This is a genomic window from Ruegeria sp. CH11 (assembly GCF_056537105.1).
On sequence record NZ_JBQFQX010000008.1, the window covers coordinates 109565 to 165555 of the forward strand.

At 58.5% G+C, this 55991-nt stretch carries 58 protein-coding genes and 1 tRNA gene (2 of these 59 running past the window's edge); 23 read left to right on the top strand and 36 right to left on the bottom strand.

Annotation, left to right across the window (positions count from 1 at the left end):
• Positions 1-1019, bottom strand: the 5' portion of a protein-coding gene (locus ACR0LX_RS14090; protein WP_480784255.1) for an acyl-CoA dehydrogenase family protein. It extends 673 nt beyond the left edge of the window; only the first 1019 of its 1692 coding nucleotides appear in the window; its start codon is at positions 1017-1019; the stop codon falls past the left edge of the window.
• A gap of 144 nt (positions 1020-1163) precedes the next feature.
• Here ACR0LX_RS14090 and ACR0LX_RS14095 point away from each other — a divergent pair, with 144 nt between their 5' ends.
• A complete protein-coding gene (locus ACR0LX_RS14095; protein WP_480784256.1) occupies positions 1164-1928 on the top strand; it encodes a sulfite exporter TauE/SafE family protein in 765 nt (254 codons plus the stop codon).
• Positions 1929-1932: 4 nt separating this feature from the next.
• Here the strand turns inward: ACR0LX_RS14095 and ACR0LX_RS14100 are convergent, their stop codons facing one another.
• The 3 genes from ACR0LX_RS14100 to ACR0LX_RS14110 form a co-directional block, all read right to left on the bottom strand.
• Positions 1933-2394, bottom strand: coding sequence for a hypothetical protein (locus ACR0LX_RS14100; RefSeq protein ID WP_480784257.1), 462 nt, complete (start codon positions 2392-2394; stop codon positions 1933-1935).
• A 107-nt stretch (positions 2395-2501) separates the two neighbouring features.
• Positions 2502-2792 (bottom strand): hypothetical protein, encoded by a 291-nt coding sequence (locus ACR0LX_RS14105; protein ID WP_480784258.1) that lies wholly within the window; start codon positions 2790-2792, stop codon positions 2502-2504.
• A gap of 454 nt (positions 2793-3246) precedes the next feature.
• Complete coding sequence (locus ACR0LX_RS14110; protein ID WP_480784259.1) at positions 3247-4845, bottom strand: phosphoenolpyruvate carboxykinase; 1599 nt, start codon at positions 4843-4845, stop codon at positions 3247-3249.
• A 348-nt stretch (positions 4846-5193) separates the two neighbouring features.
• Here ACR0LX_RS14110 and ACR0LX_RS14115 point away from each other — a divergent pair, with 348 nt between their 5' ends.
• From ACR0LX_RS14115 to ACR0LX_RS14145, 7 genes are read left to right on the top strand one after another with little or no spacing between them, the layout of a single operon-like run.
• A complete protein-coding gene (locus ACR0LX_RS14115) occupies positions 5194-5898 on the top strand; it encodes a response regulator transcription factor (protein WP_480575340.1) in 705 nt (234 codons plus the stop codon).
• A gap of 33 nt (positions 5899-5931) precedes the next feature.
• Complete coding sequence (locus ACR0LX_RS14120) at positions 5932-7641, top strand: ATP-binding protein (protein ID WP_480784260.1); 1710 nt, start codon at positions 5932-5934, stop codon at positions 7639-7641.
• A gap of 4 nt (positions 7642-7645) precedes the next feature.
• Positions 7646-8116 carry an HPr kinase/phosphorylase gene (locus ACR0LX_RS14125; RefSeq protein WP_480784261.1) on the top strand — a complete coding sequence of 157 codons (471 nt, stop codon included), beginning with the start codon at positions 7646-7648 and terminating at the stop codon, positions 8114-8116.
• Positions 8113-8994, top strand: coding sequence for an RNase adapter RapZ (gene rapZ, locus ACR0LX_RS14130; protein ID WP_480784262.1), 882 nt, complete (start codon positions 8113-8115; stop codon positions 8992-8994). The genes ACR0LX_RS14125 and rapZ overlap by 4 nt, the downstream gene beginning before the upstream one ends.
• Positions 8991-9383, top strand: coding sequence for a PTS sugar transporter subunit IIA (locus ACR0LX_RS14135; RefSeq protein WP_480575327.1), 393 nt, complete (start codon positions 8991-8993; stop codon positions 9381-9383). Before rapZ ends, ACR0LX_RS14135 begins: the two co-directional genes overlap by 4 nt.
• A gap of 16 nt (positions 9384-9399) precedes the next feature.
• A complete protein-coding gene (locus ACR0LX_RS14140; RefSeq protein ID WP_480575324.1) occupies positions 9400-9669 on the top strand; it encodes an HPr family phosphocarrier protein in 270 nt (89 codons plus the stop codon).
• A 41-nt stretch (positions 9670-9710) separates the two neighbouring features.
• Entirely contained in the window at positions 9711-10610 is a 900-nt protein-coding gene (locus ACR0LX_RS14145; RefSeq protein WP_480784263.1) for a lysophospholipid acyltransferase family protein, read from the top strand.
• Between the two features lie 55 nt (positions 10611-10665).
• On the opposite strand, the gene ACR0LX_RS14150 is transcribed toward ACR0LX_RS14145, so the two are convergent.
• Entirely contained in the window at positions 10666-11541 is an 876-nt protein-coding gene (locus ACR0LX_RS14150; RefSeq protein WP_480784264.1) for a 3-hydroxybutyryl-CoA dehydrogenase, read from the bottom strand.
• 162 nt (positions 11542-11703) lie between these two features.
• Between ACR0LX_RS14150 and ACR0LX_RS14155 the strand changes: the two genes are divergently transcribed.
• The gene (locus tag ACR0LX_RS14155) at positions 11704-12519 is read left to right on the top strand and encodes a DUF6473 family protein (protein ID WP_480784265.1); all 816 of its coding nucleotides are present in this window, start codon (positions 11704-11706) and stop codon (positions 12517-12519) included.
• Positions 12520-12567: 48 nt separating this feature from the next.
• On the opposite strand, the gene ACR0LX_RS14160 is transcribed toward ACR0LX_RS14155, so the two are convergent.
• From ACR0LX_RS14160 to ACR0LX_RS14185, 6 genes are all read right to left on the bottom strand, one after another.
• Positions 12568-13497, bottom strand: a complete 930-nt coding sequence (locus ACR0LX_RS14160) for an electron transfer flavoprotein subunit alpha/FixB family protein (protein WP_480784266.1) — start codon at positions 13495-13497, stop codon at positions 12568-12570.
• Positions 13497-14255: an electron transfer flavoprotein subunit beta/FixA family protein gene (locus ACR0LX_RS14165; protein ID WP_480784267.1), complete on the bottom strand. Its 759-nt coding sequence runs from the start codon at positions 14253-14255 to the stop codon at positions 13497-13499. The genes ACR0LX_RS14160 and ACR0LX_RS14165 overlap by 1 nt, the downstream gene beginning before the upstream one ends.
• 183 nt (positions 14256-14438) lie before the next feature.
• Complete coding sequence (locus tag ACR0LX_RS14170) at positions 14439-15011, bottom strand: cob(I)yrinic acid a,c-diamide adenosyltransferase (RefSeq protein WP_480575307.1); 573 nt, start codon at positions 15009-15011, stop codon at positions 14439-14441.
• Entirely contained in the window at positions 15012-15215 is a 204-nt protein-coding gene (locus ACR0LX_RS14175) for a twin transmembrane helix small protein (RefSeq protein ID WP_480575304.1), read from the bottom strand.
• 78 nt (positions 15216-15293) lie between these two features.
• Entirely contained in the window at positions 15294-16121 is an 828-nt protein-coding gene (locus tag ACR0LX_RS14180; protein ID WP_480575301.1) for an SDR family NAD(P)-dependent oxidoreductase, read from the bottom strand.
• 69 nt (positions 16122-16190) lie between these two features.
• Positions 16191-16805, bottom strand: coding sequence for an SH3 domain-containing protein (locus tag ACR0LX_RS14185; RefSeq protein WP_480784268.1), 615 nt, complete (start codon positions 16803-16805; stop codon positions 16191-16193).
• Positions 16806-17006: 201 nt separating this feature from the next.
• Here ACR0LX_RS14185 and parC point away from each other — a divergent pair, with 201 nt between their 5' ends.
• The 3 genes from parC to tuf all read left to right on the top strand — a co-directional run bounded on the left by parC (position 17007) and on the right by tuf (position 21335).
• Positions 17007-19355, top strand: coding sequence for a DNA topoisomerase IV subunit A (gene parC, locus ACR0LX_RS14190; protein ID WP_480784269.1), 2349 nt, complete (start codon positions 17007-17009; stop codon positions 19353-19355).
• A gap of 97 nt (positions 19356-19452) precedes the next feature.
• On the top strand, positions 19453-20046 hold the full coding sequence (locus ACR0LX_RS14195; RefSeq protein ID WP_480575291.1) for a hypothetical protein: 594 nt from the start codon (positions 19453-19455) through the stop codon (positions 20044-20046).
• Between the two features lie 113 nt (positions 20047-20159).
• Positions 20160-21335, top strand: coding sequence for an elongation factor Tu (gene tuf / locus ACR0LX_RS14200; RefSeq protein WP_480575288.1), 1176 nt, complete (start codon positions 20160-20162; stop codon positions 21333-21335).
• 111 nt (positions 21336-21446) lie between these two features.
• Here tuf and ACR0LX_RS14205 read toward each other — a convergent pair whose 3' ends face one another.
• Positions 21447-22439 (bottom strand): hypothetical protein, encoded by a 993-nt coding sequence (locus ACR0LX_RS14205; RefSeq protein ID WP_480784270.1) that lies wholly within the window; start codon positions 22437-22439, stop codon positions 21447-21449.
• Between the two features lie 439 nt (positions 22440-22878).
• The gene (locus tag ACR0LX_RS14210; RefSeq protein WP_480784271.1) at positions 22879-24129 is read right to left on the bottom strand and encodes a surface lipoprotein assembly modifier; all 1251 of its coding nucleotides are present in this window, start codon (positions 24127-24129) and stop codon (positions 22879-22881) included.
• Positions 24130-24444: 315 nt separating this feature from the next.
• Between ACR0LX_RS14210 and ACR0LX_RS14215 the strand changes: the two genes are divergently transcribed.
• The gene (locus tag ACR0LX_RS14215; protein ID WP_480784272.1) at positions 24445-25194 is read left to right on the top strand and encodes a transferrin-binding protein-like solute binding protein; all 750 of its coding nucleotides are present in this window, start codon (positions 24445-24447) and stop codon (positions 25192-25194) included.
• 70 nt (positions 25195-25264) lie between these two features.
• Here ACR0LX_RS14215 and ACR0LX_RS14220 read toward each other — a convergent pair whose 3' ends face one another.
• A complete protein-coding gene (locus ACR0LX_RS14220; RefSeq protein WP_480784273.1) occupies positions 25265-25969 on the bottom strand; it encodes a lysophospholipid acyltransferase family protein in 705 nt (234 codons plus the stop codon).
• Between the two features lie 144 nt (positions 25970-26113).
• Here ACR0LX_RS14220 and ACR0LX_RS14225 point away from each other — a divergent pair.
• The 3 genes from ACR0LX_RS14225 to lptF all read left to right on the top strand — a co-directional run bounded on the left by ACR0LX_RS14225 (position 26114) and on the right by lptF (position 28311).
• Positions 26114-26189: transfer RNA gene (locus ACR0LX_RS14225), tRNA-Trp, on the top strand.
• Positions 26190-26674: 485 nt separating this feature from the next.
• Complete coding sequence (locus ACR0LX_RS14230) at positions 26675-26965, top strand: hypothetical protein (protein ID WP_480784274.1); 291 nt, start codon at positions 26675-26677, stop codon at positions 26963-26965.
• A 218-nt stretch (positions 26966-27183) separates the two neighbouring features.
• Positions 27184-28311 carry an LPS export ABC transporter permease LptF gene (gene lptF / locus ACR0LX_RS14235; protein ID WP_480784275.1) on the top strand — a complete coding sequence of 376 codons (1128 nt, stop codon included), beginning with the start codon at positions 27184-27186 and terminating at the stop codon, positions 28309-28311.
• Positions 28312-28365: 54 nt separating this feature from the next.
• On the opposite strand, the gene ACR0LX_RS14240 is transcribed toward lptF, so the two are convergent.
• From ACR0LX_RS14240 to ACR0LX_RS14265, 6 genes are all read right to left on the bottom strand, one after another.
• Entirely contained in the window at positions 28366-29454 is a 1089-nt protein-coding gene (locus tag ACR0LX_RS14240) for a DUF1513 domain-containing protein (RefSeq protein ID WP_480784276.1), read from the bottom strand.
• 4 nt (positions 29455-29458) lie between these two features.
• Positions 29459-30469, bottom strand: a complete 1011-nt coding sequence (locus ACR0LX_RS14245) for an imelysin family protein (protein ID WP_480784277.1) — start codon at positions 30467-30469, stop codon at positions 29459-29461.
• A gap of 3 nt (positions 30470-30472) precedes the next feature.
• The gene (locus ACR0LX_RS14250; protein ID WP_480784310.1) at positions 30473-31963 is read right to left on the bottom strand and encodes a di-heme oxidoreductase family protein; all 1491 of its coding nucleotides are present in this window, start codon (positions 31961-31963) and stop codon (positions 30473-30475) included.
• A 16-nt stretch (positions 31964-31979) separates the two neighbouring features.
• Positions 31980-32465, bottom strand: coding sequence for a bacterioferritin (gene bfr / locus ACR0LX_RS14255; RefSeq protein WP_480575261.1), 486 nt, complete (start codon positions 32463-32465; stop codon positions 31980-31982).
• Positions 32413-32706 carry a (2Fe-2S)-binding protein gene (locus ACR0LX_RS14260; protein WP_480784278.1) on the bottom strand — a complete coding sequence of 98 codons (294 nt, stop codon included), beginning with the start codon at positions 32704-32706 and terminating at the stop codon, positions 32413-32415. Before ACR0LX_RS14260 ends, bfr begins: the two co-directional genes overlap by 53 nt.
• A gap of 128 nt (positions 32707-32834) precedes the next feature.
• Positions 32835-34103 (bottom strand): imelysin family protein, encoded by a 1269-nt coding sequence (locus tag ACR0LX_RS14265; protein WP_480784279.1) that lies wholly within the window; start codon positions 34101-34103, stop codon positions 32835-32837.
• Positions 34104-34322: 219 nt separating this feature from the next.
• Between ACR0LX_RS14265 and ACR0LX_RS14270 the strand changes: the two genes are divergently transcribed.
• Positions 34323-34859 carry a ZrgA family zinc uptake protein gene (locus tag ACR0LX_RS14270; RefSeq protein ID WP_480784280.1) on the top strand — a complete coding sequence of 179 codons (537 nt, stop codon included), beginning with the start codon at positions 34323-34325 and terminating at the stop codon, positions 34857-34859.
• Positions 34860-34871: 12 nt separating this feature from the next.
• Here ACR0LX_RS14270 and ACR0LX_RS14275 read toward each other — a convergent pair whose 3' ends face one another.
• From ACR0LX_RS14275 to ACR0LX_RS14300, 6 genes are read right to left on the bottom strand one after another with little or no spacing between them, the layout of a single operon-like run.
• Positions 34872-36149 carry an aspartate aminotransferase family protein gene (locus tag ACR0LX_RS14275; RefSeq protein ID WP_480784281.1) on the bottom strand — a complete coding sequence of 426 codons (1278 nt, stop codon included), beginning with the start codon at positions 36147-36149 and terminating at the stop codon, positions 34872-34874.
• A gap of 1 nt (position 36150) precedes the next feature.
• Positions 36151-37254, bottom strand: coding sequence for a mandelate racemase/muconate lactonizing enzyme family protein (locus ACR0LX_RS14280; RefSeq protein WP_480784282.1), 1104 nt, complete (start codon positions 37252-37254; stop codon positions 36151-36153).
• A complete protein-coding gene (locus tag ACR0LX_RS14285) occupies positions 37251-38357 on the bottom strand; it encodes a mandelate racemase/muconate lactonizing enzyme family protein (protein ID WP_480784283.1) in 1107 nt (368 codons plus the stop codon). The genes ACR0LX_RS14280 and ACR0LX_RS14285 overlap by 4 nt, the downstream gene beginning before the upstream one ends.
• A complete protein-coding gene (locus ACR0LX_RS14290; protein ID WP_480784284.1) occupies positions 38354-38932 on the bottom strand; it encodes a dimethylsulfonioproprionate lyase family protein in 579 nt (192 codons plus the stop codon). Before ACR0LX_RS14290 ends, ACR0LX_RS14285 begins: the two co-directional genes overlap by 4 nt.
• Positions 38929-40011 (bottom strand): alcohol dehydrogenase family protein, encoded by a 1083-nt coding sequence (locus tag ACR0LX_RS14295; RefSeq protein ID WP_480784285.1) that lies wholly within the window; start codon positions 40009-40011, stop codon positions 38929-38931. The genes ACR0LX_RS14290 and ACR0LX_RS14295 overlap by 4 nt, the downstream gene beginning before the upstream one ends.
• Complete coding sequence (locus ACR0LX_RS14300; RefSeq protein WP_480784286.1) at positions 40008-42461, bottom strand: FAD-dependent oxidoreductase; 2454 nt, start codon at positions 42459-42461, stop codon at positions 40008-40010. The genes ACR0LX_RS14295 and ACR0LX_RS14300 overlap by 4 nt, the downstream gene beginning before the upstream one ends.
• A 65-nt stretch (positions 42462-42526) precedes the next feature.
• Here ACR0LX_RS14300 and ACR0LX_RS14305 point away from each other — a divergent pair, with 65 nt between their 5' ends.
• From ACR0LX_RS14305 to ACR0LX_RS14315, 3 genes are read left to right on the top strand one after another with little or no spacing between them, the layout of a single operon-like run.
• On the top strand, positions 42527-43414 hold the full coding sequence (locus ACR0LX_RS14305; protein ID WP_480784287.1) for a MurR/RpiR family transcriptional regulator: 888 nt from the start codon (positions 42527-42529) through the stop codon (positions 43412-43414).
• Positions 43411-44511, top strand: coding sequence for an aromatic ring-hydroxylating oxygenase subunit alpha (locus tag ACR0LX_RS14310; RefSeq protein ID WP_480784288.1), 1101 nt, complete (start codon positions 43411-43413; stop codon positions 44509-44511). The genes ACR0LX_RS14305 and ACR0LX_RS14310 overlap by 4 nt, the downstream gene beginning before the upstream one ends.
• Positions 44508-44891, top strand: coding sequence for a carboxymuconolactone decarboxylase family protein (locus ACR0LX_RS14315; protein WP_480784289.1), 384 nt, complete (start codon positions 44508-44510; stop codon positions 44889-44891). Before ACR0LX_RS14310 ends, ACR0LX_RS14315 begins: the two co-directional genes overlap by 4 nt.
• A gap of 51 nt (positions 44892-44942) precedes the next feature.
• Here ACR0LX_RS14315 and ACR0LX_RS14320 read toward each other — a convergent pair whose 3' ends face one another.
• The 4 genes from ACR0LX_RS14320 to ACR0LX_RS14335 all read right to left on the bottom strand — a co-directional run bounded on the left by ACR0LX_RS14320 (position 44943) and on the right by ACR0LX_RS14335 (position 49414).
• Positions 44943-45917 carry a glycosyltransferase family 2 protein gene (locus ACR0LX_RS14320; protein WP_480784290.1) on the bottom strand — a complete coding sequence of 325 codons (975 nt, stop codon included), beginning with the start codon at positions 45915-45917 and terminating at the stop codon, positions 44943-44945.
• A gap of 54 nt (positions 45918-45971) precedes the next feature.
• Complete coding sequence (locus ACR0LX_RS14325) at positions 45972-46316, bottom strand: DUF427 domain-containing protein (protein WP_480784291.1); 345 nt, start codon at positions 46314-46316, stop codon at positions 45972-45974.
• 63 nt (positions 46317-46379) lie between these two features.
• A complete protein-coding gene (locus tag ACR0LX_RS14330; protein WP_480784292.1) occupies positions 46380-48170 on the bottom strand; it encodes an aminopeptidase P family protein in 1791 nt (596 codons plus the stop codon).
• Positions 48171-48250: 80 nt separating this feature from the next.
• Complete coding sequence (locus tag ACR0LX_RS14335) at positions 48251-49414, bottom strand: alpha/beta hydrolase (protein ID WP_480784293.1); 1164 nt, start codon at positions 49412-49414, stop codon at positions 48251-48253.
• On the opposite strand from ACR0LX_RS14335, the gene ACR0LX_RS14340 reads away from it, so the two are divergent.
• Positions 49310-49741, top strand: a complete 432-nt coding sequence (locus ACR0LX_RS14340) for a hypothetical protein (RefSeq protein ID WP_480784311.1) — start codon at positions 49310-49312, stop codon at positions 49739-49741. The genes ACR0LX_RS14335 and ACR0LX_RS14340 overlap by 105 nt on opposite strands.
• Here the strand turns inward: ACR0LX_RS14340 and cobT are convergent.
• The 3 genes from cobT to cobS form a co-directional block, all read right to left on the bottom strand.
• Complete coding sequence (cobT, locus tag ACR0LX_RS14345; protein ID WP_480575209.1) at positions 49716-51593, bottom strand: cobaltochelatase subunit CobT; 1878 nt, start codon at positions 51591-51593, stop codon at positions 49716-49718. The two genes, ACR0LX_RS14340 and cobT, sit on opposite strands and share 26 nt — an antisense overlap.
• Before the next feature lie 178 nt (positions 51594-51771).
• Positions 51772-52272: a hypothetical protein gene (locus ACR0LX_RS14350; RefSeq protein ID WP_480784294.1), complete on the bottom strand. Its 501-nt coding sequence runs from the start codon at positions 52270-52272 to the stop codon at positions 51772-51774.
• A gap of 3 nt (positions 52273-52275) precedes the next feature.
• Positions 52276-53262 carry a cobaltochelatase subunit CobS gene (cobS, locus tag ACR0LX_RS14355; RefSeq protein ID WP_480575206.1) on the bottom strand — a complete coding sequence of 329 codons (987 nt, stop codon included), beginning with the start codon at positions 53260-53262 and terminating at the stop codon, positions 52276-52278.
• A gap of 344 nt (positions 53263-53606) precedes the next feature.
• Here cobS and ACR0LX_RS14360 point away from each other — a divergent pair, with 344 nt between their 5' ends.
• Complete coding sequence (locus ACR0LX_RS14360; protein ID WP_480575203.1) at positions 53607-54119, top strand: carboxymuconolactone decarboxylase family protein; 513 nt, start codon at positions 53607-53609, stop codon at positions 54117-54119.
• Between the two features lie 54 nt (positions 54120-54173).
• On the opposite strand, the gene ACR0LX_RS14365 is transcribed toward ACR0LX_RS14360, so the two are convergent.
• Complete coding sequence (locus ACR0LX_RS14365; protein WP_480575201.1) at positions 54174-54800, bottom strand: J domain-containing protein; 627 nt, start codon at positions 54798-54800, stop codon at positions 54174-54176.
• 107 nt (positions 54801-54907) lie between these two features.
• Here ACR0LX_RS14365 and ACR0LX_RS14370 point away from each other — a divergent pair, with 107 nt between their 5' ends.
• Positions 54908-55162 (top strand): BolA family protein, encoded by a 255-nt coding sequence (locus ACR0LX_RS14370; protein WP_480784295.1) that lies wholly within the window; start codon positions 54908-54910, stop codon positions 55160-55162.
• Here ACR0LX_RS14370 and ACR0LX_RS14375 read toward each other — a convergent pair.
• On the bottom strand, positions 55159-55704 hold the full coding sequence (locus ACR0LX_RS14375; RefSeq protein ID WP_480784296.1) for an N-acetyltransferase family protein: 546 nt from the start codon (positions 55702-55704) through the stop codon (positions 55159-55161). The two genes, ACR0LX_RS14370 and ACR0LX_RS14375, sit on opposite strands and share 4 nt — an antisense overlap.
• Positions 55701-55991: the 3' portion of a helix-turn-helix domain-containing protein gene (locus ACR0LX_RS14380; protein ID WP_480575192.1), read on the bottom strand. Its footprint extends 264 nt past the window's final position; 291 of the gene's 555 nt are visible here — the last part of the coding sequence; its start codon lies beyond the right edge, outside the window — the gene reads right to left on this strand; its stop codon occupies positions 55701-55703. Before ACR0LX_RS14380 ends, ACR0LX_RS14375 begins: the two co-directional genes overlap by 4 nt.

Consider the following 55991-nt stretch of genomic DNA (forward strand, 5'->3'; position numbering starts at 1 on the left):
ATCACATGGGTGCGGGCCGCATGGGTGATCCAAGTTTTGTTGCCAGTGATCTGATAATCGCCGTTCTCGTCCTTGACCGCGCGGGTGCGCAGGCTGCCCAGGTCCGATCCGGTGTTGGGTTCGGTGAACACGGCCGTTGGCAGAATCTCGGCGCTGGCGAGCTTTGGCAACCAGTTGGCTTTTTGCTCATCCGTACCACCCGCAATGATCAGTTCGGCGGCAATCTCAGAGCGGGTGCCCAGCGATCCGACACCAATATAACCGCGGGACAGTTCTTCCGAGACGACACACATCGAAGCTTTGGACAGACCAAAACCGCCGAATTCTTCGGGGATGGTCAGGCCAAAGACGCCCATCTCAGCCAGTTCTTCGATGATCTCGATGGGGATCAGCTCGTCTTTCAGGTGCCACTCATGGGCGTTTGGTTCGACCTTTTCCTGTGCATAGCGGCGGAACTGGTCGCGGATCATCTCAAGCTCTTCGTCCAGACCCGATGCGCCGAACATGGTGGCACCGGCCTGATCCTGCATCAGTTCAACCAGTCGCGTCCGCGCGGCCTGAGAATTGGCCTGCGCCATCAAGGTCTGAACCTCGGCGCATTGGAAGCCCGATAGGGCGTCCCAACCCAGACCCAGATCCTGTAAGCGCACAACTTCGCCCTGGTTCATCGGGATGCCGCCTGCAACCTGATGCAGGTATTCACCAAAGGCGATCTGGTGCAAAAGCTGCTCAATCTCTCCGAATTTACCTTCGGAGGACAATGCCTCGGCCCAACGCTGCATCTGTTTCAAAGACTGGTGGTAGGTCGCAAACCACGCCAGTCCATGTGCTGCTGTCTGATGGGCCTCGACCAGCGCCCCCGAGATCCGGCCATCGCTGGTGACCATCGCCCGCACGGATTCGCGGGCACGGTCAAACACAGCTTCGACGGCAGGCACGGCTTTGCCCGTCAGGTCGAGGAGATCAGGCAGAACTGCTGTTTGCGTCATATTGGTCACATCTTGTCCATCATGGGCCATGAATCAGGTCCTTCTAAAAGTCGGTCCGGTCATATCATGCTGCACGTGCAGCGCAACAAAAATGCGCCAAAAGCAGGCAAAAAGTTCGAAAATTACGCGATGATTTTGGCAGTGCAGAGAATTTTCCCAGTGATATGAAGGGGCATGTCACTGTTCTCGTTTCTGTCTCCGAACGATCTGTTCTTTGCGCTATCGGTTGCCTTTGTTGCCGGATGGATCAAAGGAATGGTTGGGTTCGGGATGCCGATGATTACGGTCTCGGGTCTCAGCATGTTCTTGTCGCCTGATCTGGCGCTGGCAGGGCTGATCCTGCCCACACTGGCGACAAACGGGATACAGGCATTGCGTGAAGGCGCATCTGCCGCAATGGATTCGATCAAGCAGTTTCGGGTGTTTCTATTGGTCGGCCTTGTGTGTCTGCTGGCAGCGGCGCAGCTGGTGAGCATTCTGCCCGCCTCCGGCTTTCTGTTGATGATCGGGATACCTGTTTCGTTCTTTGCCCTGATCCAGCTTTTGGGATTAAAGCTGTCTCTGCATAAGCCATCGGCCCGGGTCGAAGCCGCCTTTGGCGCAGTGGCTGGGTTCATCGGCGGTGTGTCAGGTGTCTGGGGGCCACCCACCGTTGCCTATCTGACAGCGCTGAACACGCCGAAACGGGTTCAGATGAGGGTGCAGGGCGTCATTTATGGGCTGGGCGCGTTGGCGCTTGGCGCGGCGCATCTGGGGTCGGGCATCTTGCGGACGGAAACCGCCATATTCTCGGCCGGACTGGTCCTTCCTGCCATGGTCGGTATGTGGTGCGGTATGCAGTTGCAGGACCGCATAGATCAGGCGGCCTTCCGCAAACTGACTTTGGTGGTCCTGCTGATCGCGGGGCTGAATCTGGTACGGCGCGGTATGCTGGGCTGAGGGATCAGCGCCTGTCGAGGACGCGGAACGTGTAGTGCAGTCCGAGCATCAGAAAGAACAGGCCGGATATGTCGCCGATCAGAAAGGCGATATATTCCACTGTCGAGCTTCCGAATGCCATGTTCGTCAGCGCCGAGACCAGAAATGACGTTACAATGCCGACACCCATGATGCACAGCCAGCAGGGTTTGCGCGCGGGATTGGGGAACAGATCCCAGCCAGCCCATTTGCAGGCATAGAACACGGCAGGAACAGTTGTTACGGCGATGCCAATTGCCAGTAGTCGGTTGGGCAGGAAGACGTCCCAGCCTCCGACCATTGCAAAGACCAGAAAGACACCCGGCAGCAAGGCAATGATCGCACGCCACCCCAACAGCCACGCTGCCAAAACCCGCACGCCATGGGGCAGGAATAGCAGGCTTGCATGACTGGGGTATTCTGGGAAGAACACGTTTTGAAGCGGCATCAGCACTTCAAATGTCAATATCGACGCCGCGACATACGCAGACGATGCCAGTGCCGTATCAAGGGCCCAACCTTTCAACTGCACGGCGCGTCTACGCCTGATACGCGCTACTTGGGGGCATGTACGATATACCGTCCCCGATTGGCACTGCCGCTTTGCGACATATATCCTTTCTGGACCAGCGATTTCAGGGCGCGGAAAAAGGTCGGACGAGAGACGCTGGACACCAGCGTATGCTCGATCAGACCAAAAGTGCGAACTTCGTGGTCGGCCTTTGAAAGCTCCTCGGCGGCGTAATAGATGTCGCGCTCAACCGGAGAGAGTTCTTCGAGTCCCAGCGTACGCTCCATGCTTTGCATCAGTTTACGCAATTCGGTTAATTTTGAAATCTCAGTCATTACATACCCATCTCAGTGGTGCCAATTGCCGGGTAGTTTCGGCGATATGACGACAAACCAATCCGCTTGCCGTTAGGTATCATATTGACACCAATTCCCCTTCTAGTAGTCTTCCTTATCAATTAGGTAGCCCGTAAGAACGCGTGTGAGTGGTTTCGCCTCGAGCTGCCCAAAGGTATTTTCAGTCAAAGCCCGGCGTTTATGCGCCGGGCAATTTTTGTCATTTCGACTTCCCGAGATATCCTAATCTGGTGATTTGGGCAACGCGTTTGTCCACACGAGTCTGTGTTTCAACCCATGGTTGCGAGCATAAGGCATCTATTGCTGCCTCTGTTTCATCGCCCTGCCAGCGCCTTTCGGCGCAGATCTGCTAGCCCGAAATAGTCCAGACCGAGACAAAAGAACGGCCAGCAGGGTATCCGCTGGCCGTTTTTGGCAATCTGTCCTGTGGCGCTTACCCGATGGCGACGGCTTTGATGTCTTCGTCGATGAAGGGCAGGTATTGCTCGAAATTCTCCGAGAACATCTGCACCAGCTTTTCGGCTTGTCTGTCAAATGCGGCCTGATCATCCCAGGTGCGGCGCGGGTCTAGCAAAACTTCGGCAACGCCGGGAACCGAGACCGGCACATCAAAGCCGAAATTCGCGTCCTTCCGGAATTCCGCATCTGCCAACGACCCCTCGAGCGCCGCAGTCAGCAATCCGCGGGTGGCCTTGATCGGCATCCGACTGCCAACGCCATAGGCGCCGCCGGTCCAGCCGGTATTGACCAGCCAGCAGGTTGCGCCGTGCTGCGCGATCTTGTCCCGCAACAGATTGCCATACGCCTCGGGGCGGCGCGGCATGAAGGGCGCGCCAAAGCAGGTCGAGAATGTCGGCTGCGGCTCGGTCACACCGCGTTCGGTGCCTGCCACCTTCGAGGTGAAGCCGGACAGGAAGTGATACATCGCCTGCGCCGGGGTCAGGCGCGCGATTGGGGGCAGTACGCCGAACGCATCGCAGGTCAGCATGATGATGTTCTTGGGATGCCCGCCCAGCGCGGTGCTGGATGCGTTCGAGATGTACTCCAGCGGATAAGCGCACCGCATGTTTGCGGTCAGCGAGTCATCGTCAAAATCCAGTTCCTTGGTTTCCGGATCAAAAACCATGTTTTCGATCACGGTGCCGAACTTTGAGGTCGTGGCGTAAATCTCCGGCTCGGCTTCGGCGTTCAGGTTGATCGTCTTGGCATAGCAGCCGCCTTCAAAGTTGAAGGTGCCGCGATCAGACCAGCCATGTTCGTCGTCGCCGATCAGAATCCGGGACGGATCCGCCGAAAGGGTGGTCTTGCCGGTACCTGACAGGCCAAAGAAAACGGCAGTGTCGACCGGGTTGCCGACGGCATGGTTTGCCGAGCAGTGCATCGGCATGACGCCCTTTTCCGGCAGCATGTAGTTCAGCAGGGTGAAGACGGACTTCTTGTTCTCGCCCGCATACTCGGTTCCGCCGATCAGGATCAGCTTGCGGTCAAAATTCAGCGCGATCACCGTTTCACTGTGGCAGTCGTGCTTGGCAGGATCGGCCTTGAAGCTGGGGCAATTGATGATGGTGAAATCTGCGGTGAATTCGTCCAGATCCTCGCGATCCGGACGGCGCAGCAGGTGGCGGATGAACAGGTTGTGCCAGGCCAGTTCGGTGACCATACGCACGTTGATGGAATAGGCCGGATCGGCCCCGCCGACGAGATCCTGAACAAAATAATCGCGCCCTTTCATATGGGCCAGTATGTCCTGGTAAAGCGCGTCAAAGCCTTCGGGGCTCATCGCGGCGTTGTTTTCCCACCAGATGCTGTCGGCCACGCTGTCGGTCTTGACGACGTGCTTGTCCTTGGGCGACCTGCCCGTGAATTTGCCGGTGGTGACCAGAAATGCACCGCCATTGCCCAGGGTTCCCTCGCCGCGCTTCAGCGCCTCTTCAATCAGCGCTGGTTCCATGAAGTTGTAATAGACATGTCCCAGACCCTCGATGCCCTGATCTTCGAGGCGGAATTGCGGGTTAACCCGTCCAGATGTCATGTGTGTCTTCTCCTGTGGCGGCGCGACGGCTGTTGGGCCAAGATGCGCTCTTGGGGCAATCATGCCGGGGAATTCCGGCGGACAGAGGCCTCTTATCATGGTCATTTGGGGCATGAACAGGACGGTTTGGCGCAGTTAGCGCAACCAAGGCAAAGTTTAGCGCCACCAGAAATTTCCTGTCGAAAAAGCGGGCAACAATTTGCGAGCGACAAGGCATTTTTGCCGCAGAACTGCCGCAACAATGGCACGATTCGTAGTTACGGATTGATTCGGCGCCTCAAAATCGCCAACAATACCGCATAAAAAAGCGTATTATTGCGTATGTGAGCAGGAATAGGGGTGAACCCGATGTCGAAGATTGCACTGGTGGATGACGATAGAAACATTCTGACGTCAGTATCCATGACGCTCGAGGCCGAAGGCTTTGAGGTCGAAACCTACAACGACGGACAGGCCGCGCTGGACGCGTTCAACAAAAAGCTGCCGGACATGGCTGTTCTGGATATCAAGATGCCCCGGATGGACGGCATGGACCTGTTGCAGAGACTGCGGCAGAAAACCCAGATGCCGGTGATTTTCCTAACCTCAAAGGACGATGAGATCGACGAGGTTCTGGGCCTGCGCATGGGCGCGGACGACTATGTCAAGAAACCGTTCTCGCAGCGTCTGCTGGTCGAGCGCATCCGTGCATTGCTGCGCCGACAGGAAGCCACAGAAGGTGACGTTTCCAGCGCCAGCACGGGTGACGCAAAGGTGATGGAGCGCGGCGAGCTTCGCATGGACCCTCTGCGCCATGCAGTGACCTGGAAAGGCAACGATGTCTCGCTGACTGTCACCGAGTTCCTGTTGCTTCAGGCGCTGGCACAGCGTCCGGGCTTCGTCAAAAGCCGCGATCAGTTGATGGATGTGGCCTATGACGATCAGGTCTATGTGGACGACCGGACCATCGACAGCCACATCAAGCGCCTGCGCAAGAAGATGCGTGCCGCTGACCCCGAGTTTTCGGCGATCGAGACGCTTTACGGCATCGGTTACCGGTATAACGAAGAATAGGCGCGACCGTCTTTAAGTGGTAATAGGGGTCTCGTGCGAGATACCGAACAAGACACTGAACTTCGCGACGGCGACGTCGTATTGGGGGACGATTGGGTTATCCCACAGGACCCCGATTCCGCCGAGCTGCGCGAAGAAAGATCGCGGCGCAGCCTGTTTTCGCTGCGCGGCTCGCCCTTGGCGCGCAGAATCATCACCTTCAACGTCATCGCGCTGGTCCTTCTGGTGGCTGGACTTTTGTACCTGGACGATACGCGTAAGGAACGGGTTCAGCAGACGGCCAAGAACCTGATCGGTGATGCCCAGCTTGTCAGCAACGTCTTTGAAACCCAGCTGCGCCAGCCCGGCGTTGTTGGTGCCGGCGGTCTGGACGTGCGCGATACCTTGTCCGGCCTGAGCTTGCCGGAAGGTGGCGAGGTGTTTGTCTATGACGGATCGGGCACTTTGATTGGTTGGACCCGCGGCGCGTCCCCCTTGTCGGACTTGCCAAGCCTCTTGCGCTCTGACAGCGACGTTCAGGGTGGCGGTACGCTGATCAGCGATGCGCTGACGGCAGTTTGGAACGGTGTCTCATCGATCTTCAGCGGTAATTCCACCGAAGCCGCGCCCACGCTGGCGCAACGGGTGCAGGACATGGTCCCTCAGGCCCTTGGCGGAGGTTTGACTGTCCAGGCGGTTCAGGACGACACCGGGGCCACAGTGATCGTCGCCGTGGCTCCGATCATTCTGGACAGCGATCCCGTTGGGGCGGTTGCCATGGCAGGCCCGGCGGGCGAGGTCGACGCGCTGGCGCGCCAGGAACAGGAGCGCATCCTGCAAATGTTCGTCGTGGCCCTGCTGGTATCGATCGGGCTGAGCCTGGTTCTGGCCTCGACCATCGCCAACCCGCTGGCCGATCTGGCCTCAGCCGCCGAGATGGGCAAGGATCGCGGTGCGGGGGTCAATCCCGGCCGAATTCGCATTCCCGACCTCAGCGCGCGCCCCGATGAGATCGGTCGCCTCAGCAGCGCTTTGCGAGGCATGGTGACGGCGTTGTACAACCGCATTGATGCGAACGAGCAGTTCGCGGCGGATGTGGCGCATGAGATCAAGAACCCGCTGGCCAGCTTGCAATCTGCCGTGGGCACCCTGCGGATGGTCAAACGCGACGATCAGCGTGAAAAGTTGCTGGGCGTCATAGAACATGATGTGCGCCGGTTGGATCGACTGGTCAGCGATATCTCGAATGCTTCACGTTTGGACGCAGAACTCGTCAAAGAGCAAGAGCAACCCTTTGATCTGCTGAACCTGCTGAACAATATCGGCCAGTTCTTGGGGGAAGACGCGCGGTCCAAAGGTATCGACTACATTACTGACTTGCCGAAAGGCCCGATCGTGATCAACGGCCTCGAAGCGCGGCTGGCGCAGGTGTTCGTAAACCTGATCACCAACGCGATTTCCTTCTGCGAGGAAAACGACGCCATCCGCGTCTGGGTGCGCCAACGCGACAACCGCGTCCTGGTGGTGGTCGAGGATACCGGCCCGGGCATCCCGGATCAGGCGCTAACCAAAGTATTTAAACGGTTCTACTCGCAACGCCCCGAAGAGCATTTTGGCAATAACTCGGGCCTTGGTCTGGCCATCTCTAAACAGATTGTCGAAGCGCATGGCGGCGTGATCTGGGCCGAAAATATCCGTCCGACCGAAGCTGACATCACGTCGGACCCGCTGGGCGCGCGGTTTGTCGTCGGACTTCCGATCTAGGCGTATGAGCGTAAAAACACTGTCAGACATAGCAGGCCACACGCAGGCTTGTATCCACGCAAGCTGCGTTGCTGTCGAAGGCCGAGGCGTTCTGATCCTCGGGACCTCGGGCGCGGGCAAATCCGCGCTGGCCTTGCAGATGATGGCGCTGGGGGCCGATCTGGTCTCGGATGACCGGGTCGCTTTGAGCATGCAGAATGGGCAGGTCATCGCAGATGCTGTACCACCGATCTACGGGTTGATCGAAGCGCGCGGGATAGGGTTGTTGCGGGCGTCACCTGTCGGACCGACACCGGTGACTTTTGCGGTAGACCTTGACCAAAAGGAAGCCGCGCGCCTGCCTGATCCGGCCGACATTCTGGTTCTGAGGCAATCTGTTCCCTTGCTTCGCGGCGCAGGTGTGCCCAACTTGGCAGCAGCTTTGATTCAACTCGCGAAAATGGGACGCGTGAATCCGGAATGGCCAAACACATGAGCCCGCAACAGCGTATCGTACTGGTAACTGGCCCATCTGGCGCAGGCCGCTCTACCGCGATCCACGTGCTCGAAGATCTGGGGTTCGAGGCCATCGACAACCTGCCGATGGGTTTGTTGACGCGACTTCTGGACAGCTCTGCCTCGGCTCAGCCGATGGCGTTGGGCATCGACGCACGCAACCGCGACTTCTCGACCATCGGGTTTATCGAACTGGCTGCCCGGCTTGGCCGCATGGAACAGGTCGATCTGACGATCCTGTACCTGGACTGCAACGACGACGTGCTGCTGCGCCGTTTTTCGGAAACCCGTCGTCGGCACCCCGTCGCGGCGGATGCCAGCCCCGCGACCGGCATCGCGCGCGAAAAGGAGCAGCTGCAACCGATTCGCGAGATTGCGGACACGCTGATCGATACAAGTGCCCTGAACGTCCACCAGTTGCGCGCCGAAGTAGATCGCTGGTTCGCCCCAAAAAGTGGACGGCATCTGGCGGTTTCGGTCGAGTCCTTCTCGTACAAGCGCGGCTTGCCGCGTGGGCTGGATATGGTGTTCGATTGCCGGTTTCTGGCTAACCCCTACTGGCGTGCGGACCTGCGTGACGAAGACGGTCGAAACCAAGATGTTGCGTCCTATATTGAGGCCGACAGGAACTATTCCGTCTTCTTTGACCGGGTCGTGGACCTGCTGGTTGCTTTGCTGCCTGCGTTTCGAGCCGAAGGCAAAGCCCACCTTTCGGTGGCCTTCGGATGTACCGGAGGGCAACACAGATCGGTTGCTGTCGCAGAGGCGGTTGCAAAGGCCCTTGCGGAAGGGGGTCAGCAGGTGGCAATTAGGCACCGCGAAATGGAACGACGCGCGTTGAATGTGAGGCCGGATTGATCGGGATCGTAATCGTTGCACATGGGGGACTGGCGCAGGAATACCTGTCTGCCACGCAGCATGTGGTCGGCAAGCAGCCGGGACTGGTCGCCGTACCGATCGAAGCAGATCACAACCGCGAGGAAAAGCAGTCAGAAATATGCCGCGTCGCCGATGAGGTGGACGTGGGCGACGGGGTTGTCGTGGTGACGGACCTGTTCGGCGGCAGCCCGTCCAACCTGAGCCTGCGTGCCTGCGCGCCACAGGATCGGCGAATCCTGTATGGTGCCAACCTTCCGATGCTGATCAAATTGGCCAAAAGCCGCCACCTGCCGGTGCCCGAGGCGGTGCGCCTCGCACTCGAGGCTGGACGAAAATACATCAATGCGCAGAATGTGACATTGGATTGAACTGGAATATTTGAATATGGCCAACAAAAGCTTGAAAATAATCAACGAAAAGGGTTTGCACGCCCGCGCGTCGGCCAAGCTGGTCGAGGTGGTTGAAGGATTCGATGCACGCGCCGAAGTCTCGCGTGAGGGCCTTTCTGCATCAGGCGACAGTATTATGGGCCTTTTGATGTTGGCAGCGTCGCGCGGAACCACTATTGACGTCGAGACGTCCGGCCCGGATGCTGAGGCGTTGGCAGAAGCTTTGGAAACCCTGGTCAATGACAAGTTCGGAGAGGGTTACTAGGCCCGAAATCGCCGCGATACGAAGGATGGGAAGACCAGGAATTGGCGGAAACCACGCACGATACCAAGACAGGTCCCATAGCGGGCGATACACCTGAACAGGGTGAGATCTATGACCGCAGAACGCTGACCTACGCGAACTCGTTCGACGATGCCTGGACCGCAAACGCGATCCGCGCGATCGAGTGGCTGACAGGCAAACTGACCATATTGCGGATGGTCAACAAGTTCGAAAAGCAAAATGAACAGTATCGCGGCCAGAAGTTCTGGGGCGGGGCGCTCAGTATCATGGGTATCGACCTCACCACACCTGCCGAGCAGATCGCGCGCATCCCCAAGGACGGCCCGGTGGTTGTTGTCGCCAACCATCCGCACGGTATGGTCGACGGCATGATCCTGGCCGAACTGATCGGTCGCGTGCGCAGCGACTATCGCATTCTCACCCGTTCGGTGCTGACTGGTCTGGATGAGGCTGCAACCTCTTTCATGATCCCGGTCCCCTTTCCGCACGACCCCGAGGCGCAAGCCAAGATGCTGGAAATGCGCGGGAAATCCATGGATCACCTCAAGGATGGAGGCGTTGTCGCCCTGTTCCCCTCGGGCGTGGTGATGTCGTCCGACGACTGGTTCGGGCCGGCGCAGGAAAGGGAATGGAACGTATTCACCGCCAAGATGATCCGCCGGTCCGGTGCGCAGGTGGTGCCGATCTTTTTCCCCGGCAGCAATTCGCGCTGGTACCAGATCGCCAACCGTCTGTCGCCGATCTTGCGCCAGGGACTGCTGCTGCATGAAATCGTGCGTTCGTGCAACAAACCGCTAGGTCCGGTGATTGGCGATCCGATCTCGGCTGAGGATATGGCGCTGCTGGAACGCGACCCGCGCGGCTTTATGGCCTGGCTCAGAAAACACACCATGGCTTTGGGTCAATCGTCGAAACCCTGATCCGCCTCTTCTTCGGGCAACAATATTCCGGGCGAGGGGGTTAGCCCCCTCACATTCATCGCGTTGGAACTGGGACTTCGCCGCGATAATCATAAAATCCACGGTCGGTCTTGCGACCCAGCCACCCGGCTTCGACGTATTTCGTCAACAATGGGCAGGGCCGGTATTTGGTATCTGCCAACCCGTCATGCAGCACGTTCATGATCGCAAGACAGGTATCCAGCCCGATGAAGTCGGCCAATTCCAAGGGTCCCATCGGATGGTTCGCACCCAGTTTCATCGACTGATCGATCGATTGAACGTTTCCAACACCTTCGTAAAGCGTGTAGACCGCTTCGTTGATCATCGGCATCAGAATCCGGTTGACGATAAAGGCGGGAAAATCTTCGGCACTGGCCGCGGTTTTGCCAAGCCGGTCCACCACGGCCTTGCAGGATTTGAAGGTTTCTTCATCGGTTGCAATACCGCGAATCAATTCGACCAGCTGCATCACCGGAACCGGGTTCATGAAGTGGAACCCCATGAACCGCTCGGGCCGGTCCGTTCGGCTTGCCAACCGCGTGATCGAGATCGACGAGGTATTCGACGTCAGGATCGTATGGGGTTGCAGATGCGGTTGAAGGTCCTCGAAAATCGCCTGTTTCACCGTCTCACGTTCGGTCGCGGCTTCGATCACCAGATCGGTCTGGCCAAGATCCGGTAGGTTTAGGGTGGTGTTGATCCGACCCAATGCTGCCTTCACGGCATCATCATCGATCTTTCCACGCGCTGCCTGCCGGGACAGGTTAGCCTCAATCGTGGACAAGGCGCTGCTCAGGGCGTCCTGACTGACGTCGGTCAGCAGAACGTCATATTCCGCCAGTGCCATGACATGGGCAATTCCGTTGCCCATCTGACCCGCCCCGATTACTCCGACAGATTTTACGTCCATACTCAGCTGCCTTTGCTGTTGATTGTGCCGACCTTATCGGCGTTTCAAGGCAGTCGGCAAGGGGATCAGGCCCGTCAAATTCGCTTCAAATGCGCGCATTAGGGTTTTCGTAAGACCTTGGGCGGCAAAGTGACGATTGGGTGAAAAATGTGAGTGTGAGTGATGAGCTATCAATCCATGACAGCGGTAAGCGCTGCCGAGTCGTTTTGCCGGTATGGTCAATCTGACCTGTGGTTTCGCGGACCGCACCAAACGCCAGAGCGGCCCTTTATTGCCTGCATTGGGGGCGAGGAGACATTTGGCCGCTTTGTCGAGGCGCCCTATGCGGCCCGGCTTGAGGAGCGCATGGGCAAGCGGTGCCTGAACCTTGGCAGCCTGTTTTGCGGGGTCGAGGCGCTTTGTCGTGACATGGGTCTTCGGGATCTGGCGAACGAGGCCAATTTGTGTGTGCTGCAGTTGCCGGATATCGCAGGGCAGAACAACAGGTTCTATCGTGTGCACGCGCGCCGAAATGACAGGTTTGTTGCCCCGACGCAGGAGCTGAGGTCACTCTTTCCGGAAGTGGACTTTACCGAAATTCACTTTGTTCGGCATTTGCTGAAGCGTTTGCACAGCGTGTCGGAAAGGCGATTTTCAACGGTCATGCAAGAGCTGCGCAAGGGGTGGACCCAAAAACTCGGAAGCTTTCTGAACTCCATCACGTCGCCGGTCATTTTGCTTTGGCTGAGCGTGGACCGAAATCCTGATAGCGATGGGAATTTTGACGCCGGACAGATCGACTCCGCGATGCTAGACGCCTTGCACCCACATTGTGCCAACACGATCCGATTGAACGTGCGCGTAGCGGGCGAATCCAATGAACTGGAAGATGTTCTGTTCGGAACGCTCCAGCAGCCGTTGGCAGAACACATGCTGGGTCCGGCAACACATCAAAAGATCGCCGATACCCTGTCGTCCGCCATTCAGAATCTGGAATGAAAAAAGGCCCGCATTGCGGGCCCTTTGGAAGGTTCTTGCCGAAAGGTCTTAGCCGAGTTTTTCGGTCAGTTCCGGCACCGCCTGGAACAGGTCGGCGACCAGTCCGAAGTCTGCGACCTGGAAGATCGGCGCTTCTTCGTCCTTGTTGATCGCAACAATGACCTTCGAGTCCTTCATGCCCGCCAGGTGCTGGATCGCGCCCGAGATGCCGACGGCGACATAGAGGTCCGGGGCGACAACCTTGCCGGTCTGACCCACCTGCCAGTCGTTAGGGGCATAGCCCGAGTCGACTGCGGCACGCGATGCGCCAACTGCTGCGCCCAGCTTGTCGGCCAGCTTTTCGATCAGGGCAAAGTCCTCTTCCGAGCCGACACCGCGGCCGCCCGAAACAACAACGCCCGCCGAGGTCAATTCCGGACGGTCGCTTTCGGCCACCTTGTCCTCGACCCACGACGACAGACCTTCGGAACCTGGAACAGCAACGGTTTCAACCGGTGCTGAACCGCCTTCGCCCGCCGCGTCAAAGCTGGCGGTCCGCAGGGTGACGACCTTTTTGGCGTCGTTCGATTTCACGGTCTGGATTGCGTTGCCCGCATAGATCGGACGCTCAAAGGTCGAGCCGTCAACAACGCCGGATGCATCCGAGATCACCATCACGTCAAGCAGCGCGGCAACGCGCGGCATGACGTTCTTGGCGTCAGTGGTTGCAGGTGCCACGATGTGTTCATAGCCATCGGCCAGCGACACGATCAGCGCGGCGGTCGATTCCGCCAGGCGATGACCCAGCGACGCATCCTCGGCCACCAGAACCTTGGACACACCGTCGATCTTGGCGGCGGCCTCACCAGCAGCGGCGGCCGAGCCACCTGCTGCCAGAACGGTCACATCACCCAGAGCCTTCGCGGCGTTGACAGCCTTGGCGGTGGCGTCCAGCGACAATTCGCCGTTGTTGACTTCGGCAAGCAGAAGTACAGCCATTACACAGCCCCCGCTTCTTTGAGTTTCTCGACCAGCTCGTCGACCGAGCCCACGACGATACCGGCAGCGCGTGCAGGCGGCTCATCGGTTTTGACAATCTCCAGACGCGGGGTGACGTCGACGCCGTAATCGGCGGCGGTTTTCTCATCCAGCGGCTTTTTCTTCGCCTTCATGATGTTGGGCAGCGACGCATAGCGCGGCTCGTTCAGGCGCAGGTCAACGGTCACGATGGTCGGCATCTTGACGCTGATGGTCTGCAGACCGCCATCAACCTCGCGGGTGATCTTGGCGCTGTCGCCTTCGATGTCCAGCTCGGAGGCAAAGGTACCTTGCGACCAGCCCAGCAGGGCCGAAAGCATCTGACCAGTGGCGTTCATGTCGTTGTCGATGGCCTGCTTGCCGCACAGGACGATGCCCGGCTGTTCTTCCTCGACCACTTTGGCCAGGACTTTCGCAACGGCCAAAGGCTCGATATCGGTGTGGACGTCATCGGCGGCGATGACCAGAATCGCACGGTCGGCACCCATTGCCAGCGCGGTGCGCAGGGTTTCCTGCGCCTGCTTGACGCCGATCGAGACCGCTACAACCTCATCCGCTTTGCCGGCTTCTTTCAGACGGATCGCCTCTTCCACGGCAATCTCGTCGAACGGGTTCATCGACATTTTCACATTGGCGAGATCAACACCGCTACCGTCCGCTTTGACGCGAACCTTCACATTGTAGTCAATCACGCGCTTTACAGGCACGAGTACCTTCATTTTGGCGCTTTCTCCTCAAAAAAACGGTAAGCCGCGAAGCGACTCCACCAATGCTCTCGGTGGTTTCAATAGCGACTCAATCCGGGCCGCAACAGGGCAAAATCGTCACGTCATGTCGTTGAGACGTCGCGTTTCGTGTTTTTCGCCTGAGTCATTGGGAAAAATTGACTGCAGCGACGGGGTTCAGCGGTTCGCACCCGGAACCCATAGCACGTCGTCGCGCCCGTCGTTGTTGGCGCATCGGGCGGCAACAAAGAACCAGTCGCTGAGACGGTTGAGGTATTTCACCGCCACATCGTTTACGGGCTCCATGTTGGTCAGTTCCACCGCCAGCCGCTCGGCCCGGCGCGAAACGGTCCGGCAGACATGTAATTGCGCCGCCAGCGGAGACCCGCCGGGCAGGATAAAGCTGCGCAAAGGTTCCAGAGTGTCGTTCATCACATCGATCTCGGCCTCAAGCCGGTCGATCTGCGCGGATACGATCCGCAGCGGCGGATAATCGGCTTCGGCGTCCTTATCCATGTCCGGGCGGCAAAAATCGGCACCAAGGTCGAACAGATCGTTCTGGATACGGGCCAGCGCGGCCTCGACATCGCCGGTCGCCTGGGTGCGGGCAACACCGACAAAGGCGTTCAACTCGTCCACCGTGCCATAGGCCGTCACACGGCCGGAATATTTGGCGACGCGTTCGCCATTGCCCAGTGCGGTTTTGCCGTCATCACCGGTGCGCGTGTAGATTTTGTTGAGCACGACCATCTATTGCACCCCTTGTCCGCGCAGCCAGACGTAAAGCACGATCAGCACCACGGCAATGAACTGAAACAGGATACGCAGGCGCATCATCTTGTTGCTTTTCATCGCGGCATCCGTACCGGGTTTGCCGAAATTGGAGATGCCAATTGCAAGCACAACGACCACAGCCGCCATGGCTAACAGCAGGACGACCATCAACAGGTCCATGACTATACCGTCCATGTTTTTGTTTCGCTGGCTCTCATCTAGCCCCAAAGGACCCAAAAGCGAACGGTTAATTTCGTCTCAGATATCCGACAGGATGCGGTCGATTGACCGGGTCGGCAAAATACGGCGCAGGTATCCGGCAATATAGGTCGGCGTCGTCACGTAATAGCGCGCCCGCGGACGTTTTGCGCCCACCGCATGCGCCAGCTTTTCTGTCACCGCCGAGGCCGGCAACTCAAACTTGTCGGGCCCGGAGGATTCGTAGAGCCGTTTGAGCAACGTCTTCTCGTATTTCTGGCGCAGCGCCGAGTTTTGCCAATCGATGAAGCGTTCAAACATGGGGATCGAGTTCTCGCGGATCTTGCTGGTGATCGGTCCGGGCTCGATCAGGATGACCTTGATATCGGTGTCGCGCAGTTCCAGCCTCAACGTGTCCGTCAGACCCTCGATTGCGTATTTTGTCGCCACGTAGGCCCCGCGCCAGGGAAAGGCGACCAGGCCGAGAACCGAGGAGTTCTGCACAATTCGCCCATGCCCCTGCGCCCGCATGACGGGAATCACCTGACGCGTCAGTTCGTGCCAGCCAAAGACATTGGCTTCAAAGATCAGGCGCAAACCTTCCGTGGGAACATCCTCGAGCGCGCCGGGCATGCCATGGGCACCATTGTTGAACAAAGCGTCCAGCGTGCCGCCCGTGGCCTCAAGCACCTGCGCCAGACCCGAGGTGATGGTACCCGCGTCGGTGTAGTCGATCAGAGGGCTTTCGAACCCCTGGGCGCGCAGCCGGTCGCAATCGCGTTGCTGGCGGCACGATGCAAAGACACGCCATCCCCGTGCACGCATACCGTGTGCAGCGTCAAGCCCTATGCCCGACGAGCAGCCGGTGATGAGAATCGTTTTTTGCATCGCGTTTCCGTATCTGTCCCCGGCTTATTGCTAGGGTGCGTACCCGGTCAGGGCAATGATACAGACGCGTCAAAATGAGGATTTGCGGACCAGCGAGGCCGAAACCCATCCGATCTGTTGCGCAGGCAACACGCGCAGGCGCAGCCAGCCGGTTCCCGATTCGCTGAGGACCTCGACCTTTTGGCCGAGCGTGACCTTGGCTATGATCGGATAGATTGTTCCCGGTCCATCGCGCATGTTCACGCGTGTGCCCGAGATTTCACGAATGTCCTTTTCCGGTTCCGGCAGGGCCGGTTCCGGTGCGGCGTCGGTTTGGGTGGTGGTAGCAACCTGACGAAGCCCGGTCGCACCATCCTCGAGCGAGGCGAGCGTCAGATTGGCGCCCTGATTGGCGAAAGTGGAAAACCCGGACAAAGAATTTGCTTCGACCTCATCCGCGACGGCAACAACTTCCTGAGTGGAGGCCACCGGTTCGGGTTTGACGCGTACCGGAACCGCACGCACGGCGACATTGGTCACAAGATCTTGCGCCCTGTCGGCAGGTACAGGTTCGGATTTCGAAATGGACGCCACACGGTCCGGTTGTGACGCGCGCTCACCGCGCGGCTCAAAATCGGGCCCGCCGCTCATGACGTAGAATGTCCATCCAAGTGCAGCGAAAGTAATAACAATAAGGCGCGTCATGGCGCTCCCCCCGGGTCAATCGTAACAACTAAATCTGGCAGCAATTCAATCGTGGAAATCTTAGCATAATTTGGGCAACGAGTCGAAAAACCGGGGAAAACGGGGACTTGCGTCCCCCTGTTGCAAAAAGCGCGACTTGTCCCCAGCAAAATATGCGGCGATTGCTTTACCCGCGCGCTCTTGCGTCGTATCACATCATATATGAACGACACGATCGACGACCCCAATATGGAGGCTCCCGAAGGTGGGGGCGAGGTAGCCGAACCGCTGCGCCGCGCAATTGGTGAGCGCTATCTGACCTATGCGCTGTCCACCATCATGCACCGCGCCCTGCCGGACGCGCGCGACGGGTTGAAGCCGGTTCACCGGCGAATCCTCTATGCCATGCGCGAGCTGCGACTTAGCGCAACCGGCGGATTCCGGAAGTCCGCCAAGATTTCCGGCGACGTGATGGGTAACTACCACCCGCATGGCGACGCCGCGATCTACGATGCGATGGCGCGTCTGGCGCAAGACTTCAACGTTCGCTACCCGCTGGTCGACGGTCAGGGGAATTTCGGCAATATCGACGGCGATAACCCGGCGGCCTCGCGATACACCGAGGCACGGATGACCATCGTGGCCGAGGCTCTGCTTGAGGGTCTGAACGAAGACGCGGTCGATTTCCGCGACAACTATGACGGCACGCTAACCGAACCGGTTGTGCTGCCTGCCCAGTTTCCGAACCTGCTGGCCAATGGTGCCAGCGGTATTGCGGTGGGGATGGCGACGAATATCCCGCCGCATAATATTGCCGAGCTGTGTGACGCCTGTTTGCATCTGATCAAAACGCCCGATGCGCGCGACGACACGTTGCTCAATTATGTGCCCGGCCCGGACTTCCCGACGGGTGGTGTCATCGTTGAGCCGCCCGAGAACATCGCGCAGGCCTATCGCACCGGGCGTGGTTCATTCCGACTGCGTTGTAAATACGAGGTTGAGGATCTGGGCCGCGGCCAGTGGCAGATCATCGTCACCGAGATTCCCTATCAGGTTCAGAAATCCAAGCTGATCGAAAAGATCGCCGAGCTGATCCAGACCAAGAAAATCCCGATCCTCGCCGATGTGCGCGACGAATCCGCCGACGACATCCGCCTGATCCTTGAGCCGCGTTCCAAGAACGTGGACCCCGAGGTGCTGATGGGCATGCTCTATCGCAACTCGGACCTTGAGGTGCGGTTCAGCCTGAACATGAACGTGCTGATCGATGGTGTGACGCCCAAGGTCTGCTCGATGAAGGAAGTGCTGCGCGCCTTCCTCGACCACCGGCAAGAGGTGCTGTTGCGCCGGTCACGTCACCGTCTGGGCAAGATCGACCACCGTTTGGAAGTGTTGGAAGGCTTTATCGTTGCCTTCCTGAACCTCGACCGCGTCATCGATATTATCCGTTACGATGACGACCCCAAAGCCGCGCTGATGCGCGAGGATTGGGGTATCGACCACGTGCGCGCGACAGATGAATCCGATTACGTCTCGCCCAAACCGGGCGAGGGCGAACTGTCTGAGATTCAGGTCGACGCCATCCTCAACATGCGCCTGCGCAGCCTGCGCCGTCTCGAAGAGATGGAACTGGTCCGCGAACGCGATGAGTTGATGCTGGAACGCGCCAACCTCGAAGACCTGCTGGCCGATCCTGCCCTGCAATGGGCCAAGATCGCTGAGCAGCTGAAAGAGACCAAGAAGACCTTCGGCAAAGATTACGAGGGCGGCGCACGCCGGACGCGTTTCGCCGAAGCAGGACAGGTCGAAGAAGTGCCTCTTGAGGCTATGATCGACAAGGAGCCGATCACGGTCGTCTGCTCTCAGATGGGCTGGATTCGCGCCATGACGGGCCATATCGACCTGAAGCGAGAGTTGAAATTCAAGGACGGCGACGGCCCGCGTTTCATTTTCCATGCGGAAACCACCGATCGCTTGCTCGTGTTCGCCTCGAACGGGCGCTTCTACACTGTCAGCGCTGCCAACCTGCCCGGTGGGCGAGGGATGGGTGAACCGCTGCGTCTGATGGTCGATCTGCCGAACGAGGCGCAGATCATCGACATTCTGATCCACAAGCCGGGGCGCAAGCTGCTGGTGGCCTCGGACGCGGGCAACGGGTTCATGGTGCCCGAGGATGACGTGCTGGCGCAGACCCGCAACGGCAAACAGGTGCTGAACGTCAAAGGTGATGAAACAGCGATGATCTGCAAACCGGTCGAGGGCGACCATGTCGCCGTGGTGTCGCAGAACGGCAAGTTCCTTGTTTTCCCGGCGGAAGAACTGCCCGAGATGACGCGCGGCAAAGGCGTGCGGCTGCAAAAGTACAATATGGCGCGCGGGCGGCAGGGGACGCTGGAATTGGATGGCGGTCTGTCCGACATCACGACCTTCAACTGGGAAGAAGGCCTGAAATGGTCCATGGGTGGTGACAAGACGCGACACGAGGCGGACATGTCCCAATGGCTGTCCAAACGCGCAAGCGTCGGGAAAAAGCCGCCCTACGGCTTCCCGCGCGACTATAAATTTTCGTGATCGCGCCGCCGGGAAAGTGGAATTTCGCCGATGCGCCTTGGCACAAGACGCCTTGGTGCGCTAGATCAAAGCAAAACGGCCTATCGAGACGAGAGACATGTTGCGCATTCTGACCCTGATCACCGGACTGGCCCTGATGGGCGCGTGTACGCAAACGCAGGTTTACGAGGAGCCCGAAAGCCTGGGCGAGTTCAAACTTCGCGTGAACTATGCTTTCGCCGAGAAAGCCAAACAGGGACCCGTTTCCCGGGATGCGACACCCAAGGAATGGGAAGATGCGATCCAGAATGCAGTCGATATTCGTCTGGGCCGCTATGAGGGTGCGCAGGAATACGACATCGGCATCAGCCTCGAAGGCTACATGCTGGCGCCGCCGGGTATCCCTGTGATCTATAATCCGAAAAGCACCGCGATCGTTCTGGTCAACGTCTATGACGTTGGCAAAAAGGAATTCGTAGCCAAGAAAAAGCAGTTTCAGGTTCTCGAAGACACAACGGGTGAAAGCGCCTTGGCCGGATCGGGCCATTCGCGCACCAGAGAAGAGCAAATGAATGGGCTTGCATTGAAAGTTGCCGACCGGGTCGAGGAATGGTTGGCAGAAGAGCATAAGGACAACGGTTGGTTTGATCGCCGTCCGGACCTGATCCAGCCGCTCGATTCTGGCACTGTCACGCAAAATCCGGCGTCTTAACCTGCTTTTCACGCAGGATGTGCTTGATTTTCACCTTTGAACCAAATATCTCGCGCGCGCAGATGTAACCACGGGACCAAGGGTCCCCCAAATCGCAAAAGGGCGCCTGAGGAATGGCAAAGGAAAAGTTTGAGCGTACAAAACCGCACGTCAACATCGGCACGATTGGCCACGTTGACCACGGCAAGACGACGCTGACCGCAGCGATCACCAAGTATTTTGGTGACTTCAAAGCGTATGACCAGATTGACGGTGCGCCGGAAGAGAAAGCGCGCGGCATCACCATCTCGACCGCCCACGTGGAATACGAGACCGACAACCGCCACTACGCACACGTTGACTGCCCCGGCCACGCCGACTACGTCAAGAACATGATCACCGGTGCCGCTCAGATGGACGGCGCGATCCTGGTTGTGAACGCCGCTGACGGCCCGATGCCGCAGACGCGTGAGCACATCCTGCTGGGCCGCCAGGTTGGCATCCCGAAGATGGTCGTGTTCCTGAACAAAGTGGATCAGGTTGACGACGAAGAGCTGCTGGAACTGGTTGAGATGGAAGTTCGCGAACTGCTGTCCAGCTACGAATACCCCGGCGACGATATTCCGATCATCGCAGGATCGGCTCTGGCCGCGATGGAAGGCAACAACCCGGAAATCGGCGAAGAGAAGATCAAGGAACTGATGGCGGCTGTTGATGACTACATCGACACCCCTGAGCGCGCTGTTGACCAGCCGTTCCTGATGCCGATCGAAGACGTGTTCTCGATCTCGGGCCGTGGTACCGTTGTGACCGGCCGTGTCGAGCGTGGCGTGATCAACGTTGGCGACGAGATCGAAATCGTCGGCATCCGCGACACCAGCAAAACCACCTGTACCGGTGTTGAGATGTTCCGCAAGCTGCTGGACCGCGGTGAAGCAGGCGACAACATCGGCGCCCTGCTGCGTGGTGTGGATCGTGACGGCGTTGAGCGTGGCCAGGTTCTGTGTAAGCCCGGTTCGGTGACCCCGCACACCAAGTTCGAAGCCGAAGCCTATATCCTGACCAAGGAAGAAGGCGGACGTCACACCCCGTTCTTTGCCAATTATCGCCCGCAGTTCTACTTCCGTACGACGGACGTGACCGGCACCGTGACCCTGGCCGAAGGTACCGAGATGGTCATGCCCGGCGACAACGTGTCGTTCGGCGTTGAGCTGATCGCACCGATCGCGATGGAAAACGGCCTGCGCTTCGCGATCCGCGAAGGCGGCCGCACTGTCGGCGCCGGCGTTGTGTCGAAAATCATCGAATAATTCGCACCCGCGACGAAACAAAGAAGGCCGTCCCTCTGGACGGCCTTCTTTTGATTCTGCTGCCCTGGATTGGAAGATGGCTATTCCCAAAAATTGCGCAGAACTGATATCTCACAAAGTGGAAAAATCGATGTGGAGATAAAGGAGTTCTCGACCGTCTTCGCTGAAGGTTGCTCTCACACCCATTCCATAGGGGACCGCCCTTCGAATGCGGGATAGAATGCCCGACGTTGGAAAGCGCGGCCCGTTTCTCTTAATGGACCAACTTCCATCGACTCTTAGTGTACCATCTCGGTTTTGGTATGGTTTGTTGGAACTGAATGTTTCGCTTACCCGAAAGCCTTGTGCTTCTAACCATGTTGTGGCGCCGGCTACTCCACCCCATTCATGGAGCAATCTGAACATACAAACCTGTGCGTCTCCGTTGGTTGAAATTTTATTCCAATCCATTCGCAGCAGATCTGCGCGGGTTCCTGCATCGACCCCAGTTTCGAGGCAGGATTGTGGGTCTGGAAACCTGTATGATGCACGCACAACATCACTGTTTATTCTGTTCGCAAATTTTAAGCGGAATTCCGGCTGACCTGAATTTAGTGGCACGATTGAAAAAACTAGTGCCGTGACAAGCGATTTAAGGAAATAGCAAAATACGCCCAGCAGTAAGATCGCAAATGCCTTCTGCCGAAGGCTGGCATTCCGGAAACCCTCAGGCGGCCAGAAATACACTTGCTTGTACTTTGGACTTTTCATCCACCGAAGCGTCATCAAGCCCAGCGAAGCCAGAACTAGGAATGCACCCAGCAAAATGTAGGAAACCCCTATGGGTGCGCTCAGAAGCAGTGCTATTGTAAGCAACGCAGACCAAGCTGGCACTGACCCGTTTGGTTGAATAATTCTTGGCCGAAGGCAGAAGGCGAGAATCGAGCCTGAAAGGAATAGAAGTGAAGCCAATCCAAACAACAGCATCAGCAAAAAAAGCTGTACCGCGATCGCGTAGGTATAATGAACATTAGGATCGTTGCTGAACAGCTGCGCAATATCAAACGTGCCAACCTGCAACAGGGCGGAGACCACTAGGGCATTAGATAACAAAGCTTGTGTCAAAGTGTAGGGTATCCCACGGGCTTAGAAAACAAACGTGCATAGATATTTCAGATACTTAGTGCCAATGACGCCTCAGATTAGAGTGATTTTCAAGTCCGGTATTCCCAACCAGATTGTGAATCTCCCACGGCTCCCCTTCGACGGTGTTCTCGGATTGGCATGAATTTCTCAGCTGCCGTATTAGAGCGACCCAACTTAGCCTCCTGCCAAGCCCCAACGGCCTCACTTACGCGGGCTTTCTCTTTGAGAACCTCAAGGCGGGGTAAATCCCGCCTTTTGGGTTCTATCGGGGTTAGCGTTGCGCTTCTGCTCTTGGCAATACCACCATGCTGCATTCAGGCATGTACAACGAGCGGATTCTCTTCGGCGGCGTTGGGCGTCGGATCATTAAAAATTTGCAGAGCGCTTTCATACTGGATTTTGATCTCCATTCTCGTCGCTAAAATCGCCTTTCCACGCCCAGCTCAAATCCGGATTCGGTATAGCTGAACGCATCGATCCCGGATTTTGTGCGTTTGTAAGTGAGCATCAGGAAAGGTGAAAAGCCATTTCCAAAGAACAGATCGTTCTTTTCGACCCTTAGGTTCGCACCCCAGGTGTCCTCGTTTGGGTTGCCGGTAAACAAAACGCTGGGGGTTTTGTATTTCTTGTGCTCGGCGAATATGGCGGGTCTGAGGGTAAAGCCTCCGCGAATGTCAACTTGCCCAAAGATTGTAAAACGCTGGCGTATGAAATTCTCGAAATTGTCGTCGGTGGACTTGTCCTCGTAGAAGAAACTCGCGCCGATCAGCCCCTTGCCGCCAAACGAGCGCCGCAACCCGACCTCGGCGTCAAACTCGTGCCCGTCCAACTGGCTTGAGGTCGGGTTGTGCAGTTTCGTCCCGCTGACCAGAGCAAAGATTGAACCGCCGGTCCGGTTGCGCCGTTCCACTGCCGCCTGAAGCGCGACCCGGTTTTCATAGACATTGCCGCCCAGCAGGCGGGTCGAGACGAGCGGACCAAGAGAGGCTGTCGTGTTCTGTGTCAATGCCCGCACCCCGAACCGCGCCCCGAAGATATAGTCGTCGTATCGGGATGTCCGGGCCTCGGTCACATCGAACGATGCCGAGGCATAGGCGGCGGTGTCGGCACCGAACAGTTTCCAGTTCAGTGGTTTGCGAAAATTGGCAGATCCTGTGACGCGCACGCCAAGCTCATTCGATTTCTCGCGGTTCAACACAAACGGCAGGTTAAGGCCCGAGAAATCAAGAATAATCTCATCCGTGTCATAGTCCCTTTGGTCGCCTACGTCGGTCAGTCCGATGCTAAGATCCCATTCGAACCCGCGACGGGCGTCGATATCGCGGATCAGACCAAGAACCTTGGCGCGAACAGGATCAGGCAAATCACCGGACAGGGCCGTAAAAAACTCGTTCCGGGCGCGGTTCCACTGACGCGCGCGATAGTAGGCCAGGCCAAGTTCCAAACGGACGCGGACCAGGTTGGGGTTTGCTGCAAGGATTGACGAAAACTTTTCGATCGCGGCATCCGTGTTCCCAAGCTGCATGTCCCGCAAACCGCTTAGAAAGACGGTCTCGATTCTCTGCTCGGATGTTTCGGGATTGGCGACAATTTCGGTTTGGGCCGATGCATTGTGGCCAAATGTGGAGGCCGCCATCAGGCAGGCAATCAGAAGCAGAATTCGAAACAATGCGGGCGCACCAAGCTTAACAGGTCAATGAATGCCGTTCTTAGGTGGAGTTTCTGGGATTGAACAGAGCGCTGCAATGCAGTGCGTTCGATGTGGCAGATCGGACACGCTCAGATTGTATTTCGGAATTAACTTGTGCCCGCTTTGCCAAATATTAATTTGGCTTGGAATTTCAAACCAGTCGGAGGGGATATGTCGACGAAAATAAGTCTTTTAGCCGTTACATTGATTACTGGATTTTCTTTAAGTGCGTGTAGTTCAAGCAGCAGCGGAGGCTCCTCGGGGGGCGGCAGTAATGCCACTGGCGAGATCACTTTGCCACGAAACGGAACGCTCGAATTGGATGGTCAGGCAGTCACCGCCGAAGTGACCGGTGCTACCGTGACCAACATTTCCAGTCGGCAATCTTCAACTCTTAGAATGACCACCGAAGACGGCGATATCGTAGCAACCCGTTTCAGAGCGCCGGGATCGGGTGTGTCGTTGGATTCAACTTCAGGCGATTCACTGACTCGCAGTTCCAGCGGTGTCCTTTTAGCCTTCGAGTCCCCGGATTTGAACGATGCTGCGGTATTGGTCGATCCATCGAGAACGCGGTTTGAACACCAGACTTTTGGTATCTGGCTTGAAGACCGCAACCGGGCGGTCGCAGTTGCTGGTGCCGGGTCCTATGGGTATCGCACGAGTTCCAGCGACATCCCGACCGGTCGGAACGCAAGCTATGAAGGCGTTAGCACAGGCGTTGCAATTCTTGCGGATGGGAATGGTTATCTGACGGCGTCCGAAGTCGACGTTACAACCAATTTCCGCACCGCAACAATCACCAGCTCGGGCACCGTAGCTTCCCGGCTGTCCGATGGCACCAACGTAAACGCGGCCAACCTGGACTTTTCAGGATCTGGCGATGTTTCTGGAAATACCTTCCGCGCCAACATCGCTGGCACCGGGACCAGCGGCACCGCAGACGGCAGATTCTACGGGCCGAATGCTGAAGAAGTTGGCGGGACGTTTCAGGCGACTGGTGCGGGTGGAGTTAGCCACATCGGGTCCTTTGGTGCAGACTGACGCCCGGCTCGGAACTTAAAACCTAGGCCCTGCCGTTTTTCGATGGCGGGGCTTTTTGTTTTGCCCAGGTTTAGCTCTTGGGCTTCCAGGGCGCGCGCCCGACCATCTCGTCTGCCTCAGCCGTGATATCGTTCATATGCTGTTCAAGGCTAAGCCGCAGGCTTTCGGTCTGATCCTCGCTGGCCTTACGCGGAACTGTTTCGGTCCATTCGCGGCATAGAAAGACGCCTTGGTTTCGCCAGGGGCGTGGCATCAACAGGCGATCCCAAGTCCCGGCTTCGCGGCCATGGCGGGCGGAAAAGGTAATCCCGAACACGCGCTTGCCCGAGGCACGGGCCCAGACCAGCGGTACCGTCGAAAGCACACGCTCAGGCCCGCGCGGTCCGTCGGCGGCGATACCGATCGATATCCCCTGCTTCATCTTGCCCAGCACTTCGCGCGACAGCGCCACGTGGCGCTTTTTGCTGGCCATGGCGATCGTGTCCATCCCAAACAGGCGTTGTACCCGTCCCACCATGCTGCCGGCGCGCGCCGAAGAGGTAATCGAACAGATACGCCCCTTTTCCAATGGAAAGAAATACGGCGATTGCGCCAGGCGCTGATGCCACAGGACAACAATGATTGGCTCGCCCTGTTCGACCAGCCGGTCCAGCTCTTCATACCCGATCCGCTGCCAACGCGTGTTGCGATTCACCATTCGAATATATGACGCGATGCGGCGGGCAACCCAGTTCAGAACGGCTTCGCTGTCGGCGATTTTCTTGCGGAGGCTCACTGCTATGTCCTTTGTACCGGGCGAGGCATGTCTTACTGAACCTGACGTCGGGCGCAATGGTTTTGTTCTTTTGCGCCGCGCGACCGATTCTGAAAAAAGCCTCTTGAGTCCGCTGCGCGGCTGGCATATCTGAGGGCGCACCACAGGGGTATAGCTCAGTTGGTAGAGCGACGGTCTCCAAAACCGTAGGTCGCGGGTTCGAACCCTGCTGCCCCTGCCAGTCTTCCAAAAAAGGTTTGGCCAGTTACACAGCGCTTTGCAGCGAATGCGTTGTGCGCAGCTTTTGGTGAGGCACCACAATTCGGTCGGCGCAAGCAAGAGCAATTGGCTGCGAAACTTTATGTAGATGGCAAAGCTGCTGGCCGAGACATCCGCACCCCCGGCCGAGAAGAAAGCATAAGCGGTGACCGAGAGAGCGTTGAGTGGGTTCTGGTTGCAGGACGCCATGGCGGAATTGTCAGGGCAATCTCGTCCAAGAATTCGGCATCGAAGGTGTTCGAAAACTAGGTCATGTTGTCCTTTGGCGCGGCGCTCACATTTTGGAAGACATTTAAGCCGGCTCCAATAGGCATAGGTTTGACGCGAAACAGGGGTCGTCGCTGCTGATTCCCCGAAGCACTGCGCGGCCTGCGAGACTCACGGCAGGGGCTGGCTCGGGGCCGAGGTCGCGGGGGAAAGTAGCCCCGCCGAGGTCGGTGGTGTGCCATGGCAGTGCAGACCTGCAACAGGTCAAGCATCAAATTCGCACGGGCAGGCGGCCATGAGTTCTACAATGCAGTATTTGCGCGAATACACGCCATCCTCGCAGCAAGTTTCCGCTACGTAAGCAGTACCCCTGTTTGCGGCGCAAAGAAGTTGTTCTATGCCGTTCGAACCAATCGAGCGGGGATCAAAATGAAACTCAGCATTTTTGAAATCGTAGTCATATTGGCGGCAAGCTCTGTCGCGGTGGCCGGATTCATTGGTGCCGCAAGCGTGTTGATTTCGGGCGCCTGAGCCAGCCTGTCGCGCTGAAACTCAAGCGCCGTGCCCGCGCCGCCCGAGTGCGCCTGCCATTTCACTAAAAGCGAAGACCAAGCGCGTTGGTTGCCGAGTGTCACTGCGGCAATGCCTGACGCGCATTACACGACAGCTTCCGTGCTATTCGCGGTTTCCCCCGCCTTTTGAATGGCCTAAAGTCGCCGCACGTCACAAGCCGCCGGAAAAGAGGTCACATGTCGCGATTCGATGGGTATTTCCTGCGGCAACTGCTGATCCTGTTCGGTTTCTTCACGCTCGTCCTGGTGGGCGTTTTCTGGATCACTCGTTCCGTCAGCCTGTTTGATCGGGTGATCAGCGGCGGTCAGTCGGCGCTGGTGTTTCTGGAGTTCACGGCCCTGACCCTGCCGACGCTGATCCGCACGGTGATGCCAATGGCGGTGTTTGCAGCGGCGGTTTACGCAACCAACCGGTTGAGCCGCGAAAGTGAACTGACAGTGATGTTGGCGACGGGATCCAGCCCTTGGCGGCTTGCCCGCGCGGTTTTTGCCTTTGGCCTTTGCGCCGGTCTTATGATGGCGGTTATCAGCGTTTTCCTGCGTCCTGCCTCGCTGGACCAGCTTGAGCGGCGACAAGCCGAGGTCGCGGGCGACGTCACCGCACAGTTGTTGAACGAAGGCGAATTTATGCATCCCACGCCCGGTGTGACCGTCTATATCGGGCGGGTGGATCTGGACGGCACGCTGCACGAGGTCTTTGTGTCCGACGGGCGTGACAGTGAGAACCCGGCCAGCTACTCCAGCGCCACAGCGTACCTGGTGAACTCTGGCAGCGGTGTCAATCTGGTCATGGTGGACGGGATTGCGCTGCGATTGGATCGGAACGGTAACCGGTTGTCGTCAACCCTGTTTCAGGACGCGACTTATGACATCTCGAACATGACCGACGACACCAAGATGGGGCGACGCAGCCTCGAGGCGATCCCGACATCCGAACTGTTGAGTAATCGTGACAAGGTGACCAAAGAGGAAAGACATACCGAGGGCGAACTGGTCGATGAGTTGCATCAGCGGTTTTCCTGGATTGCCATCAATATCGCGGTGGCGCTTGTCGGGTATTCTGCCCTGATGCTGGGCAGTTTCTCGCGCTTTGGCCTCTGGCCGCAGATATTTGTCGCCTTCACGTTGCTGGTGTTACTCGAAGGGTTTCGCGGAATGATCTCGCCCGTCGTGATCGCGGACCCAAAGCTTTGGCCCTTGCTGTATCTTCCGTCAGTGCTTGGGATTGTTCTGTCGGCTTTGTTTCTGATGATAGCCGGGCGGCCTTTGTTGCGAAAACGCAGGGCAACGGCGACCCCGGCCTGAGGCCAACCAAGGCTCGGGAACTTCAGGTCAGGCAGATGTCCCCGAGATAGTGTGTTATCCACTGGCGTTTATCCGGACCAGATGATTGTCCCATTTGCATTCTGTCAGGGCTGTCACCTTGGCTTGCGCCTCGGTCAGTTGCCCGACCTGACCAGTTCCGGTGGTATAAACCAGCCCTGCGGGACCGGTCGCTAGCCCGCAGACGTCTTCCAGATCAAATGCACCCTTGAATGCGCCGCTTTGGACATCAAACCTATGCAGGGCATTGCCGCGCGGGCAGGTTATCGCGACCGCCTGCCCGTCCGGCGAAAAGGCGACGCTTCCGGCATAGCCCTGAAGGATGCTCTGATCCTTCTCGCCCGCTGCCAACAGAACAGGTTCGCTGCCACGGCGGTGCAGGCCCAGCAGTGGCGGATGTTGCGTCGTACTGCCCTGCCACTGCATCGCAAAGGCGATCAACCCGTCCTTGCGCACCGCCAGATGGCGGATGGAGTTCTTGTGCAATCGGCCAGAAAGCTCCACCTGTTCCAGCACCGACCCGGTCAAGTCGCAATAGATCAGGTTGGGGCGCATGGTCGGCAGGTTCAACTTGGATCGGCCAGTGTCCGGGTGAGTTTCGATCCCGCCATTTGCAATCGCCAGCGACGCACCGTCGGGCATCAACAGCATATCGTGCGGACCAATCCCGCCCGAAGAGAATTCCCCGAGCCGTGCATACCCCTTGGCCACGTCCCAGATGCCGATTATCCCTTGGCCGCGCTCGAAGCGGTTTTCTGTTGTAAACAACAGAGTGCCATCGGCCGAGAAGGTTCCATGACCGTAAAAATGGTGCCCTTGCGGTGCCTCGATGCGCGCGATTTCGGCACCGGAGGCACAGTCGATGATCAGGGCAAAGGTGCCGGGACGACGGGCAAAGGCAACCGCTTGGGCGTGACGTGGATGCGCAGCGGCAGCGTGACCTCTGCCGGGCAACGGCCGCGCAAACGTGATCTGACCCGCTGAGGTCAGGCCCACCAGACGGTATGAGCCGTCCGGAAAAAGAGCCGCTGCCAGAAAATCCGGCGCACCGACCGCTGACCAGCCGGAAACGGGGCTCAGACTGGCCGCAGCAAGGCCGGTCAGGAACTGGCGACGACTGGTCATCGCGCTAGTCCCCATCCAGCGAATTGAAACCTGCACCGATCCCCAAAGCGGGACCCAGCCGGGTCGTGGCAATCTGGCGAATGTCCGAAATGGACTGTTGCAAAGCCTCGACCCGAATCCGCCCCTGAGGGGTAGAGACGCCCGAGAAATCCGGATCATCCAAGCTCTGCGCCCGTTTTGAGGCGCGATCAAAGGCGGCTTCGAAATCCCCCTGGATCTCGGGGTGGTCAACGGACAGCCCCAGGGCCAGCTCGCGCAGCGCAATCAGGGATAGCTCGACATGGCGCAATGACCGGGCCGATCGGCGGGCTTCGGCCCGCTTGGGGCGCGGCCGGTCGAAACTGCCCAACGGGCGACCGATCCGTGTGTCGGCGGTGAACTCCAGCCCCGTCGATAGTGCTTTGAACAGCTCCTGCATCGCCTCATTTGTCGAGCGATAGGGGCTGTCGCCGCCCGGTTGCGTCAGGTGCTGCGCGTAGGTCTGCCAATCCGCGCCGATGGCTCGGGCGTTCACGTCAATATCCGCCGCGATGGCCCGGATCAGGGCACAGCGGTATTCCGCGCTGCCTTGATCGCCAAACGTGGGATCGTAGAGCATTTGCTCCAGCGCAAAGAAACCTCGGCCCGCGACCGAGGTTTCGGCAAAGGCGCTTGGGTTCCGAACGGCGGTGTCTTCATCAGCGATCAGATTGGAAAGCGCCTTTGGCGTAAAACCTTTGGTGTCGGGCCAGAAGGCAAGCGAAAAGGCACGGTCATCGACCTCGGACGGACCAAACCGCAGGTGGCTGACCGAAATCCAATCGTCGAACGCGTCCCCATAGGCGGCGCGCAAGGCCTCGGAGCCCGGTGTGCATTCCGCACGTGCCGTTTCGTTGAGTACCTGAGTATTTTCAACCAGGCGCGCATAGCCGGGCAGGATATGGGATTGGGTGATGTCAGTCAGGATCGGTGCGCGATCCTGGGCAAAGGCGGCCAGAGGCAGCGCCAATGCCGCAACAAAACTCAGATTACGCATAGCTCAGAGGCTCTCCAGAAATCGAACAAGGGCATCGCGGTCGGCTTTTGGCAGGGCAACAACGGCATCCCGGGCAGTTTGTGCTTCGCCCCCGTGCCAAAGAATGGCTTCAAGCAGTGAACGGGCGCGACCGTCGTGCAAAAACTGAGTATGGCCCGAGACTCGTTCAGTCAGGCCAATTCCCCACAAAGGAGGCGTACGCCATTCGCGGCCTGTCGCGCGGGCTTCGGGGCGGTTGTCTGCAAGACCTTCGCCCATGTCATGCAACAGCAAGTCCGTATAAGGCCAAATCAGCTGAAAACTGTGCTCGGGCCGGTCGGGCATCCGGTGCGTGACATGGGCCGGGGTGTGGCAAGAGGCGCAGCCCGTGGAGTGAAACACTTCTTTCCCGCGCAGAACCTGTGGGTCGTCCACGTCACGCCGGGCCGGAACGCCCAGATTGCGGCTGTAGAAGGCGACAAGGTCCATACCGGTCCGGTCGATCTCGAAGCCGCGCACGTCGTTGTCGCCATGCGGCGCGTCAAGACAGTTGGACTGAGCTTTGGTGCAGTCACCGTGCGGGTCCGGGAAATAGGGGTTCGATATGCCTATATCGCCTGCAAAAGCGGCAGCCGATTGTTCCATCACCGTCGGCATCCCGGCCTTGTGACCAAAGCGCCCCATCATGGGTTGATCGAATTCGGTCGACCAGACGATATTGGCCCGGCCCGAGATGCCGTCGCCATCCAGATCATCCGGATCGGCCCGTGCCAACAGATCGTCAACCGGGATCGATTCCAGTAGCCCAAGGCCAATCATTTGAGGCGCGACGCGTGGGCTCAGCATCGCCTCGGGATGCAATGGTCCATATCCAAGATCCGTCGCCGCATAGGTCGGCTGCCTGAGAGACACGGTTTCTCCACCCGACAGCGCAACCGGGAATTCCCGATAGCTGATGTCCAGCCGGTATTCGGCCGGGTGACCTGCCAGCGCAAAATCCTGCATCTGGCTGCCATAGTTTGGCTCAGGCCGGGTCGCGATGTAGTCGGCGATTTCGCTCGGGGCATCGTCTGGCAGGCCGGGGACCGAGACGCGCAGGAACATCGATATTGCGTTGTCGTCCGGCCCGTTCGGCGTATGCCCACGCCCGTCCTTGATATGGCAGCGCTGGCAGGATCGGGCGTTATACAACGGGCCCAACCCGTCGGAGGCCAGGGTTGAGGACGGAGAAGAGACCCAGATCTTCTTGAACAACCCGTTGCCGACCCGGAAGTCCAATTCCTGTTCAAAACTGATATTGGCCGATGGTTGCGAAAACGCATCCGCGTCATTGCGCACGCGCACAGTCGCGGCCCCGGCGCTAAGCTGTTCGAATTTCTGCGCCACCGAGAAGTCATCAGGTGCGGCGGTTGCTGCCTCGATCCGGGTGCGTTCTTCGTCGGTACGGGGAAGGGTATTCAGGTGCGGGTCCGCAAGCTCATGCGCAAGGGACGGGGTGGCCGCAAGGACGGCCACAGCAAGCAAATGAACGCTAGTCTTCGGCGTCCATTTTCGAGGCGTTGAGCTGGGCATAGTTGGCTTCGCCAATCCTTTCATACAGATCAAGCTGCGTCTCGAGGAAATCGATATGGCTTTCTTCATCTGACATCAATTTCTCGAACAGCCCCATCGAGACGTAGTCGCCTGCCTCGCGGCAGTATTCCCGTGCTTCCTTGTACAAGGCCCGGGCATCAATCTCGGCCGCCAGATCACATTCCAGTGTTTCCTTCGGTGTTTGGCCGATCCGCAACGGGTCAAGTTTCTGAAGGTTTGGGTGACCCTCAAGGAAAATAATGCGTTCGATCAGTTTGTCCGCATGCTCCATCTCTTCGATGGATTCCTCGCGGCTTTTCTTGGCCATATGGCCAAGGCCCCAATCCTCTTGCAGCCGGTAGTGCAACCAGTACTGGCTAACCGCTGTCAGCTCATGCCGCAGTGATTTGTTGAGATATTCGATTACTTTGGGATCGCCCTTCATCAGCATTCTCCTGTGTTGCTCCGGCGCGTAGGTCCCGAAGCTGCATGGGGACTTCAAGATTATCGTCTGTTCGCATCGTGTCTAGAAACAGTGGCATGCAGCCACCACAATCTGCTGATTTTCCAAGGGCATGGTAGATCTTACCCGGAGTAATAATCGTCTGCGGATCCGCAGACCGCATCCAGTCGATTGCGGCGCGAATGTCGTGGTCAGAGATATTGGTGCAGTGGCATACGATCATGACGACTCAGTCTGCTCTGATATTTCTTACGTAAATAGTAGGTTATTGGTTTGGGGTCCAGCGCGAAGACATAAATCGGCGTTGGAGGGTGGCGAAAGCGCCGGAACCAGCGCTTTCGCCTAGGCCAATTAGTGGAATACCGCGTTGGGGTTATCCAGGCTGTCCGAGCCTTCGAACTCGATCTGGTCCAATTCCAGCGTTGTCACGATCCGCTCGATCGTCTTGGTCTGGTCAACCAGACCGTCGACGCCACCCATGATCAGCGCTTCGCCGCCAGCATTGCCGCGTTCCAGCATCTGGTCATAGGCAAAGCCTGCTTCGGCGGTCGACTTGAGACGACCCAGAGCCTGCATGGTGGTGGCCAGCTTAGCTTTCATCTCAGTATCCAGAGCCGGGTCTGCGGCGATCACCAGATCAGACAGCGACGCGCCCGAAACCGGCGTGCCGTCGATGCGGGTATAGCTGCCCAGATAAACGTTCTGAATGCCCAGACCATCGTAGTAATGGCTGTTATGGGTGTTGTCGGCAAAGCAGTCATGCTCTTCCTCGGGGTCGTTCAGCATCAGACCCAGGCGCATGCGTTCTCCGGCCTGCTCGCCATAGGACAGCGAACCCATGCCGGTCAGCATGGCACTGATGCCTGCGGCTTCGTTTTCGGACAGTGCCACGCGTGCTTCACCGCCTTCCTGCCACTGGTCTGCCATCCACTCCAGATCGCTGACCAACAGATCGGTCGCGGCGCTCAGGTACTGGGCGCGACGGTCGCAGTTGCCGCCAGTGCAGTCATCCCCTTGCGCATAATCGGTCCACGGACGATTGCCCGCGCCCGCACCATGGCCGTTCAGATCCTGACCCCACAGAAGGAATTCGATCGCGTGATATCCGGTGGCGACATTGGCCTCGATCCCGTCCGCCTCGTGCAGAGTTTCGGCAAGCAGCTCAGGTGTGATTTCGGTCGCGTCAATGGTTTCGCCCGACAGGTCAAAGCTGGGGTTGGCGATCACGTTCAGAACGGCAAATTCGTTTTCATCGCTGGGCCCGCCGTATGAGGCGTCGACATAGTCGATCAGACCTTCATCCAGTGGCCACGCGTTCACTTTGCCTTCCCAATCGTCGACGATGGCGTTGCCAAAGCGATATACCTCGGTCTGTTGATATGGCACACGCGCCGCGATCCAAGCTGCACGGGCTGCGTTGAGCGTCGCGTCTGACGGGTTATCGATCAGCGCGTTGACGGCTGCTTGCAGGGTTTTCGCCGCGATCAGGCTGTCATCATATTTGGCTTCGGCAATATCGGCATAGTTTGCGATGACATCGGCCTTGGACGGGGCGTCGGCGACGGCGGCACTGGCGATGCACAGGCTAAGTGCGCTGGTCGCTGCAAAAAATCTGGTCATGAGTTCTAATCTTTCCTGTTGGAACCGGAATCGTGCCTGCGGCAGCGCGGGCACGGGCATGTCGTTATCTGAGTGAATTTGTCAGTTAAGTCAACCTGAGTTTTATTGTCGGGTAATTGCTCCCCCATATATAGCGGGCTAACTGCACAGGGTTCCGCATTGCGTGGATTCTCAAATGCACTAGACTTAACCAAGATGTGTTCGAGTATTGGTGCGTATATGAAGAGTGCCGTGATTGCTTTGTGTATCCTGCCATCCGCCGTGATGGCGCAGCAGGCCCTGTCAGCGGGTGCGCATACTCATGGAACGGGGCGCTTATCCATCGACATGTCTGAAACCGCGTTCACGCTGATGTTGCAGGTGCCCGGCGCGGATGTCGTGGGGTTCGAAGAAGCCGCAGATACCGAAGCTGATCGCGCGCGCGTGGCGGCGGCTGTGTCGGACTTGTCCAAACCGCTTGAGCTGTTTGTTCTGCCGCCCGAGGCGGGCTGCGCGGCGGTGTCGGCCAATGTCGCTTTGGTTGGTGACGGCTTTCAGCAGCAGACCGATGCAGCCGAAGAATCCCACACCGAGTTCCACGCCGACTATGTGGTTCAGTGCGAGGATATCAGTGCTGCGTCTGTCATGGAGTTTCCCTATTTTGACCGGTTCGAGATGGCCCGACGTCTGACCGTTCGTCTGACCAAGGGGTCGGACGAACGCGTCGTCGAGGTCGTCCGCGACGCCCCGCGGCTGGTCCTTCAGGACGAACAGTAAGCGCGACTTTCTCTAGGTGTCGTGCAATGCCTCAACTGCAAGCTGGACCGCAGACCGCGTCTGCGCAAGATCTACCTCGGTGATCGCAAGCGAGGGATAGAGTTTGCCCGGTGACTTGAATACGCCATTCGACCGCAGAACATCGTTGTACTGCGCAGACCGGGCGGGATCGTCATGGATGGCGCTGCGATAGTCGCGGCAAGGCTGCTGCGTGAAATAGATATCGAACAGCGTTTCGTCACCGCAAATCCGATGCGCAATTCCTGCTTCGTCCAGCGCCTTGGATTGCATGTCCTGTAACGCGCGGCCAATCGATCGCAGACGGTCATAGGTACCGTCGCGCGCCAGCACCTCCATGGTTTTCAGACCGGCCGCAGCGGCGATGGGATTGCCGGACAGGGTGCCGAGTTGCATCAGCCAATGGTCGGCCCCGACCTGATCCTTGTCGAAATGTTTCATGATCTCGGCGCTTGCGCCCAGGGCCGCAAGCGGGAACCCTCCGCCGATGATCTTGCCCAGCGTACAGATGTCCGGTGTCACACCATAGCGCTCCTGCGCACCGCCATAGGCCAAACGGAATCCGGTGACGATTTCGTCGAAGATCAGCAAAACGCTGTGCTGGTCGCATAGGTCTCGCAGGCCCTGAAGATAGCCCGGTTCAGGGGGGATGATCCGTTGCAAGGGTTCAACGATGATCGCCGCCACATCCTTGTTTTCTGCAAGCAGGGCGGCAACCGCCTCGAGATCGTTATAGGGTGCGATCAGCATCTGATCGGCAACGCCCTGCGGGATTCCGGCGCTGTCGGGCACGGCCTGGGGAAAGTTGACCCGTTTGGCAGGCGCAAGGCTCATCTGCGCTTCGGCGCACATGCCGTGATACCCGCCTTCGAACTTCAGGATCTTGTCGCGCCCGGTATAGGCGCGCGCCAGCCGGATCGCGTACATATCGGCCTCACCACCCGAAGCGACGAAGCGCACCTGTTCACAACACGGGACGGCCTCGATGATGGCTTCGGCCAGTTCGATCCCTTTGCTGTTATTGGCAAAAAAGGTCATGCCCTTGGGCAGCTGTTCTAGCACGGCCTCTATCACCTCGGGGTGGCCGTGGCCCAGCAGCATCGGGCCCGACCCGATCAAATAATCGATATACTCATGTCCATCCTCATCCCAAACGCGGCTGCCTTCGCCGCGTGCGATTATGATGCCGGGGTCGAAATTACCAAATCCACCTGCGGGCAGAACTTGTTGCGCGCGGGCGATCCATTCGGACTGGGTATTGATTTTCAGCATCTCACACGATCTCCAAAATCGGGGAACCAAGGACATCCGGGTCTGGGGTCACACCTAATCCCGGTCCTTCAGGCGGTGCAACCCGGCCGTATTCACGGTTCGGTGCATCAGGGCAGATGCGCGGTGACACATAAGAGGACAGGTCACAGGTGTTCAGCAAAGATCCTTGCGGGGTCGACGCGGCAAAATGCAGCGCTGCCGCAGTGACGATATCCGAGCCCCAGGTGCATTCGGCACAGATTTCAGCGCCCAGTTGCACCGTCAGATCCCGGGCGCGACGCATCGCCGACAGGCCGCCAAACTTGGAAAGCTTCAGCGCGACCGCGTCCAGACAGCCCAACTCATGCGCCCGCAACAGCGAGGCCATGTCATGCGCGTTTTCGTCTATCTTCATCGGCAGGCCGGTGGCTTGGCGAACTGCGGCGCAGTCTTCCAGCGTCTTGCAAGGCTGTTCCAGCATGATGTCCAGATGCGCCACGGCGCGCCCGGTGCGTGTGGCGTGCAGGCGCGACGCACCGCAGTTCCAGTCGCCATAGACCAATGGGCCGGGGCCGACAGCTTCGCGCACTTTCGCCAAACGCTCGGCATCCGCCTGCCAATCGCCGTCGGTGCCCAGCTTGACCTGGAACTGTCGTACACCGCTTTGGTAAGCCGTGGCGGCGATCCGCGCCATCTCGTCCGGCGCGATGCAGGTGATCGAGTGATAGACGGGCATGTCCTGCTGCGTGCGCCCCCCAAGCAAAGCATAGAGCGGCAGGTCAGTCGCGCGCCCGAACAGGTCCCACAGCGCCATATCGACGATCGATTTGGCATAGGCATGCCCGGGCAGTAGCGCATCCAGCGACCGCATGAGCGCATCGACCCCCAGCGGGCTTGCACCCAGCAACCCTTCGGCCATCTCGCGCACTGCGCTGGGCACGCCCTTGGCGAAAGCAGGCAGATAGCGCGGGATCGGGCAGACCTCGCCCCAGCCAACCAATCCGGTATCGGTTTCAAGGCACAGCGCATGGGATTCGACGGTGTCGCAGGTCTTGCCCTCGGCCATGTAGTAGGTTTCCAGGCTGGTCAGGTCCACCGACCACAGAGTCAGGCGTTTGATCTTCACTGCGCATACTCCAAAACAGGGGCCCCGAGGCTGGCGAAATCCGGTTTGACCCCCAACCCGGGAACGTCGGGCGCAAAGAGTTTGCCATCTCGCGCAACGGGCCCGCCGATGCCTGTCGACCGGGTGTTATAGTTCATCAGATCGGTCGTGTTCTGCAAATACTCCGACGGGGTCGAGGCGGCAAAGTGTGCCACCACAGAACTGGTGATCTCGCCGCCCCAGGTGTCTTCGCTGACGATCGGAATCCGGTTTTCGAACAGAAAGTCGCGCACGCGTCTGGCCTTGCTGATGCCGCCCAGGTTCGAGATTTTCAGACAGCAAATCTCGGCACCGCGATCCGCGACGATCCTTTGTGCCATGTGCATACCCGTCACGCACTCGTCCAACTTCATCGGCTGCTCGGCCACGCGGCGCACTTGCTGGCATTCCTCATAAGTGCGGCAGGGCTGTTCCAGAATGAAGTCCAGATCGCGCGTCGCCCGCGCCACTCGGATTGCGTTGTCCACGCGCCAGCCCTGGTTGGCGTCGGCCATTGCCTTTTCTCCGGGATTCAGCAGCGGCATGGTATCGCGAATGCGGTCGATATCGCTGGCCCAGTCTCCGCCAACCTTGATCTGGAACTGGCGATAGCCTTGATCCCTGTAGGTGTTCATTTCGGCGATGGTTTCATCTGTCGATTTTTGCGGCGCGACCCGATACATCGGGGCCCCGTCCGTCAGTTTGCCACCGAGCAGCATCCAAACAGGTTGATCGCAGGCTTGGCCGAGAATGTCCCAACAGGCAGCGTCGAAAGGTGCCTTGGCGTATCCATGCCCCTGCACAATATGGTCCAAAATCTGCTCGATCCTTGCCACTTGCCGGGGGTCCTTACCCAACAGCGACGGGGCAACAAGCCGGGCCAATGCAGGTACCCCCTGCGAATGCGCAACCATGTAGTTTTCGCCACAGGGCGTGAATTCTCCGCATCCCTGAAGACCCGCATCCGTATCGATCACGACAACCGAGGCGGTCGCGGTTTCAATTGCGTTTCCGGCCCCCCAAACATAAGTGCCGCCGACATAGGGCAGCCCGGTCTGGAAGATGCGGATGCGCGTGATCTTCATGCGGCGCCCATTCTGGGCAGGTCATCCATGCCCTCTCCGCGCCATAACACAAAGGTCAGGATCGGCTGGTCACCAGTCACCATCGCATGGCTTTGCCAGCTTTCGTGATGGCGCGTTTCCTCGGCGCCAACGAATACCTCTTGCCCATCGGTTTTGAACAGCGCGCTGCCGGCAAGGGTCAGATACAACTCCTCTGCCTGATGGCTGTGCCAGTCATAGCTTAGCCCCGCGCCCCAATAGGCGATATAGCTGCGCAACTGGTTCGAATGAAAATGACCGGTCGGGCCAAAAAGTTCGTAATACCCATACCGGGACAGGAAATCCGCGCCGACCTCCTCTTCGGTATATGTCGTTTTCCATTGGGCTAGTTCGGTAGTGCTGGTCACCGCGGAAACCATATCTTGCGTCAACCGTGACCCGAGGAGTGCCAGATTGCGGATCTGGTCCACGGCCGGAATCGGTTCCGGGTGCAGCCCGCCATGCGACAGATCCGTGGGCCAGTCCGCGAAAGCTGCCAGATCCGGATGCGCGGAATGCAATTGACGAGCGGCTTCCAGAACATCATCCAGCGTCATGGGATCACCACGATATTGCCCGTGTGTTGCTTGGCAATGAATGCGGCCTGCGCCTCGCGCAGCTGGTCCAGCGGGTATGTCGCCGCCAGCACAGGCTGTATTTCCCCCGCTTCGATGTATTTCACAAGGTTTCGCATAACCTCGGGGTCTATGACGGTAGAGCCGGTGAAGGTCAGATCACGCAGGTAAAATGTGCGCAGATCAAACTCGACCATAGGTCCCGCAATCGCGCCTGAACAGGTATAGCGCCCACCGCGTTCAAGGACGTCGATCAGATCGCCCCAGGGCGGCCCGCCGACCACATCGGCGACAACGGTTACCTTTTCGTCAGCCAGCAACTGACGCAGGTCTTTCGGGGCGCGGGGAATGATCCTGTCTGGGTTCAGTTTTGCCACATCTTCGTGTTTGGCTTCCGATGCCATCGCGATGACGCGCGCACCACGGCGTTTCGCCAATTGCACCAAAGCCCCGCCAACACCGCCGGATGCACCTGGGACCAGCACCGTGTCGGCGGCAGCTACACGCGCACGTGTCAACATACCCTCGGCCGTGGAGTACGAACAGGAGAAGGTCGCAAGCTCGGCATCCGACAGTGGCGAGTTGACGGCAATTGCGTTGCGCGCGGGGGTCGTGGTGAATTCCGCAAACCCGCCATCGCGTTCCGAACCGAAATAGCCCGTCTTGTCCTTGTTCAGCGGGTCATCGGCGTCGCGTAGCCAGCCTTCGGTGATTACCCGTTCACCGACACGAGAGGCATCGACATTCTGCCCGACGCCGACGATCTCGCCGCAGACATCGGCGCCCTGAATGCGCGGGAAAACCAAAGGCGCGCCGCCCCAGGTGGGATCATCCTGACCCACGGTTTCGAACGCGCCACCGGTTGTCGCGTCACTGACGGTTTTCGAGTACCAACCCGACCGCGTGTTAACATCGGTGTTGTTCAACCCACAGGCTTTGACGCGGATCAGGACCTCATCCGGGCCGGGGGTCGGGCGTGGCCAATCCTCATGCCAGACCATCTGGTCCAGATCGCCGTGGCCCATCGTTACCATGGCCTTCATTGTTTCGGGTAAGGTCATTGTGCAGGCTCCATGACAGCGTCGGTTCGAGGCAGGCGGCTTTCGGGGTCATATGCAGGCTCGGCCAGAACCATTGCAGCCCTCGGCGTGCCGTGGATGATGACCTCCAGCTTGGTCCCCGCAACGGCAGCCTCGGGTTTGATATAGGCGAAGGCAAGGATTTTGCCGACGCTGTGGCCATAAGCGACAGACGCGGTCGAGCCGACAACGCGACCTTCGAACAATACCGCCTCGCCGCCATGGCCGTCGACCTTTCCGTCCGGTTCGATTTCGAGATAGGCGCAGATCCACGGCAGATCGGTGTTCAGGGTCTTGTCCTTGCCCAGATAATCCTTGTCGGTTCTGGCAAAGCGCAGCACGTCGGCCTCGGCGAGTGTCACCTCATTGGTCAATTCTCCGGCCCCTTTAAAGCCTTTCTCCATCCGCATGGCATTCATTGCAAAGCTTCCGTAATCGGCAATCCCATGTGCCTCACCTGCAGTCCAGAGTGCATTGTAGACGTCCACACAAGCGGCGTTGGGCATATGCAGTTCCCAGCCCAACTCTCCGGCATAGGACATGCGGAAGGCCCAGACATCGTGACCCGCGATCCTGATCTGCTGGGCCGAGAGCCATCGGAAACCGGCATTGCTGAGGTCCGCATCGGTGCAAGCGCCCAGAACGTCACGCGACCTTGGCCCGTTCAGGGACAGTGCCGACCAATTGGCGGAAAGCGCGGTGATCGTGACTTCTTCTTCGCTACGCTGTCGCGCCAGATGATCCAGCAGGCGTTGTTCGAAGAATGCAGCGCAGACGAGATAATAGCGATCCTGTGCCATGCGCACGATGGTCGTTTCCAACTCAATCCGACCCCGGCGGTTCAGCATGTGGGTCAGGGTGACCGAGCCATCCTTCTGCGGCATCCGGTTGGCGGTCAGACGGTCCAGCAGCGCATAGGCGTCGGGGCCTGAAACCTCGACCTTGGTGAATGCTGTGATGTCCATGATGCCAACCCGTTCGCGCACCGCTTTGACCTCGTGCGCGACCATGTCGTCGGCTGGCGTGCGGCAGAAGGAATAGTGATCTTGCTGCGCCACCCCATCGCGGGCAAACCAGCGGGGGCGCTCAAAGCCATAGACCTCTTCATGCACTGCGCCTTTGGAATTCAACAGATCATAGAGCGGTGACGGTTTGATCGGACGGCCTGCCAAGCGGTTGAAGTGCGGGAAAGGAATTTCGTGGCGTAGGCAATAGTCCTCCTCGGCCTTGATCACCTGCCATTCTTTGTTGGCATAACTGCCGAACCGGCGCGGATCATACTCTCGCATCGAGATGTCCGCGGCCCCATGCACCATCCACCGCGCCAGTTCGCGCGTCAGACCCGGCCCCCAGCCGATCCCGATCTGTGTGCCGCAGCAGCACCAGTAGTTCCGCACGCCCGGCGCAGGACCGATCAGAGGGTTGCCATCGGGTGGGTGGCTGATCGCGCCGTGTACCTCGCGCTGAATGCCAAGCTCGGCAAAGATCGGCATCCGGTTCAGGCTTTCCTCGAGCCACGGCATCACCCGGTCGTAATCGGCATCGAACAGCCAGTTCTCGTAATCCCACGGGCAATGATCGTGCCAGACTGAATTGGGGTTCTCTTTCTCGTAAATCCCGATCAGGCCGCGCTTTTGTTCCATCCGGATATAGCCCGACACCTTCTTGTCGTCGCGGATCACCGGCAGTTCTTTGTCCAGCGCTTCGAACTCTGGCACAGGCTCGGTCACAAAGTAATGGTGCGTCATTGAGGTCATCGGCAGCTGCAGGCCCGACCACTCACCCATCTGCCGCGCATAGGTGCCGCCCGCGTTCACTACATGCTCGCAGGTAATTGTGCCTTTCAGCGTCTCGACCACCCATTCGCCGGTTTCGGACTGTGTGATGTTTGTCGCCTGACACTGCCGGATGATCCGGACACCTTTTTGACGCGCGCCTGCAGCCATCGCCATGGTCACATTGGTTGGGTCTACATGGCCGTCGTCGGGCGTGTGCAACGCGCCCAACACACCATCCAGATTATAGAACGGATGCAACTGAGCCACCCGTTCCGGGCCGACAAGCTCGATATTGAAACCCAGCGAACGACCCACGGAGAGGGTATGGCGCAGCCAGTCCATCTCATCCTCGGTATAGGCCAGCCGGAATGAGCCGCAGCCATGCCATGTCACGGCCTGCCCGGTCTCAGCTTCTAAAGCACCGGAATAGAGCCCGATATTGTAATCGACGCATTTGCCCAGACCAAAGCTGGATGTCGAATGGGTGATCTGCCCCGCCGCATGCCAGGTGCTGCCGCTGGTCAGTTCAGCTTTTTCCAGCAGCACGGTTTCTGCACCCCAGCCCTCGTGCCCAAGGTGGTAGGCAAGGCCCACGCCCATCACTCCGCCACCCACAATAACCACGCGTGCGTGGGTCGGGAAATCAGATGCCATCGGATCAATCCTCTGAGTCGATTTTGTCTCGACACCGTAAGCAAACAAAAGTACCATCGTCAATCATGAATGGGACAAATGTATCAAATACGATTCTTGAACGGTTGGCGGATGAACTGTCCGAGCTGACGCCCGAGGCGCGCAAAGCCGCCACCTATGTGCTGGAGAACCCGCGCGACGTTGGGGTTTCGACCGTGCGCGAGATCGCCGAGGCCGCGAATGTGAAGCCCAACACCATCGTCCGTATGGCGCGGCAGGTGGGCTTCGAAGGGTACGAGGATTTTCGCGTTCCTTTCCGCGAGGCGATCCGGCGCGGTCAGGCTGATTTCCCCGACCGCGCGCGCTGGCTTCAGGATATTCGCAAGTCCGGCAATATGGGCGGGCTTTATGCCGATATGGTTCAGGACGCCCTGCGCAATGTCGAGGAAACCTTTGCCAATATCTCGTCCGAGCAGTTGAAAGCCGCGGCGGAAGATATCTGGAACTCGCGCAATGTGTTTGTGCTGGGCGTGGGCGTGAACAACTCGAACGCGCGGAACTTTGTCTATCTGGCGTCGACCGGGATGGTGCAGTTCCACGCGATCCCGCGCCCCGGATCAAACCCGATCGATGATCTGGCATGGGCGGACAAGCGTGACGTGCTGATTGCTATGACCTGCAAGCCTTATCGCAATGAGGTGGTCGAGGCGGTGCAGGTCGCGCGCGAGCAGGGGTTGAAGGTCGTAGGCCTCTCTGACAGCCCGGCCAGCCCGATCCTGCGCGCGGCTGACCATGGCTTTGTCATCTCAGCAGACACGCCTCAGTTCTTCCCATCCTCGGTTAGCACAGTTGCCCTGCTGGAAACGCTGCTGTCCTTTGTGATCGCCGTCGCCAGCGATGAGATCGTTGAACGGGTCGAGACCTTTCACAAACGCCGCCATCAGCTTGGCCTTTACCACTCGGAGGACTCGTGACAGCCCCCATTCAATCTCTCGCAGCCCGGTATTACACTGATCCCGCCATCTTTCGCATGGAAACAGACGGCCTGCTGGCGCGTACATGGCAGTTCGGCTGCCACGCCTCGGAACTTGCCGAGCCGGGTGCATACGTCGCGTTTGAAGTTGCGGGGCAGGACCTGTTCGCAATCCGGGGCCGTGATGACAAGATCCGCGTGTTCTACAATGTCTGTCAGCACCGCGCGCATCAGTTGGTTGAGGGAACGGGCACCACACGCGTCGTGGTCTGCCCCTACCACGCCTGGACCTACGAACTGACCGGAGAGTTGCGGGCCGGGCCAAATCTCAAGGCGGTTGAGGGGTTCGACAAATCCTCCGTCTGTTTGAACGAAGTCCGCAGCGAAGAGTTTCTGGGTTTTGTGTTCGTCAATCTGGACCCAGACGCCGCGCCGATGGACGACTGGTTCCCTGGCGCCCGCGCCGAGCTTGAGGAATGGGTGCCCAACTGGGCCGATCTGAAACCGCTGGAATGGGTCGAGATACCGGAACTGTGCAACTGGAAGGTGTCGGTCGAGAATTACTCGGAATGTTACCACTGCTCACTCAACCACCCGACTTTCGCGAATGGTGTTGTCAGGCCGGAAACCTACGACATCCAGCCTCAGGGCATGTGCCTGCGTCACACGACCGAATGCCAGAGCCTTGAGAACATGACGTATGACATTCAGTCGGGCTTTAAGCATTTCGACGAATATTCCAGCTGGTTCCTCTGGCCGATGTTTTCCTTTCAGGTCTATCCGGGCAACGTGCTGAACACCTATCACTGGCGCGCGGTGGATGCGGATCATGTGGTGGTCTGGCGCGGCTGGTACTCTGTCGGTGGCGTGGATGATCCCAAAATACGTCAACTCGCTGCGCAGGATCGCGCAACCACAGTGGAAGAGGATATCCGCTTGGTCGAATCCGTGCAGCGCGGCCTACATTCGCGCGGCTATCGACCCGGCCCGCTGGTGATTGATCCCAAGGGCGGGGTAAATTCGGAACACCCCGTTATGCATCTGCAAAAATGGATGCGTGAGGCTGTTGACGAGCAACTCGGAAGGACCGGCACATGAGCACATTTGACGAAGACCTGTTCTTGAAAGGATTAGAGCAGCGCAAGGCAACGCTGGGCGCGGATTATGTCGAAAAAAACCTGGCCGCTGCCGACGAATTTACGCGCCCGTTTCAAGAGGCGATGACCGCCTGGTGCTGGGGCTTTGGCTGGGGTGACGATGTGATCGACGCCAAAACGCGGTCAATGATGAACCTGTCGATGATCGGTGCGTTGGGAAAAATGCACGAATGGGAGATCCATTGCCGGGGCGCTATCAACAACGGAGTCACCAGCGACGAAATCCGCGCCATCATCCACGTCATCGGCATCTATTGCGGCGTGCCACAGGCGTTGGAGTGCTTTCGCGTGGCTCGCAAAGTGCTGGAGGAAACCATCTGAGCGCGGCGCCGAGAACTGATTTGTGCACCCGCGCTTCACGCGAAGAGAGGCTCACTCGGGTGTTGCCTTTTCGGCCACTAGATTCGCAAGGTTGTTACGGTATCGGTTCAGGCAATCCTGATGGGCTTTGGCAATCGCCGGGATTGCAAGCAATTCCTCCATCTTGGACTGCAATCTATCCGCAAACCTCAACATGCGCGGGTCATAAACATCATTCCGGTTGAACGTGTCCCAGTATTCGTCGCGAAATCGCGACGACCTGTTCTCGGCCCCGGTAGCTTTGGTGCCTTGCCCGCGTTGTTTCTTCAGCGCGAAGCTGTCTTTGGTTTTGACCGCATAGTGGAAGATTGAGGCCCAATCATATGCGACCAGTTCTCGTGGGGATTCTCCTAGCCGGTGGCGACCTCGGCGTACCGCACGATAATACAGCTCGTGCATGTCTTCGCCTTCGGCATTCACGAACAACCCGTCTTCGGGTTGATAGCCCCAAATGAACCAGGGGCGGTGCAATCCGAAGCCTCGAATTTTTTCAGTCTTCTTGAACAGAGTTTTGAACTGGACCATCCGGTCGGGGTCCACATCGGCGCGTCGCGTGAATTTCTGCGTGACGGGACCCTCGGACCATGCGGCATGGCCACCGTCGCCGAAATTCAACCAGTTGACCGTGATGCCGGTGCAGATCGGTTCGATCTTGCGGATCAGTTCGACCACGTTGTTGTCGGGATTCTCGCAGTACAGAAACTCGTCCAAATCTAGCCACATCAACCAGTCGGCACCGTCGAACGCCTTGTGATCAAAAGCCGTTTCTGCCGCCTGTTTCTGGGGAACCTGATCGGGTGTCAGATCCTGCAAAACGTGGGAGACAACACCGCTTTCATCCAGCGCATCCAGCAGTTCCGTTGTCCCGTCCGTTGAATCGTTGCTGTAGATGACGATATCGGTGAACCCGACCAGCATGTGATAGGCCACCCATTCCAGCAAAAAGGGACCTTCGTTCTTAGCTGACGAAAACAGCCCGACTTTCATATGCGTTCCTTTGGTTGAGCGTGGATGTCCTGACCGACCGGTCAGAGTTACTGGTCAGAGCTGCTCGACCTTTATGGAATCCGTGGGATAAAACGCCATGTACTCTTTGATCTCCGAGACCGCCGGGATCGGGTCCTCATAGCTCCAGACTGCGTTCTCGGTCACCGAAGATTTGTTGACGATCGAAAAATGCGCGGCGTCGCCCTTACCGGGGCAATGGGTGATCTTGTCAGTGCGGTCCAGAAACGCCATGGCGATATCCCTGCGAGGGAAATAGATCACCGGGGCCTTGTCGCCTTCCAGCAGTTCCAAGGCACCCGTCGTCTCACCCAGAATTGCGCCACCGGACCGAACGCTCCATTTGCCCGGTGCCTTGCGGATGGTGATGTGATCAGTCATGTCTGCTCCTTCCCTCGTCTTGTCAGGGCTATTTCTTTGCCCAATATATGTAACAGTCCGGCGTCAGACCGGCGCAGTTGCGGCATCCAACCACAGTTGCGCGTCCTCGCCCAGCCTCGGGCGGATATTTTCCGCAACGTCGCGATGATAGGCGTTCAGCCAGGCGCGTTCTTCGGGCGTCAGCATATCCAACACGATCAGCCGACGATCAATCGGGACATAAGTTAGGGTGCGCCAGCACAACATCGCGCGGTCGTCATCGCCGCCGGGCAGGGCAGGGGCGTCCTCGACCACCACCAGATTTTCCAGCCGGATGCCAAACGCACCCTCGCGATAATAGCCCGGTTCGTTGGACAGGATCATGCCGGGTTCCAACGGCACATGGCTGACGCGGGATAGGCGCTGGGGGCCTTCGTGAACACTGAGATAGGTTCCGACCCCATGGCCGACACCGTGGTTGAAATCCTGACCCGCAAGCCAGAGTGGTAACCGCGCGACACATTCGATGTCGCGCCCGGCCAGGCCAACAGGCCAGCGCAGCATCGACATCGCGATCATGCCTTTCAGAACGCGGGTGAAACAGGCTTTTTCCTCGTCCCCGACCTCTCCGATCGCGATAGTGCGGGTGATGTCAGTGGTTCCGTCAAGATATTGCCCGCCGCTGTCCAGAACCAGCAATTGACCGTTCTCCAGGCGGCTGTCGGTCTCGTCGGTCACACGGTAATGCATGATCGCGCCGTTTGGTCCGGTGCCTGCGATGGTATCGAACGAGATATCCTGCAAGGCGTTATCGCGGCGGCGGCATTCCTCCAACCGGGTGACAACCTGCGTTTCGGTCAGACTGCCCGTCGGCTGCGCATCAAGCCAGCTCAGCAGTTCGACAACAGCCGCTGCATCACGCAGATGCGCCTGAGCGGTCCCTTCGATCTCGGCCGGGTTTTTGCGCGCCTTGGGCAACGCACAGGGATCGCCGTCATCGACTATGCGCTCGCCCAACGCGTCCGCTACGATCTGCGGTACGGTAGCCAGGTCGACCTGAACACTGCCGCTCAGCATTGCGACGGCATCCAGGAAACCCTCGGGTGGGCGCAGATTCACGGTTGGCCCGAGCGGTTTCGGCAGGTCCTTCAGTTTTTCCTCAGCCATGAACAGATCAACCGTCCCGTCGGCGTCGAGAATGGCAAATCCATGTGCGACCGGGTTATATGCGATGTCCGATCCGCGGATGTTCAGCAGCCACATGATCGAATCCGGCAGCGTAATCACCGCTGACTTGTGTCCGGCTTGTTTGAGAGTTTCAGACAGCCGCGAGATTTTGCTTTCAGCGCTTTCTCCGGCAAATTCAATTGGGTGCGCTTTGACAGGGTTGATCGGAGGGTCGGGCTGGTCCGACCAAATGCGATCGATCAGATTTTCATAGCGCACCAGCTCGACGCCGCTTCCGCTCAGGTCCTTTTCAACAGCCGCGATCTGTCCGGCAGAATGCAGCCAGGGATCGAAACCGACTTTGCCGCCCTGGGGCAACTGCGTCTTCAACCACGCGCCCAGGGCAATGTCCGGCCAAGGTACCGGCGTATAATCCTTGGCAACCTGCGCTTTGACCTGCGTGCGGTAGCGGCCATCTATGAAGACGCCTGCGATATCGGTCAGCGCGGCGCAAAATCCGGCTGATCCGGTAAAACCTGTCAGCCAGGCCAGCCGCTCATCCCGCGGGGCCACATATTCCCCCTGATGCGCATCCGCTCGGGGGATCAGGAAACCGTCCAGCCCTTCGCGCGCCATTTCGGCGCGCAGCGCGGCCAGTCGCGGAGGCCCCTGTTCCGGGCGGGCGGTGACTTCGAAAGACTGGAACATTGCGGCCTCATCATCCGGGGTGATCGGCGAAAAGGTGATGCGCGCAACTTGAAATGTCCAGACTTGAATTGGACGAAGCGCTATTCGCCCAGAAAGCCGATCAGAGCGTCGACGAATTCGGCCCAAACGGCGTTGCCCGGTAATGGAATATGGTTTGCGCTCTCTAACACCAATAGTTCGGCATTTGGAATTCCGGCGGCCAGTTTCTGCGCCTCGGAAACCGGGTGGACGTTGTCGTGCCGCGAATGGATCACCAGGGTTGGGCACTGGACCTGCGGCAAGAGCGTAAGCACCGACTCCTGATGGATTGCATCGCGCAGCTGCAGCATCACGTCCTGAGAGCAGGCGCTGAGTAGGTTTCGGGCCATGTTATGTACTGCGTCCAACGGCCCTTCGGGAAAATAGCTAAGCATCATCGCGGACACGAAACTGATTTCCGGCGCGTGCCAGCCCTCGGCGGCCATCGACCGCAGGGCGTCCGATTCAACGTTTGGCTCCCGACGCCCGCGCCCTTCGGCATAGCCGCCCACAATTGCCAGCCGTGTCACGCGCTCGGGGTATCTGACAGCAACGCGTATCGCCGCCAGCACGCCGCCGGATTCGCAATAGAGCGCAAATCGTTCGAAACCGGCGCTATCTGCTGCCAGGATCATGTTTTCGGCAGAAGAATCGAACGAGAAGCGTTTCAGGGACCGATCCGAGCGGCCAAATCCGATCGGGTCAAACCGCAACAGGGAAAAGCGTGCGCCAAGTGTCTCAAACAATTGACGTTCCGATGGCGTGTTCCATTCGGCCTCAAGATCAGTTGAGTTATATCCGCCGCGCAAAACATTGGGTCCCGAACCGGTTACCGTATAGGCAAGTGACTGGCCTTCCGGGGTTTGTGCATACCGAATGCGTTGTCCTGCCACCGATGGTTCAGAAGAAACTCTCTCTTCCGTCGATACCTCGGCGACCCACTTCAGACCGCGCCTCGCGACTGTCTGGATCAATTTTTGCGACCTGCCGTTATCTCCGATTGCTTTGCGCGCCGATGCGATACGTGCGCTTATGGTTGATTCCGAAACGATCCGGCCCATCCAGACATCCGCGACAATGTTGTCGCGGCTCATCAGCCTGCCGGGGTTTCGGACCAGTAAATGCAACAGATCGAACACCTGAGGTTCGATATCCACGGGCTCATTATTGCAAAGCAACACGTGGCCCTCAGTGTCCAAAACATAATCTGCAAACAGGTAACGCATTCAAGGATTATCACCCGCCACGCACGCTCACGGCAAGGTGGCCACCCAAAATCAGGGTTTTCTAAGGAAATTCACAGGATGTTCTTCAAGCGAAGCCTGCCCGAACAAACGAAGATCAGAACATCAGCCTTGGAGGACCCAACAATGATGCTTCCTTTCGATACGACGCTACTGCGCTACCCGCCCGACAAACTTCGCCCGCAATCGCCGCAGTCGCGGCAGGCGCAAGCGAATGCCGTGGCCGAACACAAGCCGAAGCGTTCCGTTCAGCGCACCGAGTTTCGGACGAGATGGGCACTGTTCAGCTGGCGCGCTTCATCCCCATGACCCGTGCCCGCGCGCGGGGGTCGCTGTCGAACAGGGCCGCCAGTTGCTCGGTCATAGCGCCGGCCAGTTGTTCCACATCGGTGATCGTCACGGCGCGGTCATAGTATCGGGTCACGTCATGCCCAATACCAATAGCAAGCAATTCCACCGCCTTACGCTTTTCGACCATGGCGATTACGTCGCGCAAGTGCTTCTCAAGGTAGTTTGCCGGGTTCACGCTGAGCGTTGAATCATCGACCGGCGCACCGTCGGAGATCACCATCAGGATCTTGCGGGCCTCGCGCCGGGCCAGCATCCGGCGATGCGCCCATTCCAGCGCCTCTCCGTCGATGTTTTCCTTCAGCAGGCCCTCTTTCATCATCAGACCCAGATTGGGGCGCGCGCGCCGCCAGGGGGCATCGGCCCCTTTGTAGATGATGTGGCGCAGGTCATTCAGACGACCCGGCTGTTGCGGACGGCCAGCGTTCAGCCACGCCTCACGCGCCTGACCGCCTTTCCAGGCGCGGGTGGTAAAGCCCAGAATTTCGACCTTCACGTTGCAACGTTCCAGCGTGCGCGCCAGAACATCCGCACAGATTGCAGCGATGGAAATCGGGCGACCGCGCATCGAGCCCGAATTGTCCAGCAGAAGTGTCACCACGGTGTCGCGAAACTCGGTGTCTTTCTCGACCTTGAAGCTTAGTGGCGTGGTCGGGTTCGCCACCACGCGCGCCAGACGGCCTGCGTCCAGAATGCCTTCCTCGCGGTCGAACTCCCAGGACCGGTTCTGCTGTGCCTGCAGGCGCCGCTGCAGCTTGTTCGCCAACCGGCTCACCGCGCCCTTCAGTGGTTCAAGTTGCTGATCCAGATAAGCGCGCAGCCGTTCCAACTCGGCCGGTTCGGCCAAATCTTCGGCGGCAATCTCTTCGTCATGGGTGTTCAGATAGACCTTGTAATCCGGGTCCGCCTCGGAGGCAGGCGGCGGGGCTGGGGGCTCCAAAGGGGCCTCGCCTTCGGGCATTTCAGCCTCGTCACCCATCTCATCTTCGGCCATCTCGTCCATCGAGACCTGGGCCTGAGACTGATCCTGCTGTTCTTCCTGAGTCTGTTCCGGGGTCGCGTCGGCGTCCTGTTCGTCCTGATCATCCTGGCCGGTGCTGTCGGGATCAGGCTGTTCATCGGCGTCTTCTTCGGCTTGGTCCTCTTGCTCGTCATCCAGCTCGTCAGGGTCGTCGCCCAGCTGGTCGCCATAGCCCAGATCCTTGATCATCTGCCGGGCGAACTTGGCGAATTCGGCTTGGTCCGAAAGCACCTCATCAAGGTTTTCCAGCGCGCCGCCTGCCTGTTCCTCGATAAAGCCGCGCCACAGGTTCATGACATTTTCTGCCGCCGGTGGCATGTCCCGCCCCGTCGCCAGATGCCGGATCAAATAACCCGCCGCCACAGATAGCGGCGCATCGGCGGGCTGTTTGCACTGGTCATACCCGCGCCGGATCGCTTCGTGCCCGATCTTGACGTCGATATTGGACGCGGTGCCGGGCATATCCCGCGCGCCCATCGCCTCGCACCGCGCGGTCTCCATTGCTTCGTAGAGATCACGCGCCATATCTCCCGGAGGCGCATAGCGGTTATGGGTCGCATCGTCATGATACCGGCGCTGCAAGGCCAAAGCGTCCGCCGTTCCGCGCGCCAGCAAAACCTCTTCCCGCGTCATGCGGCGAGAGACCTGCGGCAGACGCATCGACTCGCCCGACAGGCCCGAGGGATCGACGGTGTAGCTGACCGACAGTTCCGGGTCGTCGGCCATGACTTTGGTGGCCTCGGCCAAGGCCTTCTTGAACGGGTCGGCGGGGTTGTCGTTTGGTTTACTCATCGGCGGCACGTCCGGTCTTATTCTGTCTCGGCAACCTAGTGCCAATCGGGGGCGTTGGCCATAGGGCCAAGCGTGAATTCCCATCAAGCCAGCGTACCGCAAAAGCAAAACAATTTGCCCTCCGGTACACTTGCGTCGTTATGTTAGATACCTTGACCAGTCGCCCATCAATCGGGGCTTACTCGGGCAGCGCAATCTCCTGACTGTTTTCCGAATAGAAACCGCGTCCATACCTAATTGCAACAGCACGCTTGAATTCCTCGCATGCTAATGTGTGGACAACGAGCATCCTACCTTCGCGAATATTGTAAGGTTCACCATCGTTAAGTATGATCGGTGCCCAGTAGGTTTCTCCGTGACTTCGCCAGTTTTCTTCCCAGCCGAGAGCCAACTTTTGCGCATCTTCGAGAGCCAATACTCCGCCTATGGCGTCAACAATCCAATCCGCAGGTCGGTTGGTCCGCGCTGTTTCACCATAGAAATAATCGCGAGGCTTGGAAGACAAGTTGGCTATTTGTGATCCAACTAGTTGAGCCATCGTGTTGGCGTAGTCTACAGCGATGCAGTGTCTGATCTTCTCTACTTCGGTAGCGTCTGCAGGGAAAACGGAAGAAGGCAACTCTGCGTTCGCCAGAGAGGGCAGCGCAAGAAGCACTGCACCCTTGATTGCTCGCTTCACAATTTACCCCAGGCTGACGCTCGCAGCGCTTTCCGGCAGTTCTTCGTCAAAGCAGCGCTGATAGAACTCGGCCACGGTCTGACGCTCCAGCTCGTCGCATTTGTTCAGGAAGGACAGGCGGAAGGCATAGCCGACATCGCGGAAAATCTCTGCGTTTTGGGCCCAGTTGATTACGGTCCGTGGGCTCATAACGGTGCTGAGGTCGCCGTTCATGAAAGCGGTCCGGGTCAGATCGGCAACAGTTACCATCTGGCTGACGGTCTTGCGGCCCTCGGCGGTATTGTACAGAGGCGCCTTCGACAGAACGATCATCGTCTCGGCATCGTGGCTGAGGTAGTTCAGCGTCGAGACCAGCGACCAGCGGTCCATCTGTGCCTGGTTGATCTGCTGCGTGCCGTGGTAGAGGCCGGTGGTGTCGCCAAGACCGACCGTGTTTGCGGTGGCGAACAGGCGGAAGTTTGGGTTCGGCGTGATGATCTCGTTCTGGTCCAGAAGCGTCAGCTTGCCATCATGCTCCAACACGCGCTGGATCACGAACATCACGTCCGCCCGGCCCGCATCATATTCGTCAAAGACGATCGCAACCGGGTTGCGCAGCGCCCAGGGCAGAATGCCCTCGTGGAACTCGGTCACCTGTTTGCCGTCGCGCAGCTTGATCGCATCCTTGCCGATCAGGTCGATCCGGCTGATATGGCTGTCGAGGTTCACGCGCACGGCAGGCCAGTTCAGACGGGCCGCGACCTGTTCGATATGGGTCGATTTTCCAGTGCCGTGATAGCCCTGGATCATCACCCGGCGATTGTGCGAAAAGCCCGCCAGAATAGCCAATGTGGTTTCCGGGTCGAACTTGTAGGTCGGGTCGATCACCGGCACACGGTCACTGCGCTCGGCAAAGCCCTTGATGGCCATGTCGGTATCAATGCCGAACACTTCACGGACCGAGATTTCCTCGGTTGGTTTTGCGTTGATATCGATCGATCCGTCAGCCATGCGCCTTGTCCTTATCAATTGGCCCGAATTGCCGGGTTTGAACCCGTGTGTGGTGCAACATATTGCGGGTAAGGGCAAGGGAAAGACGCCGACCAGAAAAGCTGAGCCGGTTTTTCTTTGAAACTGGCCTTATCGCACATGGTGTCGACCGGCGTTTCCTGATCAGAACAGGGGTGTGGGGTGCGAAAGAAACTGCGGAACCGTTGCACAATTCCAGCTTGCATAACGACAATTAAACTCGACCAAGAGGAGTTCGTGACATTTGAGATTTCGGCGACTAGGTTGCTTTGAAGGAAGGTCAGGTGGAACTCCGCGCGGGCCGATTTTAGTAGGGTTGAATTAACATGACAAACTTTGTTGGCCTGACGTCAGGCAGTGATCTGACCGAGGTATTGAAGCTGTTTCCACGCAATTCAGAAATGCTGGTCCGTCTGCTCCATAGCATCATGTGCGCTGAGGGCGAGCTGACACGCGGCGAGCGTGAAGCTATTGCCGCGTTTATTTCACATCACAACACTACCCCTTACTGCACCTTCTATCACACGATGTTCGCCGAAGTCTTTTCTGGACCGATCGAAACCACCAATGAGCGAATTCAGCCGCTTTTGGGCTATGCGCTCAGCTTGCGGGGCAGGAACAGTGATGAGATTGCCATTGCCAGCAACGCCGCCCGCAACGCGGGGTGGAGCGAAAGGGCGATGTACGAAGTGGTCGAGGTGTGCGGCATTTTTGATTTCGTTAACACGATCGTCCTGGCCGCGGGCCTCAATGTTCCCGAGGGTCCCATGGATTCCGCCCCGACCTTGGAAAGTCTTGAGCGGTTTTATGCGGATACCGCGGACGTTCTGTCCGCGTAACAGTTTTGCCGGGCGGGTTGCCACAATTGGCGGTCGCCCACGCTTTTACGTTGCTTACTTGAAGTTACGACTGTCCTTGATCTGATCCCAGGCCCAAACAACCTCTTGCAGCTGTTCTTCCTGTGAGCGATCGCCGCCGTTCATGTCAGGATGCAGAACCTTGATCAGTTTTTTGTACGCCTTGCGCACCTCGGCCTTGGACCAGCTGTCATTTGCTTCCAGAATCTCGATCGCGCGGCGTTCGGTGGGGGGCAGGCGACGGCCACCACCACCAGAGGTGCGGCCTTTGTTCTGCGTGCTGTTCGAGCCCAGGACCTGATGCGGGTCTTCGATGCCCAGACGCGCCCAGGCGCGGGCTTCTGGGTCGCCCATCGGTTTGGTCTCGCGTTCCCAGACCTTGTCTTTCGAGCGCTGTGCGTTCAGCTCGGCCTCGGTGGTGCCGTCGAAGAAGTTCCACTTCTGGTTATATTCGCGCACGTGCTGCTGGCAGAACCAGTAAAAATCATCCAGCACATCCGGCGCCTTGGGCGCACGGAATTTGCCCGGCTCTTCGCAGCCGGGATGGTCGCAGATACGCACTGATGTTTCGGACGCGCCCGACATGCCCCGCCGCCCGCGCGGTTTCTTTTTCTTGGCGCTGGATACGGACATATCGAATCCAAACGGGTCTGATTTTTCCATTTGCCTGCTCCTGCGAACGCGTCTTTTCGACTCGGAGGCAGCAGTTTAACGTAAGGGACACAGAGTAGAAGAGGGAAGCGGCAAAAATTTTGTCGCAGGGCGAAAAAATGACCATGTCTGACGAAATTCGTAACCGCCTTCAGGCGGCATTCACCCCGCGTGAGCTGGAGGTCGTGGACGATAGCGAAAGTCACAGAGGACATGCAGGGTTTCGCGAGGGCGGAGAAAGCCATTTCAACGTCCGTATCCGCTCGGACGCGTTCAAAGGTCAGTCCCGCGTCGCCCGCCACCGGGCGGTCCATGCGGCGCTGGGCGATGTGGTCCCCCGCATTCACGCGCTGGCTCTTGATATCGACACCTAAGGAGTGGCTGGGCCTTCTTGGCCCGAGGTCAGGTCTTTGAACATGAAAGTCGTCGGCTCCAACCGAGTGTCGAAAGGATTTCGACAATAATTCGGAATTTCTCCGGCAATTTGAAAACCGAGGCTTTGGTATAGGATGCGCGACGGGTCGGTGCTGCGCGTGTCCAGTACCAGCGTCGTCCGTCGCAGTTCGACCGCGCGCGATTGCAGTGCTGCCATCAGCGCGCGACCCAGCCCTTTGCGGCGCGCGTCGGGGCGAACCAGCAGCTTGGCCACATCCGCACGATGCGGTTGGTTGGGCATTTGCGCCGGTATCAGTTGCACGGTTCCCAGAACGCGTCCGTCCTGACGGGCCACGAATAAATCCAGCGTGCCGCGCCGAAGTCCCTTTCGGACGGAGTTTTGCCAATAGGCGCGCGCATCGTCCCTGGAAAAAGGCAGGATGAACCCGATGCTGGCGCCGGCATGAACGCAGCCGTACAGAATTTCTGTCAGATCCTCTAGCGCCGCGTCAAAGGAAGTGTCGGTCAGGCGTGTGATCATATCAGAAACAACATGTAACGGGCGCCCCGGGTGGCGCTGGTTTCAAAGCGGGTCGGCCCGGACAGGTGATACCGCAGGCAATCACCCCCTGTCAGGTCATGCGGTGTGCCATCCACCGTCAGTGTCAGCGAGCCGTCCAGCATGATCAGGTGATGTTCCTGCCCCGGTTTGGGCGGCGCGTCATAGGCGATGACAGTGCCCGGCGGCAGGTGCCCTTCCAAGACTTCGCCGCTTAAACCGGCGGCCGGGGGTGAGACCGATCTGCGGGTAAACCCGGTTTCAGGGTC

Bases quoted from the DNA above. Each gene is read 5' to 3' on its own strand.
- ACR0LX_RS14095 (WP_480784256.1), top strand. From the start codon at position 1,164: ATGTCACTGTTCTCGTTTCTGTCTCCGAACGATCTGTTCTTTGCGCTA.
- ACR0LX_RS14100 (WP_480784257.1), bottom strand. From the start codon at position 2,394: ATGCCGCTTCAAAACGTGTTCTTCCCAGAATACCCCAGTCATGCAAGC.
- ACR0LX_RS14105 (WP_480784258.1), bottom strand. From the start codon at position 2,792: ATGACTGAGATTTCAAAATTAACCGAATTGCGTAAACTGATGCAAAGC.
- ACR0LX_RS14110 (WP_480784259.1), bottom strand. From the start codon at position 4,845: ATGACATCTGGACGGGTTAACCCGCAATTCCGCCTCGAAGATCAGGGC.
- ACR0LX_RS14115 (WP_480575340.1), top strand. From the start codon at position 5,194: ATGTCGAAGATTGCACTGGTGGATGACGATAGAAACATTCTGACGTCA.
- ACR0LX_RS14125 (WP_480784261.1), top strand. From the start codon at position 7,646: ATGAGCGTAAAAACACTGTCAGACATAGCAGGCCACACGCAGGCTTGT.
- rapZ (WP_480784262.1), top strand. From the start codon at position 8,113: ATGAGCCCGCAACAGCGTATCGTACTGGTAACTGGCCCATCTGGCGCA.
- ACR0LX_RS14140 (WP_480575324.1), top strand. From the start codon at position 9,400: ATGGCCAACAAAAGCTTGAAAATAATCAACGAAAAGGGTTTGCACGCC.
- ACR0LX_RS14150 (WP_480784264.1), bottom strand. From the start codon at position 11,541: ATGGACGTAAAATCTGTCGGAGTAATCGGGGCGGGTCAGATGGGCAAC.
- ACR0LX_RS14155 (WP_480784265.1), top strand. From the start codon at position 11,704: ATGAGCTATCAATCCATGACAGCGGTAAGCGCTGCCGAGTCGTTTTGC.
- ACR0LX_RS14160 (WP_480784266.1), bottom strand. From the start codon at position 13,497: ATGGCTGTACTTCTGCTTGCCGAAGTCAACAACGGCGAATTGTCGCTG.
- ACR0LX_RS14165 (WP_480784267.1), bottom strand. From the start codon at position 14,255: ATGAAGGTACTCGTGCCTGTAAAGCGCGTGATTGACTACAATGTGAAG.
- ACR0LX_RS14170 (WP_480575307.1), bottom strand. From the start codon at position 15,011: ATGGTCGTGCTCAACAAAATCTACACGCGCACCGGTGATGACGGCAAA.
- ACR0LX_RS14175 (WP_480575304.1), bottom strand. From the start codon at position 15,215: ATGGACCTGTTGATGGTCGTCCTGCTGTTAGCCATGGCGGCTGTGGTC.
- ACR0LX_RS14180 (WP_480575301.1), bottom strand. From the start codon at position 16,121: ATGCAAAAAACGATTCTCATCACCGGCTGCTCGTCGGGCATAGGGCTT.
- ACR0LX_RS14185 (WP_480784268.1), bottom strand. From the start codon at position 16,805: ATGACGCGCCTTATTGTTATTACTTTCGCTGCACTTGGATGGACATTC.
- parC (WP_480784269.1), top strand. From the start codon at position 17,007: ATGAACGACACGATCGACGACCCCAATATGGAGGCTCCCGAAGGTGGG.
- ACR0LX_RS14195 (WP_480575291.1), top strand. From the start codon at position 19,453: ATGTTGCGCATTCTGACCCTGATCACCGGACTGGCCCTGATGGGCGCG.
- tuf (WP_480575288.1), top strand. From the start codon at position 20,160: ATGGCAAAGGAAAAGTTTGAGCGTACAAAACCGCACGTCAACATCGGC.
- ACR0LX_RS14230 (WP_480784274.1), top strand. From the start codon at position 26,675: ATGGCAGTGCAGACCTGCAACAGGTCAAGCATCAAATTCGCACGGGCA.
- lptF (WP_480784275.1), top strand. From the start codon at position 27,184: ATGTCGCGATTCGATGGGTATTTCCTGCGGCAACTGCTGATCCTGTTC.
- ACR0LX_RS14240 (WP_480784276.1), bottom strand. From the start codon at position 29,454: ATGACCAGTCGTCGCCAGTTCCTGACCGGCCTTGCTGCGGCCAGTCTG.
- ACR0LX_RS14245 (WP_480784277.1), bottom strand. From the start codon at position 30,469: ATGCGTAATCTGAGTTTTGTTGCGGCATTGGCGCTGCCTCTGGCCGCC.
- bfr (WP_480575261.1), bottom strand. From the start codon at position 32,465: ATGAAGGGCGATCCCAAAGTAATCGAATATCTCAACAAATCACTGCGG.
- ACR0LX_RS14260 (WP_480784278.1), bottom strand. From the start codon at position 32,706: ATGATCGTATGCCACTGCACCAATATCTCTGACCACGACATTCGCGCC.
- ACR0LX_RS14265 (WP_480784279.1), bottom strand. From the start codon at position 34,103: ATGACCAGATTTTTTGCAGCGACCAGCGCACTTAGCCTGTGCATCGCC.
- ACR0LX_RS14270 (WP_480784280.1), top strand. From the start codon at position 34,323: ATGAAGAGTGCCGTGATTGCTTTGTGTATCCTGCCATCCGCCGTGATG.
- ACR0LX_RS14275 (WP_480784281.1), bottom strand. From the start codon at position 36,149: ATGCTGAAAATCAATACCCAGTCCGAATGGATCGCCCGCGCGCAACAA.
- ACR0LX_RS14285 (WP_480784283.1), bottom strand. From the start codon at position 38,357: ATGAAGATCACGCGCATCCGCATCTTCCAGACCGGGCTGCCCTATGTC.
- ACR0LX_RS14290 (WP_480784284.1), bottom strand. From the start codon at position 38,932: ATGACGCTGGATGATGTTCTGGAAGCCGCTCGTCAATTGCATTCCGCG.
- ACR0LX_RS14295 (WP_480784285.1), bottom strand. From the start codon at position 40,011: ATGACCTTACCCGAAACAATGAAGGCCATGGTAACGATGGGCCACGGC.
- ACR0LX_RS14300 (WP_480784286.1), bottom strand. From the start codon at position 42,461: ATGGCATCTGATTTCCCGACCCACGCACGCGTGGTTATTGTGGGTGGC.
- ACR0LX_RS14305 (WP_480784287.1), top strand. From the start codon at position 42,527: ATGAATGGGACAAATGTATCAAATACGATTCTTGAACGGTTGGCGGAT.
- ACR0LX_RS14315 (WP_480784289.1), top strand. From the start codon at position 44,508: ATGAGCACATTTGACGAAGACCTGTTCTTGAAAGGATTAGAGCAGCGC.
- ACR0LX_RS14320 (WP_480784290.1), bottom strand. From the start codon at position 45,917: ATGAAAGTCGGGCTGTTTTCGTCAGCTAAGAACGAAGGTCCCTTTTTG.
- ACR0LX_RS14325 (WP_480784291.1), bottom strand. From the start codon at position 46,316: ATGACTGATCACATCACCATCCGCAAGGCACCGGGCAAATGGAGCGTT.
- ACR0LX_RS14330 (WP_480784292.1), bottom strand. From the start codon at position 48,170: ATGTTCCAGTCTTTCGAAGTCACCGCCCGCCCGGAACAGGGGCCTCCG.
- ACR0LX_RS14340 (WP_480784311.1), top strand. From the start codon at position 49,310: ATGCAACAGATCGAACACCTGAGGTTCGATATCCACGGGCTCATTATT.
- ACR0LX_RS14335 (WP_480784293.1), bottom strand. From the start codon at position 49,414: ATGCGTTACCTGTTTGCAGATTATGTTTTGGACACTGAGGGCCACGTG.
- cobT (WP_480575209.1), bottom strand. From the start codon at position 51,593: ATGAGTAAACCAAACGACAACCCCGCCGACCCGTTCAAGAAGGCCTTG.
- cobS (WP_480575206.1), bottom strand. From the start codon at position 53,262: ATGGCTGACGGATCGATCGATATCAACGCAAAACCAACCGAGGAAATC.
- ACR0LX_RS14360 (WP_480575203.1), top strand. From the start codon at position 53,607: ATGACAAACTTTGTTGGCCTGACGTCAGGCAGTGATCTGACCGAGGTA.
- ACR0LX_RS14365 (WP_480575201.1), bottom strand. From the start codon at position 54,800: ATGGAAAAATCAGACCCGTTTGGATTCGATATGTCCGTATCCAGCGCC.
- ACR0LX_RS14370 (WP_480784295.1), top strand. From the start codon at position 54,908: ATGACCATGTCTGACGAAATTCGTAACCGCCTTCAGGCGGCATTCACC.
- ACR0LX_RS14375 (WP_480784296.1), bottom strand. From the start codon at position 55,704: ATGATCACACGCCTGACCGACACTTCCTTTGACGCGGCGCTAGAGGAT.